Source organism: Gilvibacter sp., from assembly GCF_965601605.1.
Classification (GTDB): Bacteria; Bacteroidota; Bacteroidia; order Flavobacteriales; family Flavobacteriaceae; genus Gilvibacter.
Window position 1 is genome coordinate 1 of record NZ_CBFCWJ010000011.1, and the last position, 57,671, is coordinate 57,671.

At 43.7% G+C, this 57,671-nt stretch carries 56 protein-coding genes and 1 pseudogene (1 of these 57 running past the window's edge); 41 read left to right on the plus strand and 16 right to left on the minus strand.

Annotation, left to right across the window (positions count from 1 at the left end; all coding sequences use genetic code 11):
* The 22 genes and pseudogenes from ACSLP7_RS01860 to ACSLP7_RS01965 form a co-directional block, all read left to right on the plus strand.
* Positions 1–278: hypothetical protein (locus ACSLP7_RS01860; RefSeq protein ID WP_435577735.1), on the plus strand; the 278-nt coding region annotated here is incomplete at its 5' end.
* Positions 275–1,477 (plus strand): glycosyltransferase, encoded by a 1,203-nt coding sequence (locus tag ACSLP7_RS01865; RefSeq protein WP_435577736.1) that lies wholly within the window; start codon positions 275–277, stop codon positions 1,475–1,477. The genes ACSLP7_RS01860 and ACSLP7_RS01865, both read left to right, overlap by 4 nt.
* Positions 1,478–1,603: 126 nt before the next feature.
* On the plus strand, positions 1,604–2,578 hold the full coding sequence (locus tag ACSLP7_RS01870) for a glycosyltransferase family 2 protein (RefSeq protein ID WP_435577737.1): 975 nt from the start codon (positions 1,604–1,606) through the stop codon (positions 2,576–2,578).
* On the plus strand, positions 2,575–3,327 hold the full coding sequence (locus tag ACSLP7_RS01875) for a glycosyltransferase family 32 protein (protein WP_435577738.1): 753 nt from the start codon (positions 2,575–2,577) through the stop codon (positions 3,325–3,327). The genes ACSLP7_RS01870 and ACSLP7_RS01875 overlap by 4 nt, the downstream gene beginning before the upstream one ends.
* 62 nt (positions 3,328–3,389) lie before the next feature.
* Complete coding sequence (locus tag ACSLP7_RS01880; RefSeq protein WP_435577739.1) at positions 3,390–4,574, plus strand: glycosyltransferase; 1,185 nt, start codon at positions 3,390–3,392, stop codon at positions 4,572–4,574.
* Positions 4,571–5,545: an NAD-dependent epimerase/dehydratase family protein gene (locus tag ACSLP7_RS01885; protein ID WP_435577740.1), complete on the plus strand. Its 975-nt coding sequence runs from the start codon at positions 4,571–4,573 to the stop codon at positions 5,543–5,545. Before ACSLP7_RS01880 ends, ACSLP7_RS01885 begins: the two co-directional genes overlap by 4 nt.
* 7 nt (positions 5,546–5,552) lie before the next feature.
* Complete coding sequence (locus ACSLP7_RS01890; protein ID WP_435577741.1) at positions 5,553–6,326, plus strand: glycosyltransferase family 2 protein; 774 nt, start codon at positions 5,553–5,555, stop codon at positions 6,324–6,326.
* Positions 6,327–7,199 (plus strand): glycosyltransferase family 2 protein, encoded by an 873-nt coding sequence (locus tag ACSLP7_RS01895; RefSeq protein WP_435577742.1) that lies wholly within the window; start codon positions 6,327–6,329, stop codon positions 7,197–7,199.
* The gene (locus ACSLP7_RS01900) at positions 7,199–8,212 is read left to right on the plus strand and encodes a glycosyltransferase family 2 protein (RefSeq protein ID WP_435577743.1); all 1,014 of its coding nucleotides are present in this window, start codon (positions 7,199–7,201) and stop codon (positions 8,210–8,212) included. Before ACSLP7_RS01895 ends, ACSLP7_RS01900 begins: the two co-directional genes overlap by 1 nt.
* Complete coding sequence (locus ACSLP7_RS01905) at positions 8,213–8,887, plus strand: cytidylyltransferase domain-containing protein (RefSeq protein ID WP_435577744.1); 675 nt, start codon at positions 8,213–8,215, stop codon at positions 8,885–8,887.
* Positions 8,880–9,926 carry an N-acetylneuraminate synthase family protein gene (locus ACSLP7_RS01910; RefSeq protein WP_435577745.1) on the plus strand — a complete coding sequence of 349 codons (1,047 nt, stop codon included), beginning with the start codon at positions 8,880–8,882 and terminating at the stop codon, positions 9,924–9,926. Before ACSLP7_RS01905 ends, ACSLP7_RS01910 begins: the two co-directional genes overlap by 8 nt.
* Positions 9,926–11,056 (plus strand): UDP-N-acetylglucosamine 2-epimerase, encoded by a 1,131-nt coding sequence (gene neuC / locus ACSLP7_RS01915; RefSeq protein WP_435577746.1) that lies wholly within the window; start codon positions 9,926–9,928, stop codon positions 11,054–11,056. Before ACSLP7_RS01910 ends, neuC begins: the two co-directional genes overlap by 1 nt.
* Positions 11,049–12,419 (plus strand): hypothetical protein, encoded by a 1,371-nt coding sequence (locus ACSLP7_RS01920; RefSeq protein WP_435577747.1) that lies wholly within the window; start codon positions 11,049–11,051, stop codon positions 12,417–12,419. Before neuC ends, ACSLP7_RS01920 begins: the two co-directional genes overlap by 8 nt.
* Positions 12,412–13,551, plus strand: a complete 1,140-nt coding sequence (locus ACSLP7_RS01925; protein ID WP_435577748.1) for a glycosyltransferase family 4 protein — start codon at positions 12,412–12,414, stop codon at positions 13,549–13,551. Before ACSLP7_RS01920 ends, ACSLP7_RS01925 begins: the two co-directional genes overlap by 8 nt.
* Positions 13,552–13,556: 5 nt before the next feature.
* Positions 13,557–14,108: a serine O-acetyltransferase gene (locus ACSLP7_RS01930; protein WP_435577749.1), complete on the plus strand. Its 552-nt coding sequence runs from the start codon at positions 13,557–13,559 to the stop codon at positions 14,106–14,108.
* A complete protein-coding gene (locus tag ACSLP7_RS01935; RefSeq protein WP_435577750.1) occupies positions 14,105–14,509 on the plus strand; it encodes a hypothetical protein in 405 nt (134 codons plus the stop codon). Before ACSLP7_RS01930 ends, ACSLP7_RS01935 begins: the two co-directional genes overlap by 4 nt.
* Positions 14,448–14,768 (plus strand): hypothetical protein, encoded by a 321-nt coding sequence (locus ACSLP7_RS01940; protein WP_435577751.1) that lies wholly within the window; start codon positions 14,448–14,450, stop codon positions 14,766–14,768. The genes ACSLP7_RS01935 and ACSLP7_RS01940 overlap by 62 nt, the downstream gene beginning before the upstream one ends.
* Positions 14,769–14,835: 67 nt before the next feature.
* Positions 14,836–15,216, plus strand: coding sequence for a glycosyltransferase (locus ACSLP7_RS01945; RefSeq protein WP_435577752.1), 381 nt, complete (start codon positions 14,836–14,838; stop codon positions 15,214–15,216).
* Entirely contained in the window at positions 15,213–16,133 is a 921-nt protein-coding gene (locus tag ACSLP7_RS01950) for a glycosyltransferase (protein WP_435577753.1), read from the plus strand. Before ACSLP7_RS01945 ends, ACSLP7_RS01950 begins: the two co-directional genes overlap by 4 nt.
* 137 nt (positions 16,134–16,270) lie before the next feature.
* On the plus strand, positions 16,271–17,638 hold the full coding sequence (locus ACSLP7_RS01955) for an O-antigen ligase family protein (protein ID WP_435577754.1): 1,368 nt from the start codon (positions 16,271–16,273) through the stop codon (positions 17,636–17,638).
* Positions 17,595–18,611 (plus strand): glycosyltransferase family 4 protein, encoded by a 1,017-nt coding sequence (locus ACSLP7_RS01960; RefSeq protein WP_435577755.1) that lies wholly within the window; start codon positions 17,595–17,597, stop codon positions 18,609–18,611. The genes ACSLP7_RS01955 and ACSLP7_RS01960 overlap by 44 nt, the downstream gene beginning before the upstream one ends.
* Positions 18,612–18,643: 32 nt before the next feature.
* Positions 18,644–20,039 (plus strand): annotated as a pseudogene (locus tag ACSLP7_RS01965) (sugar transferase).
* On the opposite strand, the gene ACSLP7_RS01970 reads toward ACSLP7_RS01965, so the two are convergent.
* Positions 20,007–21,209 (minus strand): Lnb N-terminal periplasmic domain-containing protein, encoded by a 1,203-nt coding sequence (locus tag ACSLP7_RS01970; RefSeq protein WP_435577756.1) that lies wholly within the window; start codon positions 21,207–21,209, stop codon positions 20,007–20,009. The pseudogene ACSLP7_RS01965 and the gene ACSLP7_RS01970 sit on opposite strands and share 33 nt — an antisense overlap.
* Before the next feature lie 3 nt (positions 21,210–21,212).
* Positions 21,213–22,199, minus strand: a complete 987-nt coding sequence (locus ACSLP7_RS01975; RefSeq protein WP_435577840.1) for a PorV/PorQ family protein — start codon at positions 22,197–22,199, stop codon at positions 21,213–21,215.
* 213 nt (positions 22,200–22,412) lie between these two features.
* Between ACSLP7_RS01975 and ACSLP7_RS01980 the strand changes: the two genes are divergently transcribed.
* Both ACSLP7_RS01980 and ACSLP7_RS01985 read left to right on the plus strand, forming a co-directional pair.
* A complete protein-coding gene (locus ACSLP7_RS01980; RefSeq protein WP_435577757.1) occupies positions 22,413–23,177 on the plus strand; it encodes a CDP-alcohol phosphatidyltransferase family protein in 765 nt (254 codons plus the stop codon).
* Between the two features lie 5 nt (positions 23,178–23,182).
* Positions 23,183–23,974 (plus strand): TerC family protein, encoded by a 792-nt coding sequence (locus tag ACSLP7_RS01985; RefSeq protein WP_435577758.1) that lies wholly within the window; start codon positions 23,183–23,185, stop codon positions 23,972–23,974.
* Here the strand turns inward: ACSLP7_RS01985 and lptB are convergent.
* The 4 genes from lptB to ACSLP7_RS02005 are packed head-to-tail and all read right to left on the minus strand — an operon-like array spanning position 23,971 to position 26,890.
* Positions 23,971–24,711, minus strand: a complete 741-nt coding sequence (lptB, locus tag ACSLP7_RS01990) for an LPS export ABC transporter ATP-binding protein (protein ID WP_272833493.1) — start codon at positions 24,709–24,711, stop codon at positions 23,971–23,973. The two genes, ACSLP7_RS01985 and lptB, sit on opposite strands and share 4 nt — an antisense overlap.
* Positions 24,712–24,751: 40 nt before the next feature.
* Positions 24,752–25,102 (minus strand): carboxymuconolactone decarboxylase family protein, encoded by a 351-nt coding sequence (locus ACSLP7_RS01995; protein ID WP_435577760.1) that lies wholly within the window; start codon positions 25,100–25,102, stop codon positions 24,752–24,754.
* Complete coding sequence (gene tatC / locus ACSLP7_RS02000) at positions 25,095–25,928, minus strand: twin-arginine translocase subunit TatC (protein ID WP_435577761.1); 834 nt, start codon at positions 25,926–25,928, stop codon at positions 25,095–25,097. The genes ACSLP7_RS01995 and tatC overlap by 8 nt, the downstream gene beginning before the upstream one ends.
* Positions 25,928–26,890, minus strand: coding sequence for a KpsF/GutQ family sugar-phosphate isomerase (locus ACSLP7_RS02005; protein ID WP_435577841.1), 963 nt, complete (start codon positions 26,888–26,890; stop codon positions 25,928–25,930). Before ACSLP7_RS02005 ends, tatC begins: the two co-directional genes overlap by 1 nt.
* Before the next feature lie 198 nt (positions 26,891–27,088).
* On the opposite strand from ACSLP7_RS02005, the gene recQ reads away from it, so the two are divergent.
* Both recQ and ACSLP7_RS02015 read left to right on the plus strand, forming a co-directional pair.
* The gene (gene recQ, locus ACSLP7_RS02010; RefSeq protein ID WP_435577762.1) at positions 27,089–29,284 is read left to right on the plus strand and encodes a DNA helicase RecQ; all 2,196 of its coding nucleotides are present in this window, start codon (positions 27,089–27,091) and stop codon (positions 29,282–29,284) included.
* A gap of 67 nt (positions 29,285–29,351) precedes the next feature.
* Positions 29,352–30,284 (plus strand): peptidylprolyl isomerase, encoded by a 933-nt coding sequence (locus ACSLP7_RS02015; RefSeq protein ID WP_435577763.1) that lies wholly within the window; start codon positions 29,352–29,354, stop codon positions 30,282–30,284.
* 30 nt (positions 30,285–30,314) lie between these two features.
* On the opposite strand, the gene ACSLP7_RS02020 is transcribed toward ACSLP7_RS02015, so the two are convergent.
* On the minus strand, positions 30,315–31,931 hold the full coding sequence (locus ACSLP7_RS02020; protein ID WP_435577764.1) for a SulP family inorganic anion transporter: 1,617 nt from the start codon (positions 31,929–31,931) through the stop codon (positions 30,315–30,317).
* Positions 31,932–31,988: 57 nt separating this feature from the next.
* The gene (locus tag ACSLP7_RS02025; protein WP_435577765.1) at positions 31,989–32,570 is read right to left on the minus strand and encodes a thioredoxin family protein; all 582 of its coding nucleotides are present in this window, start codon (positions 32,568–32,570) and stop codon (positions 31,989–31,991) included.
* A gap of 107 nt (positions 32,571–32,677) precedes the next feature.
* Here ACSLP7_RS02025 and ACSLP7_RS02030 point away from each other — a divergent pair, with 107 nt between their 5' ends.
* Positions 32,678–33,007, plus strand: a complete 330-nt coding sequence (locus ACSLP7_RS02030; protein WP_291184049.1) for a tRNA-binding protein — start codon at positions 32,678–32,680, stop codon at positions 33,005–33,007.
* On the opposite strand, the gene ACSLP7_RS02035 is transcribed toward ACSLP7_RS02030, so the two are convergent.
* The 4 genes from ACSLP7_RS02035 to ACSLP7_RS02050 all read right to left on the minus strand — a co-directional run bounded on the left by ACSLP7_RS02035 (position 33,004) and on the right by ACSLP7_RS02050 (position 38,969).
* Positions 33,004–34,089, minus strand: a complete 1,086-nt coding sequence (locus ACSLP7_RS02035; protein WP_435577766.1) for a hypothetical protein — start codon at positions 34,087–34,089, stop codon at positions 33,004–33,006. The genes ACSLP7_RS02030 and ACSLP7_RS02035 overlap by 4 nt on opposite strands.
* Positions 34,090–34,138: 49 nt before the next feature.
* Positions 34,139–36,652 (minus strand): M14 family metallopeptidase, encoded by a 2,514-nt coding sequence (locus ACSLP7_RS02040; protein ID WP_435577767.1) that lies wholly within the window; start codon positions 36,650–36,652, stop codon positions 34,139–34,141.
* Positions 36,653–36,764: 112 nt separating this feature from the next.
* Positions 36,765–37,151, minus strand: a complete 387-nt coding sequence (locus tag ACSLP7_RS02045; protein ID WP_435577768.1) for a PUR family DNA/RNA-binding protein — start codon at positions 37,149–37,151, stop codon at positions 36,765–36,767.
* A gap of 63 nt (positions 37,152–37,214) precedes the next feature.
* Complete coding sequence (locus tag ACSLP7_RS02050) at positions 37,215–38,969, minus strand: ABC transporter ATP-binding protein (RefSeq protein WP_435577769.1); 1,755 nt, start codon at positions 38,967–38,969, stop codon at positions 37,215–37,217.
* A gap of 117 nt (positions 38,970–39,086) precedes the next feature.
* Between ACSLP7_RS02050 and ACSLP7_RS02055 the strand changes: the two genes are divergently transcribed.
* From ACSLP7_RS02055 to yajC, 4 genes are all read left to right on the plus strand, one after another.
* Positions 39,087–40,184, plus strand: coding sequence for a Glu/Leu/Phe/Val family dehydrogenase (locus ACSLP7_RS02055; RefSeq protein WP_435577770.1), 1,098 nt, complete (start codon positions 39,087–39,089; stop codon positions 40,182–40,184).
* A 76-nt stretch (positions 40,185–40,260) separates the two neighbouring features.
* Positions 40,261–41,205 (plus strand): transcription antitermination protein NusB, encoded by a 945-nt coding sequence (locus tag ACSLP7_RS02060; RefSeq protein ID WP_435577771.1) that lies wholly within the window; start codon positions 40,261–40,263, stop codon positions 41,203–41,205.
* A gap of 52 nt (positions 41,206–41,257) precedes the next feature.
* Positions 41,258–41,764 carry a DUF1573 domain-containing protein gene (locus ACSLP7_RS02065; protein WP_435577772.1) on the plus strand — a complete coding sequence of 169 codons (507 nt, stop codon included), beginning with the start codon at positions 41,258–41,260 and terminating at the stop codon, positions 41,762–41,764.
* A gap of 3 nt (positions 41,765–41,767) precedes the next feature.
* Complete coding sequence (gene yajC / locus ACSLP7_RS02070) at positions 41,768–42,052, plus strand: preprotein translocase subunit YajC (protein ID WP_435577773.1); 285 nt, start codon at positions 41,768–41,770, stop codon at positions 42,050–42,052.
* 79 nt (positions 42,053–42,131) lie between these two features.
* Here yajC and ACSLP7_RS02075 read toward each other — a convergent pair whose 3' ends face one another.
* Together ACSLP7_RS02075 and pepT are read right to left on the minus strand one after the other, a co-directional pair.
* Positions 42,132–42,710, minus strand: coding sequence for a hypothetical protein (locus ACSLP7_RS02075; RefSeq protein WP_435577774.1), 579 nt, complete (start codon positions 42,708–42,710; stop codon positions 42,132–42,134).
* A 21-nt stretch (positions 42,711–42,731) separates the two neighbouring features.
* The gene (pepT, locus tag ACSLP7_RS02080; protein ID WP_435577775.1) at positions 42,732–43,967 is read right to left on the minus strand and encodes a peptidase T; all 1,236 of its coding nucleotides are present in this window, start codon (positions 43,965–43,967) and stop codon (positions 42,732–42,734) included.
* A gap of 120 nt (positions 43,968–44,087) precedes the next feature.
* Between pepT and ACSLP7_RS02085 the strand changes: the two genes are divergently transcribed.
* Complete coding sequence (locus ACSLP7_RS02085; RefSeq protein ID WP_435577776.1) at positions 44,088–45,116, plus strand: quinone-dependent dihydroorotate dehydrogenase; 1,029 nt, start codon at positions 44,088–44,090, stop codon at positions 45,114–45,116.
* On the opposite strand, the gene ACSLP7_RS02090 is transcribed toward ACSLP7_RS02085, so the two are convergent.
* The gene (locus ACSLP7_RS02090; protein WP_435577777.1) at positions 45,106–46,017 is read right to left on the minus strand and encodes a spondin domain-containing protein; all 912 of its coding nucleotides are present in this window, start codon (positions 46,015–46,017) and stop codon (positions 45,106–45,108) included. The two genes, ACSLP7_RS02085 and ACSLP7_RS02090, sit on opposite strands and share 11 nt — an antisense overlap.
* Before the next feature lie 70 nt (positions 46,018–46,087).
* Between ACSLP7_RS02090 and ACSLP7_RS02095 the strand changes: the two genes are divergently transcribed.
* The 9 genes from ACSLP7_RS02095 (at position 46,088) to guaB (ending at position 57,106) form a co-directional block, all read left to right on the plus strand.
* Complete coding sequence (locus ACSLP7_RS02095; RefSeq protein WP_435577778.1) at positions 46,088–46,705, plus strand: LysE family translocator; 618 nt, start codon at positions 46,088–46,090, stop codon at positions 46,703–46,705.
* A gap of 24 nt (positions 46,706–46,729) precedes the next feature.
* Positions 46,730–47,593, plus strand: coding sequence for a hydroxymethylglutaryl-CoA lyase (locus tag ACSLP7_RS02100; RefSeq protein ID WP_435577779.1), 864 nt, complete (start codon positions 46,730–46,732; stop codon positions 47,591–47,593).
* Between the two features lies 1 nt (position 47,594).
* The gene (locus tag ACSLP7_RS02105; protein WP_435577780.1) at positions 47,595–48,692 is read left to right on the plus strand and encodes a metallophosphoesterase; all 1,098 of its coding nucleotides are present in this window, start codon (positions 47,595–47,597) and stop codon (positions 48,690–48,692) included.
* Positions 48,655–49,116: a 5'-nucleotidase gene (locus ACSLP7_RS02110; protein ID WP_435577781.1), complete on the plus strand. Its 462-nt coding sequence runs from the start codon at positions 48,655–48,657 to the stop codon at positions 49,114–49,116. Before ACSLP7_RS02105 ends, ACSLP7_RS02110 begins: the two co-directional genes overlap by 38 nt.
* A 139-nt stretch (positions 49,117–49,255) precedes the next feature.
* Complete coding sequence (locus ACSLP7_RS02115; protein WP_435577782.1) at positions 49,256–50,488, plus strand: DUF4856 domain-containing protein; 1,233 nt, start codon at positions 49,256–49,258, stop codon at positions 50,486–50,488.
* A gap of 80 nt (positions 50,489–50,568) precedes the next feature.
* The gene (locus ACSLP7_RS02120; protein ID WP_435577783.1) at positions 50,569–51,717 is read left to right on the plus strand and encodes an imelysin family protein; all 1,149 of its coding nucleotides are present in this window, start codon (positions 50,569–50,571) and stop codon (positions 51,715–51,717) included.
* Positions 51,718–53,082: an HTTM domain-containing protein gene (locus ACSLP7_RS02125; RefSeq protein ID WP_435577784.1), complete on the plus strand. Its 1,365-nt coding sequence runs from the start codon at positions 51,718–51,720 to the stop codon at positions 53,080–53,082.
* Positions 53,072–55,519: a TonB-dependent receptor domain-containing protein gene (locus ACSLP7_RS02130; protein WP_435577785.1), complete on the plus strand. Its 2,448-nt coding sequence runs from the start codon at positions 53,072–53,074 to the stop codon at positions 55,517–55,519. Before ACSLP7_RS02125 ends, ACSLP7_RS02130 begins: the two co-directional genes overlap by 11 nt.
* 114 nt (positions 55,520–55,633) lie before the next feature.
* Positions 55,634–57,106 (plus strand): IMP dehydrogenase, encoded by a 1,473-nt coding sequence (guaB, locus tag ACSLP7_RS02135; RefSeq protein WP_435577786.1) that lies wholly within the window; start codon positions 55,634–55,636, stop codon positions 57,104–57,106.
* Positions 57,107–57,177: 71 nt separating this feature from the next.
* On the opposite strand, the gene ACSLP7_RS02140 is transcribed toward guaB, so the two are convergent.
* On the minus strand, positions 57,178–57,671 hold the 3' portion of the coding sequence (locus ACSLP7_RS02140) for an OmpH family outer membrane protein (protein ID WP_291188350.1). The gene runs 16 nt beyond the window's last position; the window shows 494 of its 510 coding nt (coding positions 17–510); the start codon falls outside the window, past its right edge; its stop codon occupies positions 57,178–57,180.

Below are 57,671 nucleotides of genomic sequence, written 5' to 3' on the forward strand. Positions count from 1 at the left end.
ATGAGGTCATATCATTTGAAGAAAGACGGGAGCTATTGAAAACAGCCATGCGGAAGTGTTTTGACAAGTTCATTATACCTAATAAGATGTGGTGGCAGGGAAAAAACCTGCTGCGAATAGCGCAAAAATCCAATTTGATCAGCCTTAAAGAGGCATTTGCTTTCAAGGTTTATTTGTACATGATCCGCAGCAATAAGCATAAAACTAAAGGCTTCGGTATGTATCGTCTTTACAGCTGGAGCAGAAGCGTTTCGGGCTTAAAATCTGAAGTTTTATGAGTTTAAAGGTGCTCTTTTGGCTCAAGGAATTTCCGAAGTTTTCGGAGACTTTCATTCGCGATCAGATTGTAGAATTGATACGAAGCGGGCATGAAGTCCACATTTACACCCTTAAACGCAATGGCGGGCAGTTAGAGGCCCTAAAGGGTTTGGAAGATCTCGCTCTCTTTGAAAACGCCCAAAGCCCAGGGATCTTGATGCCGGCTTCAAAAATAGATCGTTTTAAGGCCATTCGTAGAGTGTTAAGCGGCAGTTCAAATAAGGAAGAGAAAAAACTGCTTTTACGCAGCTTGAATGGGCTCAAGTACGGCCGTTCAGCTCTAAACGGGAATCTGTTCTTTTTATTGAATTATTTGTTCAGCCATAATATAAACATCATCCACACTCATTACGGAACCATGGGGGAACAGGCAGCTCAACTAAAGGCTTTGGGATATCAAGGCAAACTCTTTTGCACCTTCCACGGATTCGATCTGCGCGGTGCTTTGGCCGGAAGGACAGGATTCAATTTTCCACTGCTCAAACAGTATGCCCATGGCATTTTTGCCATTTCTAAATACAGCGAAGAACAGCTGCTCGGTTTGGGATTTTCAACCACTCAGGTTCGGTATTTACCCAATGGCATTAAAGTGTTTCCTTCTAAAGAAACTAGGAGTTCTCAGGACCCATTAAGAATCTTAAGTGTAGGCCGATTGGTTCCAGAAAAGGACTATGAAACTGCTTTTAAAGCGCTCTCAACACTTGCGCAGCTTAAACCTGATCTCAATTGGCAGTACACTCTGGTTGGCCATGGTGAACTCGCCCAAGATTTGAAGGATTTGGTTCATGAATTAAAACTAACCGATATGGTTGAATTTAAAGGGGCCTTAGCTTCTGAGGAGGTTCAAAAATCGTATCAAGCCGCTGATCTATTTTTACTTTCCAGTAAGGTTGAGGTTTTACCTACAGTACTTCTAGAAGCACTCAATGCAGGCTTAACCTGCGTGTCTACGGATGTTGGAGCTGTAGCTGAAATCTTAGGCTCCGATGCCTATCTTTCTCCGCCGCAACAGCCTGAGGCTTTGTGTGCCACGTTGTTAGAAGCTATTGAGAATCAGCAGCAATGGGCTGAGAAGATTATAAAGCAGCGTCATCATCTGGCATCTACCTATGAAAAATCCAAAGTCACAAAGCAATTAATCGCCTACTACACGAGCTAACCCTCTTTGGAATGCTTAAGAAAAATCCTCTCAAAAATTGTTGGCAAGTTGCTTATAAATTGTCAGCCTATGGTGGGTGTTGATTTTGAGAAATGATATCTTAGCGTAACCACAAAAAAGGAGTGCATGTCTACCAGCGGTCTGGTTTCCATTATTATTCCTGTTTTCAATCGGGCTGAACTCATTATCCCGACTTTAACCAGTATTGCCAAGCAGACTTATTCCCAGTGGGAATGCTGTATTGTTGATGACGGCAGTACAGATGACACTCTTGCCGCGATTAGGCATTTAACAGCCGATGAGCCTCGCTTTAAACTATTCAATCGTCCAGAACATTTACCAAAAGGAGCCAACAGCTGCAGAAATTACGGTTTTGAGCAAGCTCAGGGTGAATTTGTGATCTTTTTTGACAGTGATGATTTAATGCTGGAAGAGGATCTGGCGCTGCGCTTGAATCAAATGGAGGACAAGGATATTGTGGTAGCCAGAGCACAAGTGGTGGATGAAGCCTTGAATCTTATTCGTGAATTTAGAGTTGAGGCCTATCAAGACCTCTACCGCACCTATGCCTACACCAAGACTGAGATGATCACGGATTCCGTATTATTTAGAAAACAGTTTTTGGAAGGCAAAACCTTGTTTGACCCAACCATAGTGCGCGGACAAGAAGCTGAATTTTTCTTGAGAATCTTCAGAGGCGTGTCCACGGATCAGGTAGTGTTGATGGAAACTCCAAGTTTTCTCTACAGACAGCATCCTGGCACAAAGACCTCCGCAGCACAGCACTATATACAGGATTACAAGCAGTCACAATTCAAGATCTACGCGGATAATCTCCAGTATGGCATTGCTGAGAAAGATCCACAGCTCGTAAAATACATGTACAAACAACTGGTTCCAATTTTATGCAGTGCAGCCGCAAATCGGGATAAAGATACCCTAAAAACGGTCCGTAAATTCATGACCAAATCATTAGGAGATGCAAATCCAACTTTGAAAACGACTTTAAAACGCATCACGGGTATTTTATACTTCTTCGGGAAACCGAGTTATCGTTTGGAGAGCAAACTCCGAAACGCAGACTTAAATTTTGAACTATGAGTATTCCTAAAATCATACATTGCTGCTGGTTTGGGGAGGCCTCATTGAGTCCCGTGGCAAAGCGTTGTCAGGAATCGTGGCGCCAATTTGCTCCAGATTTTACCATCAAGATCTGGAACGAATCCAACTCAAAACCCTATCAGAATCAATTCTACAAAGACGCGATAAGGGAGGGGCAATACGCCTTTGCATCAGATGCCATTCGTGTAGCTGTTTTAGAAGCAGAGGGCGGTGTTTATTTGGATATGGATATGCTCTTGGTAAAACCCTTGGAACCGCTGCTGAACAATTCTTTTTTTACGGGCTATGAAGTTGACGGGAGACCGGCCTATGGAATTTTTGGCGGAGTTGCGGAACATCGTTTTTTTAAGGCGATGAATCAGTTCTACGATTCGGAACGTTTCAATCGATATTCCCCACCGGTCATCACCCATACTTTTAAAGAACTCATAGACGGAGCAGTTTTGAATGAAGACGAGACCATCTACGATATCGATTATTTTTATTCTTTATCCTATGAAGATCGTGATAAAGACTATCAGCAGTTTTTAACGGATCGATCTGTTGCAGTCCACTTGTGGGATCACTCGTGGAAACAAACGCCGGCTCAGAATACGGCTTGGCTATTAAAACAGCTGTGGCATGTACATTTGGACCATTGGTCACGCGGATATTCTAAAGCTTATTTTAAACGTTACCGAAAGGAATTTGCGAGAAAATTGTTTCACAAAATCAGTGGGAAAGCATAGCACTTAAAGTACTACATATCAATACCTCTTCAAGAGGCGGTGCAGGACTAGCAGCTTTGAGAATGCAACGCGCTTTACAGGATCAAGGTATTCAGGCAGCCTTTCTTTCTAAAACCTTAAGTGTTGATTTTTCAGGGAAGGAATTTGAGGATCCTTTCTTTAGATACAAACCGCCTAGCCTTCTCAAGCGAATAAAACTCAAACTCATTCCTACAAGCTCAAAAGAGCAAGACTTTCAACGCTTAGTAGCTGCTCTTCAGCCACCACTAAAGGCGGAGATTGTGACCAGTCCCGAGTCCGACTATGATCTTTTGCGGCATCCTTTGGTACAAGAGGCAGATATTATCCACCTGCACTGGGTCAATGGCATTCTGGATTACCAAAGCTTTTTCAAGGGTCTTGACAAGCCCGTGTACTGGACCCTGCATGACATGAATCCCTTTTTGGGAATTTTTCACTACGCGGGAGACGAGGCCAGAAATAGCGGTAAAAGTGCACATGAGCTAAATGAGTCTTTTAAAGTGCTTAAGAAGGAAGCTTACTCCCAAGCTCGAGATTTACATTTATTATTTCCATCGACTTGGTTGATGGATGCGGCAAAAGCTAGTGGAATCTTTCCAAAGCACACCACCTACAATTTGCTAGCAAACGGAATTGATCAAAAGCCATACAAACGCCTTGTTTCTTCAGAAGAAATAGGACAAACCGCCCCTTTAAAATTGATCTATGTTTCAGATCGATTGGACAACCATAGAAAGGGTGCAGATCTTCTGCAAACTGCTTTGGCTGATTTGACCATTCCTTTGGAGTTGATCACAATGGGAGCCGGATCACTTAAAATTGACAATCCGAATGTCAAGGTGAAATCGTTAGGTTATATGGATAATGAAGCTGATAAGATCAAGGCGATAACGGCAGTAGACGCTCTATTGATTCCCAGTCGGGAAGACAATTTGCCCAATACCATGCTGGAAGCGCTCGCCGCAGGAACTCCAGTTATCGGCTTTGAGATTGGTGGTCTGGCCGAACATATTCAGAGCGGTCTGAATGGACAGCTCTCCAAGGAGCTCAGTGCAGCAGGATTGCTAGAAGCAATAGAGACCTTTGGGCAACAAAAACAGGAGTTCAAACGTTCCCAAGTTAAAGCATATGCTCAGGAACATTTTGATGTAAATAATCAGGCGAAAAAGCTGGTAAATCGGTATCTTGAGCCTCAGAATAACCCCCCAAAACCACAAACACCATGAAAAAGACACTCGTACTTGGAGCCGGAGGTTTCATAGGCGGTCATTTGGTTAAACACTTAAAATCTCAAGGACACTACGTTAGAGGTGTGGATCTGGTTCCACATGCCTACAGTGATCTGCCCGCCGATGATTTTGTGATCGGTGATCTTCGCGACCCGCAAGTTGTGGCTTCCGTGGTTGATGAAGGTGTTGATGAGATCTATCAACTCGCTGCAGACATGGGTGGAGCAGGCTATATTTTTACAGGAGACAATGATGCCGATGTGATGCACAACAGCGCCTTGATCAATCTCAATGTGGCGCATGAGGCGGTTAAAAAGAAGGCAGGAAAGGTATTCTATTCTTCGTCTGCTTGTATGTATCCGGAGTACAATCAGCTGGATCCAGACAATCCAAAATGTTCTGAAGAATCTGCCTACCCGGCAAATCCGGACAGCGAATACGGTTGGGAGAAATTGTTCTCTGAGCGCCTGTATTTGTCCTTTATGAGAAATTATAATCTCAACGTGCGCATAGCGCGCTTTCACAACATCTTTGGGCCAGAGGGTTCTTGGAATAACGGTAAGGAAAAAGCGCCAGCTGCTCTGTGCAGAAAGGTTGCCGAGACCGCTGCAGGCGGAGCAATAGATGTTTGGGGAGACGGAAAACAAACCCGTTCCTTTTTGTATATAGACGAGTGTATTGAGGCGGTAATGCGTTTGATGGATTCAGATTTTATTGGGCCAGTCAATATCGGATCCGAAGAAATGGTGTCTATCAATCAGTTTGCGGAAATGATCATTGGCCTTTCTGGCAAAGACATTAACATCGAGAATATTCCCGGACCAGAAGGCGTTCGCGGGAGAAACTCTGACAACGCTTTGATCTTCGAAAAACTCGGATGGAAACCCACCCAGCCACTACAAGTTGGCTTGGAAAAGACTTACAATTGGATATCGGCCAAAGTAGCGGCCAAAGAGTCGGACCAATAATCCGCAGATGCAACCCTTAGTTTCTATAATTACCATCAACTACAACAATGCCGCAGGGCTTCAAGCCACTGTGGATTCTGTCATTGCTCAAGAGTTCCGCGACTTTGAGTTCGTGATCATTGATGGGGGTTCTAGTGACGGTAGCCTTGCAATTATTGAAGAGAATAAATCTCATTTTAAGCATTGGGTCAGTGAACCCGACGGCGGGATTTTTGAAGCTCAAAACAAGGGGATCGCGGCTGCTAATGGCGAATATTTACTTTTCTTAAACAGTGGAGATTGTCTAAATGGAACTCAGGCTCTAGGCGATTTTGTAAAAGCTCCGCAGTTTAAGGGAGACATTATCTACGGGGATTATAAATATGAAACCGGTGGGAAATCTTATCCGGATGAGCTCACGCCTTTGTTCTTTTTCAAATCCTCTTTGCCACATCAAAGCACGCTTTTTAAGAGCAGTGTCTTTGAGCAAATGGGCAATTACGACACCAGTTTGCGCATTGCAGCAGATCGTGCTTTTTATATAAAGTGCTTTCTTTCCAATAAGTTTAGCTTTTCCCATGTGCCAAAAGCGCTGAGCTTTTTTGATCTCAGTGGGGTGAGTAACGATCCCAGTTTTGCAGCCAAGAAGGAGTCGGAAGATACTCAGGTTTTGAAGCAGTATTTTGGGATATACTATGAAGACTATCAGACCTTAATGGCCTTAAATGCTGCCTTATCAGCGGCCAAACGAAATACGCCTCAAGGCATTTTGAAGCGAATCAAACGCAGACTCTTTAAGTAAATGGATTCCAAGCGTCCGCTGGTCACAGCGATCATCACCACCTACAACCGTACGGATTATCTGGCAGAGGCTATTGCCAGTGTCTGCAAGCAATCCTATGATCATTTGGAGGTCTTAGTGATTGATGATGGATCTGTAGATAAAGTGGCGGAGCAAATCTGTGAACAATTTCCGGGGGTGAAATACCATTACAAAACCAACGGAGGGCTTTCCAGTGCTCGGAATTACGGTGTTTCATTGGCTCAAGGAGAATTTATTTGTTTTTTAGACGATGATGATCTGTGGAAGCCGGAGAAGGTTGAGGTTCAGCTACAAGCTTTTAAGGCGTTTGGCGAAGTTCAGCTGGTACACAGCAGTGCTTCGGTCATAGATGCTCAAGGAGAACTGACGGGAGCTCAAATTGGGGCTTCTCCCGATAAGGCCCACAAACGCAGCGGAAAGGTATTTTGGAATGCTCTAGGGGTTTGGGTACCTAAATCTCCAACCGTAATGATCTGTAAATCAGCATTTGCAGACGATTTACTTTTTGATGAGACCATCAAAGTAGGAGAGGACATTGACTTTTACCAGCGTTTCTGTTATCGCTACCCAGTTCGGTACATTAACGAACCTTTAGCTTTATATCGGGAATACGAGCAAACGGATCGCTTGTCCGCGCAGCGGGCCAAATATCTGGGGATCGGATTAAAAATGTTGCGCAATTTTAGTGCTATGGGAGTTGGTGGTTTTCAACGCTGGAAGATCGCTCAGAGACTTTTGACCATGGAACTCCGGCATTACGCTCAAGCCTATCCGGATCGTCCCTTAAAGATTCCCGCCTGGAGACGTAAAGCGTTTCCGATTGGTTGCTTAAAACAGTATTTTAGTCACTGATGAGGTCCGGATTCAATCCAAATAAAGATCAACTACAACAAGAAGCAGTGTATTCGCATCAGCTGCTTATTCCTGTTTATATACCCAATCACGAGGGCTATTTTAAGGACAGCCTTGAGATATTGAAGTGTTGTTTAAAGTCCTTGGAGAAGACCGTTCACCGAAGAACATTCATCACTGTGGTGAATAACGGAAGCAGTGAAACGGTTCGGGATTATTTGGATAAGCAGTTGGTTGATGGCGGTATTCATGAGCTTATTCACAGCACCAATATTGGCAAGATCAATGCGATTCTAAAAGGACTTGCTGGCCATGATTTTGAGCTGGTGACCATTGCAGATGCAGATGTTTTGTTTTGCAGCGGATGGCAAGAAGCTACTTATGAGATCTTCAGGGCCTTCCCAAAGGCAGGCGCGGTAGCACCGCTTTCTTTTCCGACCTTTTTTAAATATTATACCGCTCCAGTTTGGGCAGATCACTGGTCCAGCTCCGCTTTAAAATTTCAAGAAGTTCGAGACCCTGAGAGTTTAAAAGCCTTTGCGCACAGTATTGGCAATGCGGAGTTTTACAAACCAGCACATCTGGAAAAGCAATTGGTTTTGACCCACAATGGCGTTGCTGCGGGAGTGGGCAGTGGACACTTTGTCAATACCTATCGCGGCTCGCTCTTTGATCCGCCAGTAGGTAAGCACAGCCCATATCAACTGGGAGGAGACAGTGAAACCCGCTTTGTGGATCAACCTGCTATGGATGCAGGCGCCTACCGTTTATCCACCTTAAAAGGTTATGCGTTTCATATGGGAAACACCCTGGAACCTTGGATGCATGAAGAGCTAGAAGGCTTGGAAAAGAGCTCCTTAGAAACTGTTGATATCCCGTGGAATAAACTTCGCGCTAAACCCCTTAGAAATTGGTGGGTAAAGCTTATTTTTAAGCTATTAACCAGAGGCCCAATTTGGAACCGATTGCTGCGTTCCAAAGGGTTGTCTGCCAATCAACTGAGAAACTATTAAATGATCGATCCGGCAAAAACAGCTTTTGTGATTCCGGCGCGGGGTGGCTCTAAGCGTATTCCGGGTAAAAATCTGATCCCATTTGGAGGCAAAGCCCTCATTGATCACAGTATTTCTTATGCTCAAAAGCATCAACAATTAGCGCGTCATTTACTGGTTACTACAGACAGTCCAGAGATTAAAGCCCATTGTGAAAATCAGAACGTTATGGTCATTGATCGTCCGGCCGATCTGGCTTCCGATACGGCGACCACTGTTTCTGCCTTGAAACATTTGGTGCAGGCGGCTCCGATGGATTTAGAGTGGATCATTCTGCTGCAAGCCACCAATCCATTACGACCTGAGGGTTTGATTGAAGACGCCATAGAAACAATTAATGCCCAACAAGGGGATAGCTTGATGTGTGTCTCCACCTTTGATAAAAAACTGGGGAAGCTAAAAGATGGCAAGTTCGAGCCTTACAACTACCAGTTGGGGCAGCGCTCACAAGACATGGAGCCCTTGTATCGAGAGAACGGTTTGCTTTATGTCAGTCACACGGATCTGCTCAAACAAGCAATGCTGTTAGGTCCTAAACAAACGATTTTGATCTGTGACCATCCATTCGCCGATGCGGATATAGATTCTCAGGAAGACCTCAATTTTGCCGAATTTTTACTCAAAACCTATGCCTAAAGCACCAGAAATAACCATAGCCGGCAGAAAGATCGGTCCAGAACATCCACCCTTGGTGATCGCAGAGATCGGGATCAACCATGAAGGTTCACTTGAGGTCGCCAAAGTCATGGTTGACGCGGCTGCGGCAGCAGGAGTAGAGGTGGTAAAACACCAAACCCATATTGTTGCTGATGAAATGAGCGGTGCTGCTAAGAAGGTAATTCCCGGCAATGCAGACGTTTCAATCTATGAGATTATGGATCGTTGCTCCTTGAATGAGGCGGATGAACTCGCCCTTAAAAATTATGTGGAATCCAAAGGGATGATCTTTATCTCTACGCCTTTCTCAAGAGCTGCTGCGGACAGACTCATCAAATTTGATGTTCCCGGTTTTAAGATAGGAAGTGGCGAATGCAACAATTATCCTTTGCTGGAACATATTGCTTCTTTTGGCAAACCAGTGATCTTGAGCACAGGGATGAATACCATTGAGAGCGTGGCTAAAGCCGTCGCTATTTTTGATAAGCATGGGGTGGATGTTGCCCTTTTGCATACCACCAATTTGTATCCTACGCCAACGCGTTTGGTGCGCTTGGGGGCTATGACTCAGTTGCATGAAGCCTTCCCAGACAAAGTATTCGGTTTATCAGATCACACCCTGAACAATAACGCTTGTTTAGCGGCCGTAGCTTTAGGAGGATCTATCTTGGAAAGACATTTTACCGATCATATGGACCGTCCAGGTCCAGACATAGTTTGCAGTATGGATCAGCAGGCCTGTAAAGAACTTATTGAAGGAAGTCATGAAATTTGGCAAATGCGTGGAGGTGAGAAAAAGCCCGCTGCAGAAGAGCAAGTGACCATTGATTTTGCCTTTGCCACAGTCTGTACCATTGCTCCTGTAGCAAAAGGAGAAGCCTTTACCAAAGACAATGTTTGGGTGAAACGGCCAGGGACGGGAGAGATCTTAGCGGAACATTTCAACGAGGTATTAACGCGCAAGGCGGCAACAGACTTACCTGCAGACGTACAACTTAAAAAATCCGATTTGGCCTAATGGGAAAGCGACGCATAGTTTTTCTTACCGGGACACGTGCCGATTTTGGAAAGATCAAGTCTTTGATCGCCCGTATTGAAGCGCATGAGGATTTTGAGGCTTATTTGTTTGTCACCGGAATGCATTTGATGCATACCTATGGTTATACCATGATCGAGGTGGAACGCTGTAATTTTAAGCACGTTCACGCCTTTGAGAATCACACCAGCGAGACGACCATGGAGCTGACCTTAGCCAAGACTATCACAGGTTTTTCCAGCTATATTCAAGACATTCAACCGGATTTGATCGTGGTTCACGGAGATCGGGTAGAGGCTTTGGCAGGAGCTATAGTAGGTTCACTCAACAACATCCTTGTGGCGCATATAGAAGGCGGTGAGATTTCTGGAACTATAGACGAGTTGATCCGTCATGCTACCAGTAAGATGAGTCATATTCACTATGTTTCTCATCAAAAGGCACAACAGCGTTTACAACAAATGGGAGAGGTTGCAGAATCTATTTTTGTGATCGGTTCTCCGGATGTGGATATCATGTTTTCTGACGGTTTGCCTGCAATGGAGGCCGTTCGCTCGCATTATGAGATCGATTATGAAGACTACGGAATAGTTTTATTCCACCCGGTGACTACAGAATCAGAAGCCATGCACACCTACGCAAAGGCCTTTGTAGAAGGACTGTTGGCTGCCGATAGAAACTTTGTGGTGATCTATCCGAATAACGATTTGGGAAGCACGGCTATTTTAAAGGCCTATGAAGCTTTTGAAGGGCGATCGAATTTTAGAGTTTTTCCATCGATTCGTTTTGAATACTTTTTGACCCTGCTCAAACATGCCGATTTTATCATTGGAAATTCTAGCGCTGGGATACGCGAGGCGCCTTATTACGGAGTTCCAACTTTGAATGTAGGGACCCGACAGCTCAACAGAGCAGAACACGATCATATCATTGATCTGCCTTATGAGGTAGAGGCTATTGCGAAAGCTTTGGCCGGACCGCTTCCGCAGATACAAGAAAGCAAACCCGTTTTTGGAAACGGGCAATCCCACGATCTTTTTATAAAGAGCTTAGAAACGCCTGCCCTTTGGGATATTGATCATCAGAAACAGTTTAAAGATACTCATGAGTAAGCCTGAGGATATTGTACTGTTTGTACCTGACGGGGTTGGGATAAGGAATTATTTGTATGCCGATGTGTTTAAGAATCGGCAGGCGAATTTACACCTCTATCACAATTTTGATCCGGATACTTTAGGTCGACTTAAATCCGAACTTCACTTCGCTTCAGATCAGGAGATTCCTGCCTACAGCGAATCCATCAAAGAAAAGTATTACCGAGAGCTCATCCATTATTGCCGTTTGAAGCTCAACACCAAGCGTACGGCAAATGTTACCATCATGCATTTGTGGAACAAGCCCAGAAAAGGTTTGAAGCAAATGCTGTTTTATGGTTTTGTGACCTTTATGGGGAATTTCTACGGCAACTACAAGGCAGTTTTGAAATTGGAGAAGCGCTATCAGCGGGAAATCCGAAGCAATCCAATTTACCAAAAGGTGAGTGCGCAATTGGCAGCTTTAAATGCCAAAACGCTATTCTGTACGCATCAAAGAGCTTTAAAAGCCCCGCCCATCTTTGCGGCCGCTCAAGATTTGGGCTTAAAAACTGCTACTGTGATCTATTCATGGGACAATATTCCTAAGGCGCGTTTGGCCTTGCAGGCCAATATTTATTTGGTTTGGTCTGCTTATATGAAAGAACAATTGTTGGCTTTTTATCCTGAACTAGACTCAGAGCAGATTAAAATTACCGGGACGCCTCAGTTTGAAGCGTATAATGACCCGAAGAACATCATACCCAAAGAGATTTTTTACGAACAGTATCGTTTGGATCCAGCCAAAAAGATCATCTGTTTTAGTGGTGATGATGAGTATACTTCGCCATATGACCCAACTTATTTGCACGATTTTGCTGCCCAACTTCAAGAATCGGGCTTGGAATCTAAGTATCAGATTTTGTTCCGTCGCTGTCCGGTAGATGTTTCTGGGCGTTACGATGATGTTGTAGCAAAGTTTGAAGGATTAATCATTGAAGCGCCGCCGCTTTGGAATTTCAACAGCAATGTATGGTCTGCGGTTTATCCCACTCAGGACGATGTGAAATTACTGGTCAGTGTTGCACATTATTCGGACATGGTAGTCAATCTGGGCTCTACCATGGCGTTTGATTTTGGTATGTTTGGTAAGCCTTGTATTTATATCAATTACGATCCTCCACAGGCTAAAGGCTGGTCGGTGAATATGATTTACAATTTTGAGCATTTCAAGAGTATGCCAGACCCTTCAGCGGTATTTTGGTGGGAATCTCCTGAGGGATTACCCGAATTGCTTCAATCCATTCCGAGAAGAAAATCTAAGATTGGGGATTGGATGGATATTGTCATTGAAGATACCCAAGCCTCTGATAGAATTTATAATGCCTTGATCAATGGCTGATACGCCTTTACATATTGTATTCCTTTCTGCCGAATATCCGCTTTGGGCTTCTGGCGGGGTGGGTACTTTTATCCAAACCCTCGGGCGTTCCTTGGTGGCTGCAGGACATAAGGTAAGTGTGGTTGGACCTGGCGTTAAAAGTCGTGAAGAGAAGATTGACGATCAAGGCGTAAACCTCTATCGGTTAAAAAAGAATCCTTTACCTGGGCCTAATTTTATGTACAATGCTTGGGCCATGAATCAGAAGTTGAGACAACTCAATAAAAAGCAGCGCATAAACATCATTGAATCTGCGGAACTGGGTCTAGCTCTGATAAGCAAGTCACATAGAGCCAAAAAGGTGATTCGTCTGCACGGAGGCCATCACTTCTTTGCAGAAGCAGAGCGCCGCGGAATCAATTGGCGTAAAGGTTTGTTGGAGAAGCGCTCCTTTGCCAAGGCAGATGCTTTCATTGCAGGCACGAACTACGTGCGGTCTCATACGGGAAAATACTTGAGTTATCATCAGGCAGAGATGGCTTTGATCCCTTATCCGCTGCAAACAGACGTCGCCTTAACGCAGACCACATTAGATCCAAATTTGGTTCTGTTTGCAGGTACGGTTTGTGAGAAAAAAGGCGTTCGTGAGCTTATACAAGCCTTTTCTATAATTGCTCCTGAGTTCCCTGAATTGCGATTAGAACTCTACGGGAGAGATTGGTTTTACCCAGACGGAAAGTCTTATATAGAAACCATTCAAAGAGAACTTGCGGAGGCTCCTTTTGAGCGCATTCATTTTAAGGGAGCAGTTTCCAGAGATGCTTTGGATGCGCAATATGCCAAGGCTGCAGTTTGCGTATTTCCCTCACATATGGAAACCCAAGGTTTGGTATCTTTAGAGGCCATGTTGTTGGAAAAGCCTGTGATCTTTTCCAAATACGGTCCTGGGCCAGAGACCATAAAGCATGAAGAAGACGGACTGTTAGCAGACGTTTACCAACCGGAAGATATTGCCAATAAGATTCGATGGGTTTTGAATAATCGGGAACAGGCTGATGCCATGGGGAAGCGGGCTCGGCAAGCAGTTAAAGCGCGTTTTGATCTGCAAAAGGTCACTGCGCAAAATGTCGCATTTTATCGTTCCATACAATAGTGTTCATGGGTAGATTCGTATCAGACATAAAAAAATACAAACGTTATTCCAACAGGAATGGCTTGATACTGCTATTGACCCAACAAGGGCTTTGGGCTCTGTTTGTATACCGAATTAACAATAATATCTACCGCTCTAAACTTCCAGGCTTCTTGAAACGTATTTTCTTGTTTTTTGGATTGTTTTGGCAAAAGTACATTGAGATCGTCGCGGGAATCTCTTTACCCTACAGTGCGTCCATTGGTCGTAGCTGTTATATCGGGCATTTTGGAGGGATCATCATCAATGCAAACGCTGTGATCGGTGAAGATTGCAATATCTCACAAGGCGTTACCGTGGGTGTCAGTGGACGTGGAGCCGATAGAGGCGTGCCAACCATTGGTGATCGGGTTTATATAGGCGCCAATGCAGTGGTGGCTGGGAATATCGCGATAGGAAATGACGCTGTGATAGCAGCTTGTTCTTTAGTGACTCAGGCCGTTGCAGCAGGAACCACAGTAGCTGGAGTGCCTGCTAAGAAGATCAGTGATAACAATTCTAGCGCTTATATTCAATGAAACTGCTCGTTGTCAGTGCTGCGCCCATACTCAAAGAGAACGATACCCTAGTGGCCTACGCGCCTATGGTGGCTGAGTTGGACCTGTGGTTTGAAAAGGCAGATGAGGTGACCATACTAGCGCCGACAAAATATCCGAAGCAATTGTTGACCAAAGCATTTGCAAGACAGGATCTCAAGATAGTTTCTGTGCCTCCTTTATTCTTTGGATCCTTTTCTGGACTATTAAATGCGATTTGGGGCATTCCTGTTACCAAGGTCAAGCTATTGATAGCCATGGCTAAGGCAGATCACATCCACTTGAGGCCGCCCGGGAACTATAAGTCTTTTTGGTTGTTGGATGCAAATGATCTTCCCGTGGAAAAAGAAAACGGCCAAATATGCCGGAAACTGGTCTCCTAAGGCTGCTCAGCCCTTTAGTTATAAAGTTCAAAAGTGGTTGTTGCGCAACACCTTTTTTGACCCGAAACATGCAGGTTTTGGTTATATGGAGATTGGCCTGATCAGACAAAAAATATTAAACCCTTCTTTACAGCAACTTATTGGGGAAACTGAGAAGCAAGATATTGTGCCTCGTGATTACAGTGGTGCTGTAAAGATGGTCTATTTGGGAACCTTAAGCCCGAACAAGCGTGTAGATTACGCCGTAGAAACTTATTAGAGAACTTAAAGACTTTGGAGTAGCTGCTAGTTTAGATGTCTACGGAGAAGGGGGAGAGCGTGCAAAGTTGGAGCAACAGATCACTGATTTACAATTGAGTGATCGGGTTACACTAAAAGGTAATCAGCCCGCTGAGGTGGTTCGAGAAGCACTAAAAACGGCACATTTCTCCATTTTAGCTTCCCAATCAGAAGGTTGGCCCAAAGCAGTTGCGGAGGCCATGTTTTGGGGAACAATTCCCTTGGCGAGTCCAGTTTCTTGCGTCCCTTGGATGTTAGATCAGGGCAAGCGCGGCCTACTTTTAGACTTTGCGACAGATGCAGAGACCTTAGCGGCGATGCTGAGCAGACCACGTAGGTTGACCAATATGGCGGCAGCTGGGGTAAAATGGTCGCGTCAATACACCATGGATAGTTTTAGAAGTGAAATTCACAAATTGCTTGAATGAGAGTCCTTCAACTCATAGATTCTTTAAACCCTGGTGGGGCAGAACGTGTGGCGGTGAGCTATGCGAATGCTTTGTGTGGAAATGTGGAGGCCTCATTTTTATGTACTACACGAGCAGAAGGTAAGCTCAAAGCACAACTCACTCCGGAAGTTGGTTATCTGTATTTAAAGAAGCGGAGCGCCTTGGATATTTTTGCGATCATGCGTTTGATCCGTTTTTGTAAAAGAAATCAAGTGAACGTTATTCACGCACACGCTACTTCTTTCTTTACAGCGCGTTTAGCGCTCTTGTTTTTAAGCGGGTGCCAATTGATCTGGCACGACCATTACGGCAATTCCGAAGCCCTTGAGCAACGCCCGCTCAAAATGTTGCGCTGGTGTTCCAAAGGTTTCGATACGGTTTTGTCCGTTAATCAAAAATTAGCGGATTGGGCCAAAATTCGCTTACGTTCCAAACAAGTACTGTTTTTAGAGAATGCTGTTCCGCTGTTGGATACTGATCTCGTTCAAGCAGCGGAAGTATCGGGTAGCTCTGGCGTTCGTGTGCTGCTCATGGCAAACTTTCGTCCGCAGAAAGATCATCTGAACGCCTTAAAAGCATTAGCAGAGGTCCGTAAAACCCTACCAGAAGTCAGTTTGCACTTGTTGGGCATGCATTGGAACGATGCCTATTATCAAGGAGTCTTGGGACAAATAACGTCATTAGAACTCTCCGATTCTGTTTATTTACACGGCTCTCAGCAGGATGTCAATGGGTATATGAAAGCCTGTGATGTAGGCATGCTATCATCAACTTCAGAAGGTTTACCCATGGCAATATTAGAATACGGTGCTATGGAACTTCCCGTTGTTTGTACAGATGTTGGACAATGCGCAGAAGTGGTTGGTGATTCTGCTTATTTGGTTCCGGGCTTCTGATTCTGAAGCCTTGGCCCGTAGGCTCTTAGAGGCCTTAAACCAAAAGGAAGTAGCTCTTGAAAAGGCACAAGCTTTTAGAAAGCGCATAGCAGGGCGCTATTCCATACAGACAATAATTCCTAAATTGCTGGCAGTATATGGCAAAACCTACTAAGCCCATACGGAAATTTACTTACGTACAGCTTCTTTTGCTGCACATTGGTATGGCCTTTACGGTTTACTTTTTCAGGCCGAGTTCTACCATCTTTTTGTTAGGTAGCTTCGCCATTTTTACTTTTTACGTCTTGGCCAAAGGCAATAAGAACAATGAAGTACTCTTTGCGGCAGCCTATTTTACGGGGGCCGAGGTGTTCTTTAGGATGACGGGAGGCGCCTTGTTTTACGAGACCGGGAAGTACGCCGTTATCTTCTTTTTGCTCCTGGGGATGTTCTACCGCGGGACTTCCCTGCGTTCCTTGCCGTTCTGGACCTATCTGTTTGTTTTAGTGCCTGGAATAGTGTTTTCTGCGATCAATTTAAACTACGAAACTAATTTTAGAACGGCTGTTATTTTTAACCTCAGTGGTCCGTTCTGTTTAGGCGTAGCCGCTATATATATGTACTTTAGGAAGGTACAACGGGAACAACTGCAGCAGATCTTTATGGTAATGCTGTTGCCCATTGTCACGACCATGGTCTTTCTCTATGTATTTACACCAAGTATTCGAGATGCCTTGTCGGGTACACAATCGAATTTTCAAACTTCTGGTGGATTTGGACCGAATCAAGTAGCGACAATTCTAGGTCTGGGCATGTTTATTTTGATCACGCGCCTGTTCACCATCAAAGATCGTTTGGTCAATATTGTCGATTTGGTATTGCTATTCTTTATGAGTTACAGGGCCATTGTGACCTTCTCCCGAGGTGGGGTAATCACGGCTGGAATTTGCGCCGTCTTCTTTATCATTTTCCTCTATATGACCTCCAACAATAAGGCTAAGGCACGACTTTTACCCAAAGTGGGTATAGTGGTGGTTGGTCTTATATTTACCTGGCTGTTTACTTCCATACAAACTACAGGGCTAATTGATTATCGATACACCAACAGGGATGCTGCTGGGCGTTTAAAACAAGACATTACCACGGGCCGCTCAGAGCTGATCAGCAGCGAACTTGCAGCCTTTTACGAAAAGCCGCTAACAGGTATTGGTGTGGGGAAGATTAAAGAATATCGCTTTGAACAGTCGGGAACCTTGGCGGCAACGCATAATGAGGTGAGTCGATTGCTTTCTGAACACGGAATTCTTGGGCTAGGAGCATTGATGTTGCTCTTTTTAACTCCTTTGCTTTATTGGTTCAAGCAACGGCATAACCCGTATTTGATAGCATTATTCATCTTTTGGTTTTTGACCATTAATCACTCGTCCATGAGACTGGCGGCGCCTGCATTTATCTATGGTTTGTCGCTATTATTTGTTTTGAATGAAAAGAAAAAACCTCGTCTACATAGGCAACCACCTGCGTAGCTCCGCTAAAAATCCAACCTATTCTATGCGCTTGATCTCGCGTTTGGAAGCAGAAGGGTTTTCTGTGGTAGCCAGCTCGTCGCACAACAATAAGTTGCTGCGATTTCTGGACATGTGGATGACGGTTGTTAAACATCGCCGTCGCTGTGATTATCTGCTGATCGATACCTACAGTACACTGAATTTTTATTATGCGATTGTCGTTGCTTGGTGGGCCCGACGATTTAAGCTGAGATATATTCCTATTCTTCACGGTGGGAACTTGCCCAATCGTATCAAAACGAATCCTAAGACTCTTAAAAGATATTGTCAAGGGGCTTACACGGTGGTGAGTCCATCGGCCTATTTAGCCAATCTGTTTGAATCCGCCGGAATTTGCAAAGTGGAGATCGTAAGAAATGCAATCGACTTATCTCGTTATACCCCTAAGGCTAATAAAACCTTTGCTCCAAACTTGGTTTGGCTCCGCGCTTTATTGCCGCTTTACAATCCGCAGCTGGCCATACAAGCCTTTCAACGCATACAGTCGAAATTTCCCACGGCTTCTCTTATCATGGCTGGTCCTGGAGATCCACAGATTTTGGAGGAATGTCAAACCTTGGCAATTGAATACAAACTGACTGTAGATTTTCTAGGGAAGATCAATCAAGAGCAGTGGATAGGCTTGGGGCAAAAAGCAACTGTGTTTCTTAACACCAGTACCACAGACAATCAACCCTTATCAGTCCTTGAAGCACAGGCCATGGGGCTTCCTGTTGTTTCCACAGCAGTGGGAGGCATGCCTTTTTTAATTGATAACGGCGCTGACGGGTTTCTGGTTGATCGGCAAGAGCCTGATGCAATGGCAGATGCTGTCTTAAAGATTTTAAGCGACGAATCCTTATATAAGTCCATGAGCGAAAAGGCTTTAAGCAGAGCTCAGCAACACGATTGGCCTTTAATCCTTGAAAAGTGGAAGTCTATTTTAAATTAGATTATTATTTTTAACAACCACCAACCCCTATCATGACACAAAAATCCAATATTCACTTTGATATCTCAGAACGCAAGGTGCTGCTGCGTATTTTGGATATTTTCTGTGTCTTGGCTTTGCTTTACGGGGTAGGCTTGGTCTTTGATTTTGACTACTTTAAGATTAATTCAGAACATTGGTTTTGGTCAATCGTATTAGCACTCTACCTTACTGTTTTCGCTACCATCTTTGGAGCTTTATGATCTGCAAAAGGCAAGCAATTTTGAGGTCGTGGTCAAAAACATCATTTTGACCTCCTCGGTGACGGTGCTCTTTTACTTATTAACGCCTTTTTTCAGTCCAGAGTTACCGGAGAATCGTATACAGATCGTCTATTTCTATTTGGCAATCAATGTGGCGCTCTTTCTTTGGCGTTATGCCTATATATCGCTCATTGCTACACCGCGTTTCTTTAAACGCGTCTTGTTGGTGAGTGATGCTTCGGAGGTTGAATTGGTAGCTTCGGTCTTGCACAAGGTGGATCCGAACTATAAAGTCATCGGCTTTATAAATACAGAAAACAAAGCCTATAAACCTCTGGAGATTGGTGGTTTAGAGGAATTTGAAGGTAAAAACATCAAGGAAGCGGTAGCGGACCATTTCATCTCAGAAATTGTGGTGTGCACACCGGAAGCCCAAGGGATAAACCGACGCATCTACAACGAGCTTTTGGAGTTGTTAGAGAGCGGATTTCCAATTCGAGAGTATACCCAGGTCTATGAAGAACTTTCCAAAAGGGTTCCTGTGCAACATGTAGATAAAGACTTTTACCGCTATTTCCCTTTCAGTCGAAGCAATCAGAATAAACTCTATCTGTTTTTCCACCGATTGTTGGATCTGCTGTTTTCTGTAATTGGACTTTTGTTTGGTTTGCTGATCTCACCAGTGATCATTATTGGAAACCTTGTCGGGAACCGAGGCCCCGTATTTTATACCCAGGAACGTGTTGGACGTAACGGTAAAGTATTTCGCATCATCAAACTAAGGACCATGGTGGTGGATGCAGAAAAAGATGGCGCGCAATATGCCACAGCCAAAGATGTTCGCATTACTCGTTTCGGTAATTTTTTACGCAAGACTCGCTTTGACGAAATTCCTCAGTTTTTAAATGTGATCAAAGGAGAAATGAGTGTCATTGGACCTAGACCGGAACGTCCTGTGTTTGTGAAGGAGCTTTCTGAGATCATTCCTTTTTACGAGATCAGGCATATTGTAAAACCCGGAGTGACGGGTTGGGCGCAGGTGAATGCCAAATACGGAGTATCACATGCGGATGCTTTAGAGAAACTGCAATACGATCTGTATTATATAAAACGCAGAAGTCTGTTTTTAGATATCAGTATTGTGATTAAGACCTTAAGCACCATCATCTTCTACCGCGGGCAGTAGGTCTTTGTCCACCGCTTTCAACAAGTATAAATAGCGAACTGCTAAGGCGATCACAAAGGGAATCAGTGCTTTTGGGAACACTTGTACGCCAACAATCCAATGCATACACATCAATACCAACATCAACAATAAAAACTTCAAATAGGCTTTTGTCCAGCGCTTCGGATGTTTTTTGCCCAATTGAAACGCCAACAACAGATTTAATGGGAAAGCCCATAACAAATTGTAATTATAAGCAGTGGTATAATGATCTGTAGCAAACCACAGCAGTAACAAGATTACACCCACAAGACCTAGGAAGATCTGTAAAACAGCGTCTACGGCTCTTGTTCGGCCTTGATTATTGCTATCTCGATAGGTAACAAATAATAAGCCCAAGCCAAGGAGCAGCATAACCAAAAGTGGGCTAGTCAAAAAGTTGCTTTCACGTTTTTCAGACTCGTTCTCAAAAAGGTCTTTAGTGCTGGCCACTAAAGCTGTCGCATCTTCTCCAGTTCCTCGACTGGCTTTTTCCAAAGCTTTAAAGACGTACTCTGGTAGGAACATATGATCCTTGATAGGTGCTGTTCGGTCTACCACAGAACCAATTCCCAGATCCATTCCAAAGCTGCCCCAAGTGTTCCAATGCACATTTTGTTGGATAAGCGTTCTGAAGGTCTGCGGCTTTTCTACAAAGCTGGAATCAATGCTCATCTCAGGCACGATGTCTTGTAGAATAAGCGGAATCTTCGTCGCGCAATTGTCGTAGAAAAAATCGTAGTTATAGGCGCGATTCTCTGGCTTGAGGTTGTTTTCTAAAAAGCTGAACATCGCCTGCTTTTCTTGCTGGTCTAAAGCCAGGACCTGCTCCTTTATCCAGCGATTGTCCTCAATATAGCTGCGAAGAAAACCTTCGGTGCGGCGTCTGTCTAGAACATAGCGCATTTGCCCTTTGGCGAATTTTGCATAGAAGTTCGGGTCACTAAAATCGTAAACCCCATAATTGTAGATCACATCAATGCCTCGGGCTTTATCTTCCAATCTAATCGCTGTATGACCAAAGGAGTCATAAAGCGCTTTTCCCGGTCCCATGGTGAGTATAGAAACCTCGGCACCACTAGAGAGTTGCAGCTCTTGTGCTTGATTTTGAAACGTGATAAGAGTAAGGAGAAGAAGTAAAAGTTTCCGCATAGGCTATCTGAATAAACTCCAGTCAATGGTTAATGAGAACACGTTGGAATACAAGGCGGCACTTTGGTCACCGATATCGGTCAAGGCATAATCCAGTTGAATTCCTTTGTATTTAAAACCAACTCCAATGTTGGGTTGAAACCCAACATTATCACTGCCGTCCAATTGTTGAATGTTCTGAAAATTACCTGCCCCCGCACGAACAAAGATCAGGTCGATATAACCAAATTCTAAACCTACAGCCGGCGTGATACTGGCAAAGGAACTGGAGATGATATCGTTGGTCTCTGCAAAGCGCATATTGAGATCTACAGCCGCTAAGAGGGAGTAATCATAATGGAATACAAACTTTTTAGCGATCCCAATATTGAGCTTAGGCAAGGTTAATTCTGTGGTTTCTGGTAGTTCCTGATTTTGACCTTCTACAGCGTTGCTGATGGTCGCAAACTGATCTTCATCTATGGTCCAAGCGTTGAAGGTTGTAGTAATGTCTCGCGCCATGATACCAAATCTCCAGTTGGACTTAGATTGAAACTGAATTCCAGCATCCAAACCAAAGCCCCAAGAATTGGCAAAATCTCCAATTACACGACGGATCACCTTAGCGTTAACTCCAATATTCAGCCCGTCTAAGGGCAAAGCCCGCGCATACGAAAAGGTCACCCCATAATCCGCAGTAGAGAAGAGCGAGATTCTGTTGTAATCAATATTTCCTTGCTCGTCAATTAACTGGGTGGTGTTCAAAATGTCATCCACTCCAAAGCGAATCACAGACAAAGCCACCGCAGATTGCTTGTCCAATGGCATCGCAAAAGCTGCGTAATCATAATTGGCAATATTGGCAAAATAAGAAGCGTGCATCAGGGCCAGTTGGTTGTCTTCCAATTGCACCAAGCCCGCAGGATTCCAATAACCCGAATTCACGTTGGCCGTGGACGCAGTCACCGCATTGGCCATACCAAATGCCGCGGCATCAACGCCAATGTTCATAAATTCGTTGGAATACTTTCTGGTGGTCTGAGCCTGAAGTCCCAGGCAAACTACCAGCAGTACGAGTAATAACTTCTTCTTCAAGCGTAATTTTTTACGGTCTAAAGCGGACGCTGTTTTGCCTATTAAAACTGCAAAAAGCCGTTGTTATTGTGCAGTTCCGCCTGCAGACAAAAATACTTTATTATTTTTACAATCAATTGTCAAAAACTCATGCGCAAATACATTCCTCACCTTTTTACTTCTTTGAATTTATGCTGTGGATGTATCGCTGCGATCTTTATAATCATAGGGCAGCCATTAGGAGCGGTGGTCTTTATGTTTTTGGGGATATTTTTCGACTTTTTTGACGGTCTTGCGGCGCGCGCTTTAAAGGTGACCTCAGAGGTTGGTGTTCAATTGGATTCCCTTGCAGATGTTATTACCAGTGGTCTGGTTCCCAGTCTAATGATGGTGTATATGCTCACTTCGGCACAGCTAAATACCAATATAGCAGGATATTTTTCCATCCTTTTTTATGATGTGGAGTCACCTGTAGGTGCTGCTGGCGAATTAAGTCTATGGATACCGGCCATAGGACTAATTTTAGTAGTGTCTGCAGCCTACCGATTGGCCAAGTTCAATGTGGATGAGAGACAGACCTCTGGATTTATCGGTTTACCTACGCCGGCCAATGCAATTTTTATTGCCAGCCTGATTTTAATTACTCAAGATTTTAGCCCTGCTTGGGCCTATGAACTGTTAATCAATTCTTGGGTCTTAGTTGGAATTACCATTGTATTCAGTCTGCTAATGCATGCAGAAATACCGCTCTTTTCCCTCAAATTCAAGTCCTTTGGGCTTAAAGAGAACGGTTTTGTCTACGGGTTTTTACTAGCTACTATAGCAGCTTTGTTGCTTTTTAAGATCATAGCCATTCCATTCATCATTATTGGCTATGTACTCTTATCGATTATAAAAAATACACTCACTAAATAATTACCATGGCAGAAAACATCATCACTTTGTTTATGTTGTTGATGCTGCAAATTGTTCTCGGTTTTGACAATTTGCTGTACATCTCTTTAGAATCTAAGAACGCACCCAAAGAAAAGCAAGCCTATGTCCGTAAAGTTGGAATCCTGATGGCCATTGTATTGCGTATTGCCTTGTTGTTCTTTTTGATCTCTGTGATCGATTATTTCCAAAAACCTTGGTTTGAATTACCTTTTGAAGGCGTTGCCACGGGTGAATTCAATCTGCACAGTTTGATTGTTTTGGCCGGAGGGATCTTTATCATTTACACCGCCATGAAAGAGATCTGGCATATGGTAGGGGTAACTCATGTCGAGGATCAGGTGGAAGATGCCAAGAAGAAATCCGTAGGAAAGGTCATTGCGGCTATCATTGTTATGAATTTGGTGTTCTCTTTTGATTCCATTCTAAGCGCCATGGCCTTGACCGATGTCTTTTGGGTAATGGCTACCGCTATTGTTTTAGGAGGTTTACTAATGATCTGGTTGGCTGATCGAGTAGCGCAATTCTTAGAGCGCAACCGTATGTATGAGGTGCTCGGACTCTTTATTCTTTTTATTGTTGGGATCATGTTGCTTACAGAGGGCGGTCATATTGCAGATCTCAAACTCTTTGACAACCCGATCACACCTATGAGCAAAACGACCTTCTATTTTGTGATCGTGATCTTGGTAGTGGTAGATATTGTGCAGGGTCGCTATCAGAAAAAACTCATCGCAATAAAAGAATCAGAAGCTAAAAAAGAGGAAAAGGAAGGCTAGAAATTCAGCTTCTTTTTACGCAGCTCAAAGTTTTGGCCTAGATATACTTTACGCACCATCTCGTCCGCGGCGAGTTCTTCTGGAATACCGTGCTTTAGAATACTTCCTTCAAACATTAAGTAAGTGCGATCGGTAATGGCCAAGGTCTCTTGTACGTTGTGATCAGTAATTAGGATTCCGATATTCTTGTCCTTCAAACGCGCTACGATGCGCTGAATATCTTCTACAGCCACAGGGTCTACACCCGCAAAAGGTTCATCCAATAAGATGAAGTGAGGGTCTGTTGCCAAGGCACGAGCAATCTCCGTTCTACGGCGTTCCCCACCAGAAAGCAGGTCTCCGCGGTTCTTACGGATATGCCCCAAACCAAACTCTTCAATAAGCGATTCCATCTTATCGCGCTGCTGCTTTTTAGACAATTTGGTGAGCTGTAGAACGCTCAAAATATTGTCCTCAATGCTCAGCTTTCTAAAAACAGATTCTTCCTGTGCCAAATAGCCAATTCCATTCTGTGCACGCTTGTACATAGGGAACTTGGTGATCTCCGTTCCTTCTAAATAGATGTTTCCGCTGTTGGGTTTAACCAAACCAACGATCATATAGAACGAGGTGGTCTTTCCTGCTCCGTTAGGTCCAAGCAGACCAACGATCTCTCCCTGATTTACTTCTACGGTGATGCCTTTAACGACCTGGCGGCCTTTATAGGATTTCATCAGATTTTCTGCACGGAGCTTCATAGGGACAAATATGGCGATTATCTACGGAGTCGCAAAGGGTTTAACTATTCTTAACTTCGAGGGCTTCCCAATATTCGTAGGCGCGACGTAAGTGAGGAATCACAATAGTTCCACCAATAAGCAGCGAAACGCTCATGGCTTCTACTACTTCTTCCTTGGTGAATCCCATCTCATAACAAGACTCCAAATGATAGCGAACACAGTCATCACAACGCAATACCAAAGAGTTCCCCAAACCGAGTAGTTCTTTGGTCTTTTTAGGGAGCGCACCTTCTTGGAAGGCATTGGTGTCCAGATTAAAAATACGTTTTACGATCTTGTTGTTATCGGCCAAAATCTTCTCGTTCATTTTGGCGCGGTAGTCGTTAAAGGAGTCGACAATATTATCCATGGGCAGCTTTGGCCTTTTTGGCCTGTTTTTTAACTACGGCTTTAGAGATGTATATACTGATTTCATAAAGTACCAGAATTGGCACAGCCACTACAATTTGACTGGCAATGTCTGGAGGGGTAATAATTGCTGATAGGATCAACACCAATACCAGCGAGTATTTTCTGTAATTCCTTAAGAACTGCGGCGTTACCAAACCGATCTTGGTTAAGAAATAGATGATTATCGGCAGCTCAAAGATGAGACCGCAAGCCACGGTAGCAGAGCGTACCAAACCAATGTAACTCTCTAAAGTAAACTGGTTGAATACCTCCTCACTCACCTTGTAAGATCCCAAGAAGTTGATAGAAAGCGGTGTTACCACGTAGTATCCAAAAAGCACACCCAAGAAAAACAGGAAGGACGCAATCAGAATAAATCCACGAGAGGTTCTGCGCTCATTCTCTTTAAGCCCTGGGCTAATAAAGCGCCAAAATTCATAAAGTACATATGGGAATGCAACTATGAATCCTGCAGTTATCGAGGTCCAAATATGGGCGGAGAATTGCCCGGCAACCTTCATACTTTGAATCTTAAATGGTAACTCGTCAAAACAAAAACTGTCTTGGAAGCCCAGAAATGTCGCAACCTTACAAAGCAATTGGTAGGTTGGGAAATCGGCATTCTTAGGGCCGAGTAATAAGGTGTCAAAGACAAAGGATTTCGCCAAAAAGGCAACCATACCCATAGCAACGATAGCCAGAGTACAACGAATCAAGTGCCAACGGAGTTCTTCCAAATGGCCTAAAAACGACATTTCCTTGCCTTGATTGGTAGCTGCGCTCATTAAATTATTCCTTCTTTGGTTAGGTTATGGATGTGAACCACACCACTGTATTTTCCGTCTTCTTCAACTAGCAACTGTGTAATGCCGTGCGAGTCGAGCTTGCGATAGGCCGCTACGGCCATGGCGTCTTGCTCAATGGTCTTTGGATTCGCACTCATAATATCTTTAGCGACCAAACCAGAAATATTATCCACCTTAGTGAGCATTCTACGCAGGTCACCATCGGTGATGATACCAACTATGGTATCATTTTCAACCACTGCAGTAGCACCGAGCATATTTTTAGAGATCTCAATGATCACTTCTTTTACCGGCGTATCTGGTTCCACTTGAGGTTTGGTGTTCAGTGCGGTTAAATCGCGAACGCGCAAATAAAGTTGTTTCCCCAATGAACCTCCAGGGTGGAATCGGGCAAAATCCGCAGCTTTAAAACCGCGCATCTCTAAAAGGCATACTGCCAAGGCATCTCCAATGACCAATTGCGCTGTTGTACTGGTAGTAGGTGCCAAATTGTTTGGACAGGCCTCTTTTTCAACATAAGCGTTGAGAATGTAATCGGCTTGTTGGCCCAAAAAGGAATCCTTGTTAGAGGTAATACCCACCAGTTTGTTGCCCAAAGCCTTGATCAAGGGTACCAAAACTTTGATCTCTGGCGTGTTTCCACTTTTGGAAATACAGATTACGGTATCTTCTTGTTGAATCGTTCCCAAGTCACCGTGGATAGCATCTGCGGCATGCATAAAAATAGCAGGTGTTCCTGTTGAGTTCAGGGTGGCAACGATTTTGGTAGCTATATTGGCGCTTTTGCCAATACCTGTAACCACAACGCGCCCGTTGGAGGCGTAAATATATTCTACTGCCGCTGCAAAGGTCTGATCGACCAAACTCGATAGATGAGCAATGGCTTTACTCTCTGTATCTATGGTCTGTTTGGCAATGGCAATGATCTGCTCTTGATTCATTAAAACTCGGGAATTATTCTTCTTGCTGAGGTCTAAAGAAATTAGTATATTGTAAATACAAAAGTACATAATTTTTCATGCCTTAGGGGAGATAAGTCGTGGAGAGTTTAAAGGTATTTTACTTCTTATCGAGACCGCTATTTTTAACAGACTTGTGGGACTCGTTGAATGAGCAGATTTTATAAAACGTTTAGTAGAGTGAACGATTCCGAGTTATACGCTGCACTCAAGAAATATTTTGGTTTTAACCAATTTAAGGGGCTACAGGAACAGGTGATCAAAAGTGTGGTCACCGACCACAACACTTTTGTCATCATGCCTACGGGCGGAGGAAAGTCCTTATGTTACCAGCTCCCGGCCTTGATGAAAGACGGCACCGCTATTGTGGTTTCTCCCTTGATCGCCTTGATGAAGAATCAAGTGGATGCCTTAAGAGCCATCTCTGAGAATAAGGGGATTGCTCATGTTTTGAATTCTTCCCTGAATAAATCAGAAGTAAAACAAGTTAAACAAGACATTGTAGACGGAGTGACCAAGCTCCTTTATGTGGCGCCGGAATCTTTAGCCAAAGAAGACAATATTGAGTTTCTGAAATCGGTTACTGTAAGTTTTGTGGCCATTGATGAAGCCCACTGCATTAGTGAGTGGGGACATGACTTTAGACCAGAATACCGCAATCTTAGAACACTCATTAACCGTTTAGGTGATGCGATCCCAATCATTGGGCTTACTGCTACAGCAACTCCAAAGGTGCAAGAGGACATCCTTAAAAATTTGGGAATCCAACAAGCCAACACTTTTAAAGCATCTTTTAACCGTCCGAATCTCTTTTATGAAGTGCGTCCCAAGACAAAAAATGTAGATGCAGACATTACCCGTTTTGTAAAACAGAATCAAGGGAAGAGTGGTATCATTTACTGTCTGAGCAGAAAACGTGTGGAAGAGCTTGCGCAAACGCTGCAAGTGAATGGAATCGCTGCGGTTCCTTATCACGCAGGTTTAGATCCTAAAACTCGGGTGAAGCATCAGGATATGTTTTTGATGGAAGATGCGGATGTGGTTGTTGCTACTATTGCCTTTGGGATGGGAATTGACAAACCGGATGTGCGTTTTGTGATCCACAACGACATTCCCAAAAGTATAGAGAGTTATTATCAAGAGACCGGACGTGCCGGACGCGATGGAGGAGAGGGACATTGTTTGGCCTTTTATTCTTATAAAGACATTGAAAAACTGGAGAAGTTCATGAGCGGAAAGCCTGTTGCAGAACAGGAGATCGGTCATGCACTGCTTCAAGAGATGGTGGCCTTTGCCGAGACCAGTATGTCTCGTCGGAAGTTTTTATTGCATTACTTCGGAGAGGAATTTGACGTAAAAACTGGTGCGGGCGGTGATATGGATGATAACGTCCGCAATCCTAAAAAGAAACACGAGGCGCAAGAACAATTGCATTTATTGCTCAGTGTTTTAGGAAAGACCAATCAGCAATACAAGGCTAAAGAATTGGTCAGAGTTATGGTAGGTGATGTCAATGCCTTGATCAAATCTCACAGAACGGACCAACAAGAATTCTTTGGGTCTGGAGATCACCACGATAAATCCTTTTGGATGGCACTGATCCGTCAATCCTTAGTGGCAGGCTACATTAGAAAGGACATTGAAACTTATGGAGTGCTCAAACTCACGCCTCAAGGATTGGAATATATTGACCATCCTGTTTCCTTTATGATGACCGAAGATCATAAGTTTGATCATGAAGAGGATTCTTCTATCACTGTGGCGAAGAAATCCAATGGAGAAGGAACAGACAAAAATCTGTTCAAACTGCTCAAAGACGAGCGCAAAAAGGTGGCAAGCAAACTCGGTTTACCACCGTTTGTAATTTTTCAAGACCCGTCTTTGGAGGACATGGCCTTGAAATATCCTATAACCATAAGTGAACTTTCTAATGTCCACGGAGTAGGTGAGGGCAAGGCAAAAAAATACGGAGAACCCTTTGTTGGGCTCATTGCTCGTTATGTGGAAGAGAACAATATTGAGCGCCCGGATGACTTTGTAGTGAAATCTACCGGAACCAACTCCGCCTTAAAGCTATACATCATTCAAAGTATAGATCGCAAGCTGCCGCTGGATGATATCGCCTCTGCCAAAGGCCTTGAAATGCCAGAATTCATCAAAGAGATGGAAGCCATTGTATTTAGTGGTACCAAGCTCAATATTGATTATTATTTGGAGGATATTTTGGACGAAGAACAACAGGAAGAGATCCACGAGTATTTCCTAGAGGCAGAAACGGACAAGATAGACGTGGCTATGGAAGAGTTTGACGGAGACTACGATGACGAAGAACTCCGTTTGTATCGCCTTAAATTCATCAGCGAGGTAGCCAATTAGATTGTTACTCATCTGCATTTACTAAGCCCATTTAAAACCGTATCTTTGCAGCCTTAAACACTAAGATATGCAAGACGGAATCTATGCTAAATTCACCACTTCTAAAGGTGAAATTTTGGTTCAACTCACTTATGATAAAACACCTGGAACTGTAGGGAACTTTGTCGCTTTGGCAGAAGGAAATCTAGAGAACGGTGCCAAACCTCAAGGACAACCGTATTATGACGGTTTGACCTTCCACCGCGTGATCAACGACTTTATGATCCAAGGGGGAGATCCAAACGGAACAGGTTCTGGTGGACCAGGCTACAACTTTGATGACGAGTTCCACCCAGAGCTTAAGCACGATGGACCTGGAGTACTTTCTATGGCCAACGCTGGACCCGGAACCAACGGAAGTCAGTTTTTCATCACGCACGTGGAAACTCCTTGGTTAGACAACAAACACACTGTATTCGGGAAAGTTGCTGAAGGGCAGGATATCGTGGATACCATTGCTCAAGGCGATTTGATGGAGAAAGTAGAGATCGTTCGCGTTGGTGATGATGCCAAGAACTGGAACGCTGTAGAAGCTTTCAGAATGTTCAACGGAGCCAAAGCAGAACGCGAAGCTGCGGCTAAGGCTGCTGCAGAACAGGCCATGAAAGATCTAACTGCTGGTTTTGATAAGACCGATAGTGGTTTATACTACAAACTTATTCAAGAGGGTGACGGTGTAAAGGCAGAAGCTGGAAAGACCGTAGCTGTGCACTACAAAGGAATGCTGGCAGACGGTATGGTATTCGATTCTTCGTACAACCGCGGAAACCCTATTGAGTTTCCATTAGGAATGGGACAAGTGATCCCAGGTTGGGATGAAGGGATCCAACTTTTAAAAGTAGGCGATAAGGCGCGCTTGGTGATTCCTTCGGAATTGGGTTACGGAAGCCGTGGAGCAGGAGGCGTTATCCCGCCAAATGCAACCTTGGTGTTCGATGTCGAACTCATGGAAGTAAAGTAAATGAAAAAGCGGCCCTTGAGGCCGCTTTTTTTATATCTCTTGGTCAACCATATCGGTAACTACATAATAGCGAGGATCGTCAATGGAGCGTTCAATGATGGTCTCAAAACGCGGATTGGCTTTGAGCAGTAAGGCGATACAATCTGGGCTCAAGTGAGTCAGCTTAACCTGTTTGCCTTGTTGGATGTATCGGTTGGCAATTCCTCTTAAGGCCTCAATACCGGAGTGATCGCTCACTTTAGATTCCATAAAGTCGATCTCTACTTGAGTAGGATCGTTCTTGACGTCAAACTTGCCATTGAAATTCTGAACCGATCCGAAGAACAAAGGCCCCCAGATCTCATAAACCTTAGTGCCATCTTCTTTGATCTGCTTACGCGCACGGATCATAGTAGCGTTCTTCCAAGCAAAGACTAAGGCAGAGATCACAACCCCAGACAATACGGCAATGGCCAAGTCCTGCCAAACGGTGATGGCAGAAACGGCAATTAATACCACAGTATCTGCCAGTGGGATTTTATGAAGTATTCTAAAGCTACTCCATGCAAAGGTTCCAATCACTACCATAAACATTACCCCAACTAGTGCGGCAATTGGTATCTGTTCAATAAGTCCAGCTCCGAAGAGAATAAAGCACAAGAGCGCAACAGCAGCAATAATTCCGGAAAGTCTACCGCGACCACCGGAGTTGATGTTGATAATAGATTGACCGATCATAGCACAACCACCCATACCACCAAAAAGTCCATTGATAAAATTGGCGCCACCTTGGGCCACGCACTCTCGGTTTCCGCTTCCGCGGGTTTCTGTAAGTTCGTCGATGAGGTTGAGAGTCATCAGGGATTCAATTAGCCCAATTGCTGCCAAAATAAAGGCCGTTGGAACAATGGTGCTGAGCCAGTGTCCATTCAAGGTGGAGAACATATCAAAGATCTGCCATTGGAACATTGGTAGGCCGCCTTCAAGACCCGATCCTCCTCCTTCTCGAATAAATGATCCTACGGTGCTCACATCCAAACCACCTAAGATGGCGATTGCTGCCACAACGATAATTGCCAAAAGTGCTGCCGGCACTTTCTTTGTGAGTTTGGGAAGGCCCCACATGATACCCATAGTTAAGGCCACAAGGCCAAGCATTAAGTATAACGGCCCACCGCTTAACCATTCAAATTCTCCATTGACCTTGGTTTTAAACAGGCCGAGTTGAGACAAAAAGATAACAATGGCCAATCCGTTGACAAAGCCCAACATTACTGGATGCGGAATTAGACGCACAAATTTTCCCAGTCTTAAAAAGCCGGCGCTCATTTGAATTACCCCAACCAGCAGTAGTGTGATAAAGAGCCACTGGAGTCCCAATTGTTCTACAGGTTGGTCTAAGGTCAGACCAACTTCGTTTCCTTTACTCACCAAATGTACCATGACCACGGCCATGGCTCCTGTAGCTCCGGAGATCATTCCGGGACGTCCGCCAAAGACTGCAGTGATGAGCCCCATCATAAAGGCGCCATAGAGCCCAACCAGCGGATCAACGCCTGCTACAAAGGCAAAAGCCACCGCTTCTGGAACCAAGGCTAAAGCCACTGTTAGTCCAGAGAGGATATCGTTTTTAGGATTTTGGGTAAAGTTGCGTAATAGGGTCTTCATGGCTGCTTCGCTAAAAAGCCGCAAATATACACTATTCGATCAACTAGCTAAGGAGGTTTAGAATTCTAAACCATCTTGAGAATTTGGTTTCCATTTGATATTACAACCAATGCTCGGCTTTTGATCTTTTCGCTGCGGATGGTTGTTGAGAATATTGTCTAAGGCCTCACGTAGGTCCCGGCCGTTTACAGGGATTCCATTAGACGGGCGAGAATCGTCCAATTGACCACGGTAGACCAATTTTAGATCGGCATCAAAGACAAAGAAATCAGGAGTGCAAGTAGCCCCATAAGCTACAGCAACTTCTTGCGTTTTATCGTAGAGGTAAGGAAACGGATACTTGTGTTTGCGTCCGGTCTCATACATTTCTTCCGGGCCGTCCTGTGGATAAGTCTCCACATCGTTACTGCTAATAGCTGCAAAACCAAAACCTGGAACGGTATAATCATTGGCAATACGGACCAATTCTTCGTTGACGTGCTTTACAAAAGGACAGTGGTTGCAAATGAACATGATCACCGTGCCTTTATCTCCTTTGACCTGCTCCAAATTCTTAAAACCGGTGCTCATTACGTCATCCAAGAAAAAGTCTGGGGCAACCGTGCCCAAAGGGATCATTTTTGATTCAGTTCTAGCCATGCAATTGTAAAGTTTTGGTGTGCAATATCTGTCGGAAATCCGCAGTGATCGTTACAGCAAAGATACGTCAAGATTGCCTATTTTTAAGTTTGATAAATTTAGACATTATGGAACTGAGTTGGAACGATTTTACCAAAGTAGATATGCGGGTGGGAACTGTCGTAGAAGTAACCGATTTTCCCGAAGCCAGAAATCCGGCTTATAAACTTCGCATTGACTTTGGCGAACTGGGTATCCTTAAAAGTTCTGCTCAGATCACAGTGAAGTATACCAAAGAAGAACTTTTGGGAACTCAGGTAATTGCTGTGGTGAACTTTCCGGAAAAACAAATTGGCCCGTTTATGAGCCAATGTTTAGTGCTGGGTGCTGTGGACGGCAAAGCCGTTACGATCCTGTCGCCATCCAAAGAAACTCCAAACGGATTGCGAATCGCTTAATCGTCTGATTCTTCAGCTTCCTCAATATCAAAAGAGAGCCCATCTAATACTTCTCTGAATTTTGGAGCATTGATATCATAGGTTTCGGGAGTAGCAGTAAAGTTGATTAATAGGTAACCTGTTGGTGTTTCATAGGTCACGTATTGCATCTCATACATTGCTTTGCCAAATACTTGCTGAATCTTATAAGAAACGCCCGTAGAATTCGCTGGGGGTTCCAACTCGTTTTTGATCATAACCGTGGTTCGGCCAATGGGGTCTCCCATTTTTAGTCCGACTAACTTTTCTTGGTTAAAGACTTCAAAGGATTCAAAATCTTCTTTGGCATAAAAAGAGATGGACATGGCATTCTTGATATTGTAATTATCTGGAAACGAAGCAAAGAAAACATCTTCATACTCAGAACGCGTTATGTTTAACCACTCGGGGACTGTTAAGGCGTAGTTAGCCACTGGATCTACAAACTCCATAGCCTCATCAGGTTCATCGAGCGATACGCGATAATTGAGCGCATTCAAGTCAACGAAGTAGCCAAATACCTCGATTTTTTCGCTGATCCATTTTACTCGGGCAAGTGCTTCTTCCAAGGGTTCCTCCTCATAAGAGATGGTGTACAAACCATACAGGTGATCATTAGCTACAAAGTCCAAATGATAATGATACCATGTTGCTGATTCAAAATTAGACAGGGTGTCCAATATCGCCTTGGGTGTGGGATAATACCACAACTGAAACTTCTTACCATCACTATTTTTAAAGATCTCAGTAGTGACCTCTAAGGAAGTATTCATGGTCTCTGCTTCCATGTACTTTATCTCATCGTCCTTAAAGAAATTCAGCAATTCAATTTCCTTAATGGTATCTGATGCGTTCGTGTACATTGCTCTTTCATAGCGACGCGGTAAAAATTGATAGTAATCCCGGTCCACGGTAAATCCAAGCACTTCCGTTTCCGGTTCAATTTCTGATCCGGGAACAGTAATGGTCACAAAGGCCGATTGGGTATTGTCTACCCAGGTGAAACTGTCTTTCCCTTGCAAGACATTATAGGGAGATTGCTGCTCTTCCTCTTCCTGTCCCAACGCGCTAGAATTGAAAAGAAAAAAGCCAATAAGTGCTAATAAATAGGTGTTACATTTCATCTCCGAAGAATACGGCGTTCATCAAGAGCTTGTTGGTTCCGTACCAAAAGGCTCTAAAATTGGTATTGTCTGTAAAGTAAATGATCTGTCCGCGGCCCTTGCCTTGGATCTTCACCATCGAGGTGCCTCCGAGAAGTTCCAAGTTCTCCTCAGAAATATACCCACTCAAAAGTGGATTCTCGGTATACTGTACCGGGTTGTTATAACTCTGCTTGTCGGCCTCCATAAACAACGTACTGTTTCTAAAAGTTGGCATATTCTCCTTGGTGTACCCAAAAGCGATCGGGTGGGAGAGGTCTAGTTTGGTGTTGAAAATGGCTCCACCAATAACCTGAGCTCCAAAATAATTGCTGCGCTGTTCAAAGCTGATATTAGTCGCGGTGTCTTGTTCAGACTTGAATTCGATCTTCATGAGTTCATTGCGATCCAACCAACGTCCCATATTCTTGTAGGCGATCAAGGTTCCGCCATCGCGGATCCACTCCTCTAACTTTTCAGCATCGGATTTGTCTAGGGCGCTGCCCCAAGTGTTGGGAACAATGATGTCTGTGTATCGGCTAAGGTCAGCTCGTCCAAAATCATCCGTATCAATTTTAGTGATCTTCATCGCGTAACGCGTGTCAAATAAATGCCAGATTTCACCCGCATCATAAGGATTCATCCCGTTTCCAATAATCAAGGCCACTTCCTGTTTTTCAACAGCTCTAAACTGATTACTACCCAAATCAATTCCTTGGGTATAACCCGTGCCTACACCCGTGATCTCAATATGACTTTCGCGAGCAACATCGTTGAGGAATTTTGCCAGATCTCGCGGGCCGAGTTTTTGATTCTGCGCTGGGATCATGATGGTCCCGTAGTCGTACTGTTTCCCTGCAAGTGTAAATGGTTTCATGCCCACTTTAGCGCGAATGCCCTCCTCAAGGATCATATTAAGAGCTTTAGGCGAATAGTATTCATGCCATTCCATCAAATAGGCATAACCACCGGTATTGGTCAGGATAGTCTCTTTGGGTTTTAGGTCCGTCACCTCGGCTCCCGCCACACTCAAAGAAGCTTTGTCGCTGTAGTTGAGGTTGAACGCCATGGGGAAGGTCCAGGCAGAAATGTCATAGAACAAGCTGTCTTGGAATGTGGTGCGCACATCAAACATGGCGTTGAGCAGTCGGTGATTCTTTTGGTTCTTTGGAATGATGTAACTAAAGCCTTTCTTATAAGATTTTCCGCCTACATTCACGTCATTCTTGAGTTCGTGAAATTTGATTTTATGTCGATCTAAGATTTCCGCAAAATGATAGACACGAGCGGCATCCTTGGCATCACCAACAATGTATGCTCCTCCTTTGGAAGCCTCATTACGCGCATCACTAAAAAATTGCTTTTGATAATCTAAAAGGGTGGTCCGCATATCAACACTCGCCTCAAGGGTACTTAATGATGCAGTCAACTGATTTCGAATAGTAAAAGGAAAGGTCAAAATGCCATTGTCACTTTCTTGAGCGTGTCCTCGAGAAGAAGCCTGTTCAAATAAGATTCCAATTCCACCATTGATGTCTGGGAAGGTAGAACCCTTTCCGTAGTAAAAATCATCAAAGCTCTCTTCCGTATAGTATAAGCTGCCAATTTGATCTAAAGCCTTGACGTGGAACTCAGCAATGTCTCCTGTCAAATCCTGATTGCGCTGAGGCGTAAGTGGATGCGTTCTGGAAGGAATTCCCGGCTGGAAAAAGAAGGTTGCGTTGGTGCCCATCTCGTGATGGTCTGTTAATACATTCGGATACCAATTGTGAAAAGTCTCAATACGCGCTCTGGATTCCGGCAGCTGTACTGGTAACCAGTCCCGGTTCATATCAAACCAATAGTGATTGGTTCTTCCTCCAGGCCATACCTCGCTGTACTCGCGATCGTTTGGATCTGGATTGATATTGATGCTTTTGTGTACGTTGGCCCAATAGGCAAAACGCTGCAGTCCGTCAGGGTTTAACGCTGGGTCTAAAAGAATCACAGCATTTTTTAATTTTTCTTCAATGACCGGGCCTTGCGCCGCTGCCAAATAGTAAGCGTAGAGAAGCACAGCATTAGATCCACTGGGTTCGTTTCCATGGATGGAAAACCCTTGATAAACAATAACAGGCATTTGAGAAGTATCACCACCGCCGTTGTCTGTCAGCGCCATATGATCCGATTGGATCTGATCGATCCTGTTGTGGTTCTCCGGGCTGGTCACCGTCAGCAGTAAAATAGGTCTTCCTTCAAAAGTAGTCCCACGAGACTCAATAGTCATACGATCACTCGCCGCAGCCAAGGCCTGCATATACATGGCAAGCTTGTCGTGGGTAATGTGCCAATCTCCAACTTGATGCCCAATTATACTTTCTGGTGTTGGGATGTTTGGATCGTAAGTGACGTCTGATGGAAGGTAATAGTTTAGATCTACGTGATAGTCTTGTGCCGCTGCTGTTAGTGAGAAAAAGACAGCCAGGCTAAAGGCGATTCTTAACATGGTTGGTTTGTGTGTTGTGGTTGGATTATTCGAATAATCTATAATTCTTAAAGATAAAAAAAACCGCTGGCAAAGGTGTCAAGCGGTTTTTCATTTATGGAAACTTTAAGATTTATATATCGTCAAAGTTAATGTCGGTAAAGGACTGGGTAGTTGCATCTGGACTTACCTCTGCCGTTTGCGGCTGTCCGTTGTGGTATTCTTTTTTGTAGTCTTTTTGATGACGTTCACTGATCACTTCTTCTCCTTTTTCAGCGATGATGAAATCTATCATTTCATTCACGTGGTCTCTAAAACTCGAAAAATCTTCCTTATATAGATAGATCTTGTGTTTTTTATAGTGGAAAGAACCATCTTCATTAGTGAATTTTTTACTCTCTGTGATGGTCAAATAATAGTCTCCTGCTTTGGTCGATCGAACATCGAAGAAATACGTCCGGCGCCCTGCTCTTAGGACTTTGGAGTAGATTTCTTCTTTCTCCAGCATGTGATCACTCATGTTTAGTTTAGTTTTTGCGTTAGCCAAAAATCTAAAAAAAATCCATAGCAAACAATAGGGAGTCTATATTTCTTTTTCAGCCAATTGTTTTTGGTAAAGCTCCTTGTAATAGCCTTCTTGAGAAAGTAATTCCTGGTGAGTTCCTCGCTGTAAAATCTGACCTTCATCCAAGACAATGATCTGGTCTGCAGTCTTTGCAGATGAAACCCGGTGACTCACGATTAGCGTGGTGCAGTCCTGAGTAGCGAGCTCTAAATTGCTCAAAATAGCCTCTTCCGTCTCTGTATCTACTGCGGAAAGGCAATCGTCTAATAATAGTAGCTTTGGCGCTTTGATTAGCGCACGAGCAATAGAAACACGTTGCTTTTGTCCTCCGGAAAGCGTGATTCCGCGTTCTCCTAAGATGGTGTCGTAGCCTTTGCTAAAGTCTACAATATTGTCATGGACTACAGCCATTTTAGCGGCTTGCTGAATTTCTGCTTCTTGAGCCGACTCTTTACCAAACTTAATATTGTTGGCAATGGTGTCACTAAACAAGAAGGCATCTTGTGGCACATAGCCCATTTGCTGTCTAAAAGCTTCTAAGTTCAGTTCGCGAAGATCTTTTCCATCAATTTCAATACTGCCCTCTTTTACGTCATAGAGTCTGCCTAATAGCTCCAATACCGTGGACTTACCAGCACCTGTATTTCCAAGAATGGCAAGCTTCTCACCAGGTTTTAGGCTAAAGCTGACTCCTTTTAAGGCGGTGATCCCGGTATCCGGATAGGTGAAATAGACGTCTTTAAAATGAATCGTTCCTTGCAGATTTAAAGGTTCCAAGGTTGGATTCTCTATCTCCGGTTGTTGGTTAAGAAATTCGTTGATTCGCTTTTGAGAAGCTTCTGCCTGTTGGATCATAGAGGTAACCCAACCAACGATAGCCACAGGCCAAGTCAGCATATTGACATACACTAAGAATTCTACGATGGTTCCCAGATCAATTTGCCCGTTGATGTATTGCTGTCCTCCGATGTAAACTACTAGTGTATTACTAATGCCGATCAGTAGGATCATTAAAGGAAAAAACAAGGCCTGAACTTTGACCAGGTCAATGTTCTTGTCTTTGCTGCCTTCTGCCAATTCAATAAAATTGGAATTGGTCGGCGGTTCAATACCGTAGGCCTTGATCACAGAAATACCGCTAAAAGACTCTTGGGTAAAAGTGGTGAGTTTGGCCAAGTACTCTTGAACCACAGTACTTCTTTTATGAATGGCGCGACTCAGTTTATAAATCGCGACGGAAAGTATTGGAAGCGGAGTAACGGCATAAAGCGTAAGTAGCGGTGCGGTGTAGATCATATAACTGATGGTCACTACAAAGGTTGTAACTGTAGTAGCGCTATACATCACTGCTGGGCCAACATACATGCGGACCTTAGAGACGTCTTCACTAATACGACTCATCAAGTCACCGGTACGATTCTGTTTGTAAAAGGCCAAAGAGAGTCTCTCGTATTGCAAGAAGACCTCGTTTTTTAGATCGAACTCAATATACCGGGAGATCACAATTAAGGTCTGTCTCATCAAAAAGGTGAAAAAGGCCGAAAGTACGGCCGCTCCAATAATGATCAGAATGTTGGTGTTTAGTTCCGAGGTCAGGGCCGCAATTTGATCTTCAGTTGCATCGTAGAAGGCGCTAACGGTATCAATAATGTTCCCTATGAAGATCGGAATGAATAAGGCAAAGATTCGAGCCACAACAGTGATGAGTAACCCCAAAACCAATCGGCCACGATACTTGATAAAAAATTTGTTGAGATACCTCAGTTCCTTCATTCCCTAAGCGGATGGTTAATAAATTATTCTTATTTATACCCCTATTTAGTTGTTAATAATTCAATTAACCGTTACTTTTGCCCGTCCTTTTTAAAGGATTCTTAACCTATTACTTTTATGATGGCAGAAACCATACCTTTTGAAGACCTGAAAAAAATGGACCCCGTTTTTGGTCAACTTTCTTTCGATAACCACGAGCAAGTGGTCTTTTGTAATGACAAAGATACAGGTTTAAAAGCAATAATTGGCATCCACAATACCGTGATGGGACCCGCTTTGGGAGGTACCCGAATGTGGTCCTATAAGACCGAATGGGAAGCCTTGAACGATGTACTTCGTTTGTCTCGTGGTATGACCTATAAATCTGCTATCACCGGTTTGAATCTCGGTGGAGGTAAGGCGGTTATCATTGGTGATGCCAAGACACAGAAGACTCCGGAGCTTATGTTGCGATTTGGAGAGTTCGTGCACTCTTTAGGTGGAAAGTATATTACTGCTGAGGATGTTGGTATGGCAACTTCTGATATGGATCTAGTGCGCACAGTTACTCCATATGTAACGGGAATCTCCGAAGCAAAAGGAGGAGCAGGTAATCCATCTCCAATTACAGCATATGGTGTTTTCATGGGAATGAAAGCAGCGGCTAAGTACCGTTTTGGAACTGAAATGCTGGAAGACAAGCGTGTCTTTGTGCAAGGGATCGGAAATGTAGGTGAATCGCTTGTGGAGCATTTGACCAATGAAGGTGCAAAAGTTGTATTGAGCGATATCAATGAAGAACGTTTGCAAGAGGTAAGTCAGAAATACGGTGCAGAGATCTACCGCGGTGATAACCTGTATGCAGAACCTATGGATATCTACGCCCCATGTGCTTTGGGTGCTACGGTAAACGATCAGACCATTGAGCAGTTACAAGCTCCTGTCATTGCTGGTGCTGCCAACAACCAGTTGGCCGATGAGAACATCCATGGAAAGCGCTTGCGTGAGCGTGGAATTGTTTACGCTCCTGATTTCTTGATCAATGCTGGTGGAATCATCAATGTGTATGCAGAATTGGAGAACTACGGGAAAGCAGACATCATGCGCAAGACCGAAAACATCTACAATACTACTTTGGAAATCCTAGAGAAAGCGGAGCAGCAAAACATCACGACGCATCAGGCTGCTTTTGATATTGCTCAGGCGAGAATCGACGCGCGAAAAAAGGATAATTAATCCGCAGTAAACACAAGACGTTTTTTAACTACATTTGCAGGGTACAAAGAAGTATTCCTGTGTAAAGTTCTTATCCATGTTGACCCGAAGACATATACGTATTAAAGTATTGCAGACCATCTATGCCTTTGATAAGGCAGAAATTGATGAGCTCAAAAAGAGTGAAAAATTCCTGGTCTACAGCATGGAACAAATGCGTGACTTGCATTTAGTAATGTTAGGTCTTTTGGTAAGCTTGCGTGATTATGCTGAGGTTCACCTGGAAAAGCGCAAAAAGAAACACCTCGTCACTCAGGAAGATCTCAATCCCAACACCCGATTTATTGACAATAAGGTACTTGTACTTCTCAAGGAGAACACCGCTTTGAATACCCTTATTTCAGAGCGCAAGTTGGATTTCTGGCAATTGGATGACGAGTACATCAGTCTGTTGCATAAAGAAGTACTCGCCTCAGAGATCTTTGAGCAATATATGACTGGGCCTGAGTCGGATTTTAAAGCCGATAAGGACTTTGTGATCCAACTCTACAAGCAGATCATTGCTCCGAACGACAAGCTTTACGACTATTTTGAAGACAAGCGTTTGACTTGGTTGGATGATTACCCGGTAGTTAATACAGGTATTGTCAAGTTGCTGAATCAAATGGGGCCTAACCCGTCAGATGGTAAACTTATGCCTCCAGCTTTTAAGAATAAAGAAGATCTGGATTTTGGTGTGGAACTCTTTAGAAAAGTGGTGCTTCACGACGAAAAATACACCAAAGATATTATTGGCAAGACTCCTAATTGGGATAAAGACAGAATTGCCGATTTGGACATGATCATGATCAAAATGGGAATCGCGGAGTTTTTGCACTTTCCAAGCATTCCTGTTAAAGTGACAATTAACGAATATTTAGAAATCGCCAAGGAGTATTCTACCCCTAAAAGCAGTATTTTTATAAACGGTATTTTGGACAAACTAGTTCAGCAATACCGCGACAATGACAGCCTGAACAAAATAGGACGCGGGCTTAGATAGAATAGAAAATTTGGTTATTTTAGCCACTCTTAAAAAAATTAAACCTAAAAAGATGAGAAAATCAGCATTAATATTGGCAGCCTTTGTTGCTTTTGCCTTTACTTCTTGTAAGGAAAACGCTGCTGACAAAGTAGACGGAACCACTGATGTATCTGCTAACGCAGGAGCTGCTACAAGCACAAGTGGAGATGAAGCAAAGTTCCCTGTAATGCAGTTTGAAGCTGTAGAGCACGACTTTGGAACAATTGATCAAGGAACTAACGTAGAGCACTTGTTCAAATTTACTAACACTGGAAACGCTCCATTGGTAGTAGTAGATGCTAAATCAAGCTGTGGATGTACAGTACCTACTTGGTCACGTGAGTCTATCCCTCCAGGTGGAGAAGGAGAAATGCTTGTTAAATTCAACGGATCTGGACAGAACCAAGTTAGCAAGACAGTGACTATTACTGCAAACACACGTAACGGTAAAGAAACTATCAAGATCAAAGCTTTTGTAACTCCTAAAGCTGGAGCTGCAGGTGGATCTCCAATCCAAGTTAATTCTTCAGGAAGATAATCCATGGAAGGCATTCAACAGTTTGTTCCCTTATTACTGCTTTTTGCTGTATTCTATCTGTTTTTGATAGCTCCACAGCGCAAGAAGCAAAAACAAGAACGCAAGTTCATTGAAGAGTTAAAAAAGGGAGATCGCGTGGTTACTATTAGCGGTATGCACGGTAAGGTATTGGATCTAAACGATGACGGTACTTGCATCATTGAGACTGGAGCTGGTAAGATCAAATTTGATCGTGCAGCCATTTCAATGGAAAAAAGCAAACGCATGAACGAACCTGCGAAAAAATAAGTTGCTTTCGAGCAATTAAAAAAGCCGCTCCATCGAGCGGCTTTTTTATTGGTGCAAATTCATTGCAACCTAAAATTATTTAAAAGCGGTATCCGACTAAAAGTCCGCCTCTAAAGAATCCTTCTGGCCCAAAGTCTGGGCTCAATAGATAACGTCCGCCACCAATACTGAGTTCAAATACAAAACCGTTATTGCTTACCCATTTCTGTCCAACAGCGATCCCAATTCCTGTGTTGAACCAAGATTCATCAGTAGTAATGAAACCGGGTACCGGTCTTTCTGGGAAGCCGACAATTTCTTCCGTAAACTCTTCTTTACCGAAGGCAAACTGCAACATACCTTCAACAAAGAAACCGCGAGCTCCATACTCTTTCTTATTAAAGAAGTACTGTCTGTAAAAAGGAGTGAGTGCGAAGGCTTGGTATTCATTGAAGCTGTCTTCTAAACCAATGTTGATTGCTGCTCCGACTCCTGAGTAACGACTCAGCACATATTCATAATTGATCTCAATGTTTGGAATGGCTAATGCTTCTATCGCATCCAAGCGCAGTTCGTGTTTTCTTTCGTCAATAGGTTTTGGTGATTCTGATTGGTCATCCTGTGCCCATAGGGCAGCAGTAAACAGACCCAAAAGGGCTGTTAGCATTTTCTTTTTCATAGCGTAATGTGTTGTTATTAATTACTTGGTGGCCAGCCTGCGAGCAATATTGACAATCACCTCAATCGCTTTTTCCATGCTTTCCACAGGAACGTATTCGTATCGTCCGTGGAAATTGTGACCCCCTGCAAAAATATTTGGACAAGGCAGGCCCATAAAGCTCAATTGAGATCCGTCTGTACCACCACGGATCGGCTTGATGATCGGAGTAATTCCAGCTTCCTGCATTGCAGCTTCAGCCAGTTCCACTATATGCATTACGGGCTCAATCTTTTCCCGCATATTGAAATACTGATCATTAAGCACCACCGAAACAGTGTCTGCTCCATGCTTTTCATTCAATAGACGTGCAATTTCTAAAACGGTTGCTTTGCGAGCCTCAAATTTTTCACGATCGTGATCCCTAATGATGTATTTGAGTTGTGTCTGATCTACGCCACCTTGCTGATCGTAAAGGTGATAGAATCCTTCACGGCCTTCTGTGGTCTCCGGAGTTTCATCTGCAGGAAGCGTATTGATGAATTCTGATGCGATATACATGGAGTTGATCATCTTGCCCTTGGCATAACCCGGGTGAACGATCTTTCCCTTGATGGTTACTTCGGCTCCTGCGGCATTGAAATTTTCGTATTCCAATTCTCCAATTTGAGAACCGTCCATGGTATAGGCCCAATCTGCTCCGAATTTTTCCACATCAAAGTGATGGGCTCCGCGACCGATCTCTTCGTCCGGAGTAAAACAAACTCGAATGCGTCCGTGTGGAATCTCTGGATGGTTGATCAAGTATTCCATGGCCGATACGATCTCTGTGATCCCGGCTTTGTCATCGGCACCTAAAAGGGTGGTCCCATCTGTGGTGATCAGTGTTTGACCTTTATAGAGTAAAAGATCTTCAAAATAACTCGGAGAGAGTATAATGTCTTTTTCTGCATTTAAGACAATATCTCCGCCATTGTAATTCTCATGAATTTGCGGCTTTACGTTAGCTCCCGTAAAATCTGGAGAGGTGTCAAAATGACTCACAAATCCAATGGTAGGCAGATCGTGCTCCACATTAGACGGCAAAGTAGCCATCACATAAGCCTTGTCATCAATGGTTACCTCACTCATACCAATGGCTTTGAGTTCTTCAAAGAGCTTATTGGCTAAATCCCACTGCTTTTCAGTACTGGGTGTAGTTGGGCTGGAAGCATCAGATTCTGTATCTGTGGTCACATAGCTTACAAAGCGATCAATGAGGTGTTTTCTGTCTATCATGGATTGTAATTTTCTTTCTCAAAAATAGCGATATGCAGGCAGGTGAACAAGCGGAAATTTGTTGACAAATCCACTGTGGCAAAAGGAGAAGAAAATGTATTTTTGTGCAAACATTCTCTCGTGTATAAATTCCTGCTAAGACCACTGCTTTTTTGTTTCGATCCGGAACAAGTACATCACTTTACCTTTGGACTTATTCGTTTGATGCATAAAATTGGATTGGGGCCGCTCTTTAGATCCATTTATGCTAAAAAGGATCCCAAACTTAAAAGAGAGGTATTTGGACTCACCTTTGACAATCCTGTGGGATTGGCCGCAGGTTTTGATAAAGATGCCAAGCTGTACAATGAGCTGAGTAACTTCGGATTTGGTTTTGTAGAAATTGGCACCATAACTCCCAAACCGCAAGATGGAAATCCCAAGAAGCGTTTGTTTCGCTTAAAGCAAGACAAGGCCATTATCAATAGAATGGGTTTTAACAACCAAGGCGTAGAGGCAGCTATAGGACGTTTAAAGAATCGTAAGACCCAGATCATAATTGGAGGGAATATTGGTAAGAACAAAGTCACTCCTAATGAAGAGGCTACCTCAGATTACATCAAATGTTTTAAGGCTCTTTTTGATCATGTCGATTATTTTGTGGTCAATGTGAGTTCTCCCAATACGCCAAACTTGAGAGCATTGCAGGAAAAGGAGCCGCTCACAGAGTTATTAAAAACTTTACAGGTCAAGAATCAGGCGAAATCCAATCCCAAACCAATTCTGCTTAAAATTGCTCCAGATCTCAATGAAGATCAGCTTTTAGATATTATTGATATTGTGCGCGATTCCAATACAGACGGAATCATTGCAACTAATACTACTATTGCACGCGAACCTTTGACCACATCGGCAGAGAAAGTGAAGGCTATTGGAAACGGAGGCTTAAGTGGTAAACCTTTGACCAGTCGAAGTACAGAGGTGATTCGCTTCTTGCACCAAAAAAGTGAGGGTTCTATTCCAATTATTGGAGTGGGAGGGATTCACTCCGCAGAAGACGCTTTGGAAAAAATAGAAGCCGGAGCAAGTTTGGTACAACTTTACACCGGCTTCATCTATGAGGGTCCGGCCCTGGTAAAGGCCATCCATAAATCGTTACTTAACGCTTAACAAGCTTTCTAACCACGGTTTGTCCATCAGTGGTCAACATATTGACCAGGTAAACGCCGCTTTTAAAATTACTCACGTCCATAGTTAAGGCCGTGCTTCCTTTCATGTTTTGTTGATATACCAACTGACCAAGGGCAGAATAAACCGAAACGGTTTCTACATCGGCATTAGGAACTTGCAAGTTGAGTTGATCTGTAGCAGGATTTGGACTCATGCTGATGCTTTGCAGGCTGTTGTCCTCGACAGATAAAATTCCTTCCAAAGAAATGGTCAAGGTTCCTAAAGGCTCCGAAGAAAAAGGAACTACACCTTGAATATTGCTGATGGGTTGCTGCGGATCGGTATCCATATTGGGAGAGGTGTAATCCGGGCCGTTATCGGTACCCGCGTCGTATGGATAAAGCACTACGATGATCTCTTCAATCCAAGCACCTTCAGAATCTAAAAGCGACAAGCTGTTCACTCCGATCATCCAATCGGGAGAGGGTGCCACCATAGATACTAAGGTCAATAGTGGGAAATCTGAAGTTGTTTCAATAAGATCAATAGATACGGTTCCAGCGGCAGTGGCCAAGGCCGGTCCGTTAATTTCTTGATTGGCATAATTGTCTGTGATGGCGTCTGCAACTTCTCCAAAGAATAAGGTATTGTTGCCCAATTCAGCGACGTCTTCAATCCCGGGAGTTGCTAATCCGCCTACCTCAAAAAAGGTGACATTCTCGTTGTGAGTAGCTCCTACCAAACGCGACCAATGCGCCGTAGATGGCAGGCTCCCGCTAGAATGCGGATGCGTGGCTTGAGACCAAGTGCTTTCAAAGGTTACGCTGTATTGCGCCGTGGATTGGGCCAGGCCCAAAAGCGGTGTGATAAGCAGTAAAAGCGATAGTGTAATTTTTTGCATAGCTGATGTTTTCCCCCTGTAGTCGGAAATTATGTCGTCGCATTACACAAATTGAATTATTTTTATTCCCGTGTTAGAAAACCTCTACTTATTTGCCATTGCTACTGCAGGTTTGGCGTTCTCACCGGGACCAGATAATATATACGTGCTTTCACAAGCCATGGCCCATGGAAGTCGTTACGGAATAGCCACTACAGCGGGTCTAATCTCTGGTTGTATTGTGCACACCACGCTTCTGGCCTTTGGTGTCTCAGCGCTAATTACAGCTTCTCCAACCTTATTTTGGGGTATCAAGATCTTTGGTGCGGCCTATTTGCTCTTTCTGGCGTACAAGGTATACGGCGCAAAAGGAGATATAGTTACCGACTCTGGTGTTCCTAAGAAGAGTTTGACCGCGCTTTACTGGCAAGGGGTGGTTATGAATCTGCTCAATCCAAAGGTCATACTTTTCTTTTTGGCATTCTTTCCGAGCTTTCTTTGGAATCCGGATGCAGACTTGGTAAAGCAATTCTACATTTTAGGCGGAACCTTTATGTTGCTGTCCTTTATAATCTTTAGCGGTATAGCCTTATTTGCTGGGCAACTGAACCGCTTTGCCATGAGCAAGCCCAATAGCGGGCTCTTCTTCAAGTGGTTGCAAATAATCGTATTTGTGGGAATAGCCGTGTATATTTTACTCCCCGAATAAGGCTGGGAGTTGTATATTTGGGTGATGCAAAAAGTAAAGCTTATTGAGTGCCCTAGAGATGCCATGCAAGGCATAAAAGATTGGATTCCAACTTCAGCTAAGGTGCAGTACATTCAGGCTTTATTGCGCTGCGGATTTGATACTATAGACGTGGGCAGTTTTGTCTCGCCTAAGGCCATTCCGCAGATGAAAGACACCGCGGAAGTACTCAATGCAATTGACTTGAGTACAACGGAGTCTAAACTTTTGGCCATTGTAGCTAATGTTCGTGGAGCTCAGGATGCGGTGCAGTTTGAGCAGATCGATTATTTGGGTTTCCCTTTTTCAATTTCAGAGAATTTCCAAATGCGTAATACGCATAAGACCATTGCGCAATCGGTAGAGACCTTGCAAGAGATCCTCAATATCGCCGATTCCAAGAACAAAGAAGTTGTGGCATACCTCTCCATGGGGTTTGGGAATCCTTACGGAGATCCTTGGAACGTAGACATAGTGGGCGAGTGGACCGAACGCTTGGCCGCCATGGGAGTTCAAATTCTATCGTTGTCAGACACTATTGGTTCTTCAACTCCAGAAGTGATCGACTACCTCTTTGCCAATTTGATCCCGCGTTATCCGCAGATCGAATTCGGCGCTCATTTGCACACAACACCCACCAGTTGGCATGAAAAAGTAGATGCAGCCTATAAAGCTGGCTGTCGCAGATTTGACGGTGCTATTCAAGGGTTTGGGGGTTGTCCAATGGCCAAAGATGAATTGACGGGTAATATGCCTACAGAACGTTTGGTATCTTACTTTACAACGGTCAAAGCCGATACCAATATCAGTACCATGAGTTTTGAAAGTGCATTTAATGAAGCTTCTAAAATCTTCCATAAATACCACTAGTATGCGTTTTTTCAGTGTAGTTCTTTTTGTAATTCTGGTCTGGGGCTGCAGCAGTTCCCAAAAGACCCAAACTCCCAAGGATGACGGTCAAATTGAGTTCGTGATCATTCAAATGAATGACGTTTATGAAATTGCTCCTTTGGGTGGTGGTAAATTCGGTGGATTGGCTCGAGTGGCTCATTTAAAAGACTCTTTATCGGTCATCAACCCGAATACCTTCCTGGTTATGGCAGGAGATTTTTTAAACCCTTCTTTGATTGGGACTTTAAAGATAGACGGCCAGCGTATCTATGGTAAACAAATGGTAGAGACCCTTAATGCCATGGGATTGGATCTGGCCACCTTTGGGAATCACGAATTTGATATAGGCCGAGAAGCTCTGCAGGCACGCATTAATGAATCAGAATTTGCTTGGACTTCTGGAAATGTGTTTGAGGTCAATGAAGACCGAAAGACCTTTTTCAACAAGAACAGAAATATCGGCAATATTGCCCTAAAACCTTACTACATCTGGTCCATTAAAGATTCAGATGGTACTAGGCTCAATATAGGATTTGCAAGTTCTTGTATCGATTCCAACCCTAAGGATTTTGTCTCTTATGAGCCTGTGTTTGCTACCTTAGAGAGTGATCTGTCAGCGTTGATTCCGCAGTCAGACATCCAACTGGGATTGACTCATTTAGCTTTAGAGCAAGACAAAGAAGTTGCTAATAAGTTTCCAGCTTTACGCCTGATCATGGGTGGTCATGAACACAACAATATGTCTGTGCCTACCAATAACGCTACAGTGGTAAAAGCAGATGCCAATGCTAAAACGGTTTATGTTCACCGTTTTACGTATAATAAAACTACCGATGACTTGATCATTGATTCTGAATTGGTGTCAATTGATGATTCTATGCCGAATCAGGCTACGACTCAAGCCGTGGTGGATAAATGGGATGCAATTTTGCAAACCAAACTCAAAGAAGTGGTTGCGGACCCTAACGAGATCATTTATACAGCGACTACTCCTTTAGATGGTACCGATAGTGCTAGCCGTGGAATCCAAACCAATCTGGGTGGTATTATTACGGAAGCCATGGCCGGAAGCTTTTGACAAACCTGCGCAAGCTGCCTTGGTCAATGGAGGTTCTATTCGAATAGATGATCAGCTTTCGGGCAATGTAAGTAGTCTGGATATCTTTCGAGTGCTTCCTTTTGGTGGGCATATCGTAAAGGTAGATATGACGGGCTCTTTACTAATCAAGACCTTGAATTACGGTTTGGAAAAAAGAGGCAAGGGAGCCTATCTGCAGCGCTTCAATATAGATCGTAATACCAGAGGGGAGTGGATGCTCGGTCCATCTGAGATCGACCCGGAAGGCGTTTACAGCATAGCCTTGAGCGACTTTTTGCTGAAAGGTTATGACATACCATTCTTAACTGCGGAGCATCCTGAAATTCTTGGGGTTTATACGCCAAGTACAGATGAAAAGGCAGGTGACATTCGCCGTGCGGTGATTGAATTTCTCAAAGGATAATTCAGGAAAATACTGATAATCAGCCCCTGAATTTCTTAACCTAAATTTTATTTAAAATTATTCTAAATAAACTTGGACCGAATTGGTTTGGGGATTACTTTTGTGGTGTTATTTAAAACGAGTCTAAATAAAAACAACTATGAAATATCTCCCAAATTTATTCCTTGCAGCCACTCTATTATTTGTGAGTTGTTCAGACGATGACAACACCGATCCAATCCCAGATAATGGCGGTGTAGACATAGAAGCCCCTTTAACATATAACTTTGAACGTAACGGAGAAACTACGGTTTCTTTCAGCGGACAGACTACACGAATCCGCATGGGTGAAGAAGTGGTTGGCGCACTACTAGATTTTGACAACAGTACTTCTGAAAGTCTAATTGCTCAATACAATCACCAAGAAGGTGAGGCCAACTTTGAAGATGAAACTTTAAATGCTTCCAACAAGAACTTAAGCAGTAAAACGGCTGCTTCTCGTGATTACTTTGTGACCAATACTGCAGAGTCTGCGGTAATTCGCACGGACTTTGAAACGTATATGGAAAAACAAATTTCTGATGTGTTTCCAGGCGAGTTTCAAGCGGCAGAGCCGGGGATTGCTGGTCAGTTGGCTGATGGAAGTTCAACGCGTTGGGTAGCTCCAGATGGATTGGAGTACAACCAGCTTTGGATCAAAGGAATGATCGGCGCTTTGATGGCAGATCAAATGCTTAACAACTACCTCTCTCCAGCAGTCTTGGATGAGGCCGATAATGTTACCAATAACGACAACGAAGTTCTGGCAGAAGGTAAGAACTATACGACGATGGAGCATAAATGGGATGAGGCCTATGGTTATCTCTTCGGAAACTCACCGAGCGCTTCCAATCCATTGGCAACTTTAGGTGATGATGACAGCTTTTTGAACAAGTATTTAGGACGCGTAGAGAACGATCCAGACTTTGCTGGCATCGCACAAGAGATCTTTGACGCTTTCAAATTGGGACGTGCTGCGATTGTTGGTAAAAACTACCAATTGCGTGACGAGCAAGCGGCGATCATCCAAGAGCGCGTTTCTGAGATCATCGCTATCCGAGCAGTCTACTATTTAGAGCAAGGGCGTATGGCGTTAGAGCAAGAAAACTACGGAACCTCTTTCCACGATCTTTCAGAAGGTTACGGCTTTATCTACAGCCTGCGTTTTACCAGAAACACAGTAACCGGAGCACCTTATTTTAACCGTACAGAAGTTGATGCGATGTTGTCTCAGCTTATGGAACAAGGTACAAACGGTCTTTGGGATTTGACTCCTGCAGTACTCAGTGATTTAGCAGAAACTATCGCTGCTAAATTCAGCTTTACAGTAGCTCAGGCTGCTGATTCAAACTAAGTGAATAACTCATCAAAACCGAGTGACTTTTAAGTGGGTCTACACGGTTTTGAGTTGTAATTTTGCAAAAAAAATTGAGCATGTTAAAAAAGATATTTTTCATTCTATTTACAGGGCTATTATTGGCTTGTTCTTCTGATGATCCTGCGCCAGATCCAGACAATGGTAATGGTGGAACCGACAACAATGGAGGTGATGGAACTACAGGCTTTGATCGAGCCGCCCTTTTGGCCAATTGGGCAGACAATATCATTGCGCCTGCTTACCAAGACTTTTATCCAACAACCGAGGCATTAGAGGAAAGTGTTACTGCATTTAGAGACAATCCAACAGCGGTAAATCTTGAGCAAGTACGTGCCGATTGGTTAAACGCCTACAGAGCCTTTCAATGGGTGTCTATGTTTGAGACAGGACCTGCAGAAGATTTGCGTTTTAGAGCACGTTTGAATACCTATCCTGCAGATACGGCAACTATTGATGAATTCATTGCAACAGGCACTTATGATCTTGAATTGCCTTCTACTATTGACGCTCAAGGTTTTCCAGCCTTAGATTATTTGCTTTTTGGAATCGCGGATACAGAAGAGGAGATCATTGACTTTTATGAGAACGATCCTACCGCTGTAAATACGCTGGTCTATATGCAAGCCTTGGCCGTGAATATCAAAACCTTGACTTCTTTGGTTCGCGATTTATGGCAATCCAGTTTTATAGCCAGCTTTAAAGCCAATACAGATGCTTCCGCTACAGGTTCTATTGATAAATTGACCAACGATTTCATTTTCTATTACGAAAAGGCATTGCGTGCCGGAAAGATCGGTATTCCTGCAGGAGTATTCTCAACAGATCCTCTTCCGCAGAATGTAGAGGCTTTTTACAATCAAGAGGTATCTAAGGAATTGGCTCTTGAAGCTTTATTGGCGGTTCAAAACTTCTTTAACGGTACAGGTGCTAATGGTGGTAATGGCCGCGGATTCAAATCCTATCTCGATTTCTTAAACACCATTAAGAACGGTGAAGACCTCAGTACTTTGATCAACGAGCAGTTTGATCTAGCCCGATTGGCCATCAATGACCTGGACGACAATTTTGTGAATCAAGTTCAAACCAATAACATCGCCATGCTAGAGGCTTATGATGAATTGCAGCGCAATGTAATTCTCATAAAAGTAGATATGCTGCAAGCTTTAAGCATTGATGTAGACTTTGTTGACACAGACGGCGACTAAATGTTCTCATTAGTAAATCACGCTTATTTTAATCGCACGATTAAGACCGCTCCTTTGGCGGTCTTTCGTGTTTTATTTGGTGTGATGATGCTTTTGAGTCTGATTCGCTTTTGGGCCAACGGATGGATCAATAAATTATACTTAGAACCCGAATTCCATTTTAGTTATTACGGCTTTGAGTGGGTTAAACCTCTGGGGAATTGGACCTATTTGATTTTTCTCATTTGTGGACTCGCTGCTCTTGGGGTTGCTTTGGGTTATAAATACCGACTGGCCATAGTGCTGTTCTTTTTGAGCTTTACCTATATCGAGCTCATGGACAAGACTACTTATCTCAACCACTACTATTTTGTAAGTGTGCTGAGCTTTCTAATGATATTTCTGCCGGCTAACCGCTGGTTTTCGTTGGATGCGCTCCAGCCCGGTTTTGCCTTGAAGGAAGTTCCGCGCTGGACGGTTGATTCCCTTAAGCTAATGTTGGGGATTGTGTATTTCTACGCAGGTTTGGCCAAACTCAACAGCGATTGGTTGGTAGAAGCCATGCCTTTAAAGATCTGGTTGCCGGCTAAATACGATCTGCCGCTTTTGGGAGACCTCATGCAGCAAGAGTGGGTGCATTACGCCTTTAGTTATGGCGGCGCGCTTTACGATCTTTTTATTCCCTTTTTACTGCTTTTTGCAAGAACGCGTTGGTTTGCCTTTGGTTTGGTTGTGTTCTTTCACGTATTAACGCGTGTGCTGTTCCCAATTGGAATGTTTCCCTACATCATGATCGTTTCATCGCTCATCTTTTTTACCCCGGACTTCCACGAGCACATCCTACTCAGCTTGCGCAGACTGTTGATCAGGTTGAATATCTATCGTCCAATTGAGTCGACATCTAATTTTTCTTGGAAACCTAGAACTGCGGTGCTTCCTATTATAATCGTCTTCTTTGCAATTCAGTTGCTGTTTCCATGGCGTTATGTATTGTATCCAGGTGAGCTTTTTTGGACCGAAGAAGGCTATCGATTCTCTTGGCGCGTCATGCTAATGGAGAAAGCAGGATATGCCCAATTCAAAGTAGTGGATGGGCAGAGTGGAAAATCATTTTTGATTGACAATACCGACTTTTTAACACCTCTACAAGAAAAGCAGATGAGCTTTCAACCTGATTTCATAGTAGAGTACGCGCATTATTTGGCCGATCATTACGAGCAGCAAGGATATAAGCAGGTAGCCGTCTATGTGGAGAGCTATGTGGCCTTAAACGGCAGACTGAGCCAGGCCTATATCGATCCAAAGGTTAACCTGGTAGCTCAGCGCAATTCTTTTAAACATAAAACTTGGATACTTCCTTTTAACGATACCATTGATGGACTGTAAATCCTTTAAAACCTATTTATTGATCCTTTTGGGTCTTTTTAGCTTGAATACGGCTTGGAGCCAAGTTAAGTTGGAATTCCAGATAACTAATACAGATGGACAGCCGGTGAATGAAGCTGAGGTGTATTTGAATCCGCTTGCGCTAAGTACCCGAACCAATGCCTCAGGATCAGCCGTCTTTGAGAATTTGGATACCGGAACCTATCAGGTGTACATCTTTGCTTTAGATTATGAGATTCTGGAAGCTTCCATCGAGCTAACTTCAAATACGCGTTTGGATTATACGCTGCAGCCTTTGGGAGAAGCTTTGTCAGAAGTGATTATTACCGCCCAACGTGAACGCGTTTTGGCCTTGAGGCAACTCAGACCTGTAGAGGGAACCGCAATATATTCAGGAAAGAAAAGTGAAGTCATCCTTTTGGATAATGTGACGGCTAATTTGGCCACAGCAAATGCGAGACAGATCTACTCGCGAATTGTCGGCTTGAATATTTATGAGAACAATGATGCTGGTTTGCAACTCAATATTGGTGGCCGCGGTTTGAACCCAAACCGAACGTCTAATTTCAATACTCGACAAAACGGTTATGACATCTCTGCAGATGTGTTGGGGTATCCCGAGAGTTATTATTCTCCACCGCCAGAGGCAGTGCAGGAAATTCAGATTGTACGCGGAGCAGCTTCCTTGCAATACGGAACACAGTTTGGTGGTTTGGTGAACTTTAAAATGCGAGAGCCTGTAAAGGACAAGCCCATTGCCCTTGTGAGTCGGCAGACTTTGGGAGCTTATAATTTGTTTACCAGCTTCAATAGCTTGAGCGGGACAGTTGGCAAGTTGAGCTATTACACCTATTTCAACTTTAAATCTGGAGAAGACTTTAGACCCAATTCTGATTTTGAGTCTTACAACGCTTTTGGATTGTTGCGCTATAAACCCTCTGAGAGAACAACCATCACCGCAGAATTCAGTTATTTGAATTATTTAGCGCAGCAGGCTGGAGGACTTACAGACAGTCAGTTTCAAGAAGATCCTACTTTTAGTAACCGTACGCGAAACTACTTTAAAGTCGATTGGAAACTCTACAGTTTAAAGTGGGAGCAAGCTATTGCGCAGCGCAGTCAGTTCAGCTTGAACCTTTTTGCTTTAGATGCTTCACGTAAATCTGTGGGCTTTAGAGAGAACCGTGTTTCTCAGGTGGATGATTTAGAATCGCCCAGAGAACTCATTGTCGGGAATTTTAGAAACTGGGGTGCTGAAGCGCGTTTTTTGAGCAGATATGATGCGTTGGGGCAGGAGCAGACCTTTTTAATTGGAGGGAAATACTATCAGTCCAACAATGCAGAACGTCAAGGGCCAGGCACCAATGGCTTAGACGCGGATTTCAATTTTGCGGATGATCAATTCCCGAACTACGCCCGTCAAAGTGATTTTGATCTTCCCAATTTGAATGTAGCCTTGTTTGCTGAACATATTTTAAAGCTAAACGACCGCTTGAGTATTACCCCAGGAGCGCGTTTTGAATACATCAAAACAGAAATTGACGGGAGCTTTGAACGTATCAACTTTGACTTGGCAGGCAATCCAATCTTACAAGAAACGGTTCCGGATATGCGTAGTGTAGACCGTAGCTTTGTGTTGCTTGGTCTCGGAGCAAGTTATAAGAGCAGTCCGGCTTTAGAATTCTATGGAAACATCAGTCAGAACTACCGCTCGGTAACCTTTAGTGATATTAGAATCACTAACCCTTCCTTGACCATTGATCCAGACATCAGTGATGAATCTGGTTTTACGGCAGATATTGGTGTTCGCGGTCGCATCAAGAACAACTTCAGCTTTGACGCCGGTTTTTTCTTTTTGAGTTATCAAGATCGATTGGGCTTAGTGCTGCGCGCTGTTAGTGATATTCAGCAGGAACAGTTCCGCGGAAACATCGGAGACGCCATTACCTATGGATTTGAAGGATTTGGTGAATATAATTTAGTCCCAGCTTTAGGACTCACTCCAGAGTATCGTTTGAGTGTTTTTGCCAATTTGGCGCTAACTCGCTCCGAATATACCCGCAGCGAACTCAACAATGTAGTGGGGAATCAGGTGGAATTTGTTCCCGATGTAAACCTAAAAACAGGTTTGAGCCTAGGCTACAAGAACTTTTTGGCCAGTTTGCAGTACACCTATTTGAGCGAACAATTCACGGACGCGACCAATTCTAGAGCCGACCTCAGCAGTCAAAGTGGAATAGTGGGAGAGATACCTTCCTATGATATTTTGGACTTTTCTGCGCGCTACCGATTCAAATCTTGGTTGCAATTAGAAGCTGGAATCAACAACGTATTAGACAACAGTTACTTTGTCCGTAGAGCTACTGGCTATCCGGGTCCAGGAATCATTCCAAGTCAGCCCAGAACCTGGTATGCCGGTTTAGAGTTCCGCTTTTAAAGGGCTGTAGTTTTATTAAGGAATTCTTTACATTCGCTCTCGCCGATTTTTGGTATATTTGCATGCAATTAAATAAAATTCAACGTTCGGTTACGGGCATCAGATTTAATTGCAATGACAGCACATCAAAACAAAATAGTAGGAGAAGGTCTTACTTACGACGACGTTCTACTTGTTCCAGCCTATTCACAGGTACTTCCCAGAGACGTTTCTATTCAATCCAAGTTTACGCGTAATATCACGCTAAACGTTCCTATTGTATCCGCAGCTATGGATACGGTAACAGAGGCGCGAATGGCCATTGCTATGGCTAGAGAAGGTGGAATTGGTGTTTTGCACAAGAACATGACCATTGAGCAACAAGCCACTAAGGTACGTCGTGTAAAGCGTGCGGAAAGTGGAATGATCATCGATCCGGTTACCTTGCCGCTAGATGCCAAAGTAATTGATGCGAAAAACAGCATGCGCGAGCACAGCATTGGAGGTATTCCAATTGTAGATGGCCAGGGCAAACTCAAAGGTATTGTTACCAACCGTGATCTGCGTTTTGAAAAGAACAATGAGCGTCCTATCGTTGAGGTAATGACCAGTGAGAACTTGGTGACCACGCATGAAGGAACTTCCCTTATGGATGCCGAAGAGATCCTACAAGACAACAAGATTGAAAAGTTGCCTGTAGTGACTAAAGAGAACACCTTAATCGGTTTAATCACTTTTAGAGACATCACTAAGCTAACTTTAAAGCCAATTGCCAATAAGGACAGTTACGGACGTTTACGCGTTGCCGCTGCAGTTGGTGTTACTGGAGATGCTGTAGAACGTGCTGCGGCCTTGGTCAATGCAGATGTGGATGCTATAGTTATTGATACTGCTCACGGTCACACACAAGGAGTTGTGACGGTTTTGAAAGACATCAAGAAACGTTTTCCAGAATTGGAAGTCGTAGTAGGTAATATTGCAACTGCGGAGGCTGCTAAGTACTTGGTAGACGCAGGAGCTGATGCTGTAAAAGTTGGAATTGGTCCAGGATCCATTTGTACCACTCGTGTTGTTGCTGGAGTTGGGTTCCCACAATTCTCTGCAGTATTGGAAGTTGCGGCCGCTATAAAGGGCAGTGGAGTTCCTGTTATTGCTGATGGAGGAATCCGTTATACTGGTGATATTCCTAAGGCCTTGGCGGCGGGAGCCGACTGTGTGATGCTCGGATCACTCTTGGCGGGAACCAAAGAATCTCCGGGAGAGACCATCATCTATGAAGGGCGTAAGTTCAAGTCTTACCGTGGAATGGGTTCTGTAGAAGCCATGTCTAAGGGTTCTAAAGACCGTTATTTCCAGGATGTAGAAGACGATTTAAAGAAACTCGTTCCAGAAGGAATTGTAGGGCGTGTTCCTTACAAAGGAGAGCTTTATGAAAGTGTGCACCAATTTGTCGGTGGTTTACGCGCTGGGATGGGGTACTGCGGAGCTAAGGACGTGCCAACGCTTCAAGAGACCGGGAAATTTGTAAAGATCACCTCTTCAGGAATTCATGAAAGTCACCCGCACAATGTGACCATCACCAAAGAGGCACCAAATTACAGCCGATAGTTATTTCAGTATAAAGCATAAAAAAAGCACTGTTTTCTAACAGTGCTTTTTTTATGAGTTGTTTGTGCTACTTATTCTTCCGTAGGTAACCCGAGTTTTTGCATTACGGCGATGGTAACATCGAATTTAGGATCCAAGTAAGCAACCGTTGCATTGCTGGTCAATACTTGCGTATACCCTTGTTCTTGTGCTACAGTCTCTAGAGCGGCTCCTACTTTCTTGTAAAGCGGTTGCATCAATTCGTTTTGCTTGAGTTGCAAAAGGGTAACTGAGTTTTGGCGAAACTGTTGCATTTCTCCTTCCAGTTCAATGATCTCGTCCTGCTTGGTCTTTTTAATGGCATCGCCATAAGTAGTTTCGTTTTTCTGGTATTGAGCAATCAACGAATCGTACTTGGCGATCTTTTGACCCAATTCAGTGTCCAATTCTTTTCCGTAAGACTCTACACCGGCCTTTACAGTTTCTAAATCTGGCATTTTGCTCAAAATATAGTCCACATCAATGGTACCTACTTTTGAAGTTTGGGCGAACATTTGAAAAGAGGTCGCCACTGCAATGATTCCTA

Bases quoted from the DNA above. Each gene is read 5' to 3' on its own strand.
- ACSLP7_RS01870 (WP_435577737.1), top strand. From the start codon at position 1,604: ATGTCTACCAGCGGTCTGGTTTCCATTATTATTCCTGTTTTCAATCGG.
- ACSLP7_RS01905 (WP_435577744.1), top strand. From the start codon at position 8,213: ATGATCGATCCGGCAAAAACAGCTTTTGTGATTCCGGCGCGGGGTGGC.
- ACSLP7_RS01890 (WP_435577741.1), top strand. From the start codon at position 5,553: ATGCAACCCTTAGTTTCTATAATTACCATCAACTACAACAATGCCGCA.
- ACSLP7_RS01875 (WP_435577738.1), top strand. From the start codon at position 2,575: ATGAGTATTCCTAAAATCATACATTGCTGCTGGTTTGGGGAGGCCTCA.
- ACSLP7_RS02120 (WP_435577783.1), top strand. From the start codon at position 50,569: ATGTTAAAAAAGATATTTTTCATTCTATTTACAGGGCTATTATTGGCT.
- ACSLP7_RS01970 (WP_435577756.1), bottom strand. From the start codon at position 21,209: ATGCGGAAACTTTTACTTCTTCTCCTTACTCTTATCACGTTTCAAAAT.
- ACSLP7_RS02100 (WP_435577779.1), top strand. From the start codon at position 46,730: ATGCAAAAAGTAAAGCTTATTGAGTGCCCTAGAGATGCCATGCAAGGC.
- ACSLP7_RS01975 (WP_435577840.1), bottom strand. From the start codon at position 22,199: ATGAACATTGGCGTTGATGCCGCGGCATTTGGTATGGCCAATGCGGTG.
- ACSLP7_RS02115 (WP_435577782.1), top strand. From the start codon at position 49,256: ATGAAATATCTCCCAAATTTATTCCTTGCAGCCACTCTATTATTTGTG.
- lptB (WP_272833493.1), bottom strand. From the start codon at position 24,711: ATGAAGCTCCGTGCAGAAAATCTGATGAAATCCTATAAAGGCCGCCAG.
- ACSLP7_RS02075 (WP_435577774.1), bottom strand. From the start codon at position 42,710: ATGAAAAAGAAAATGCTAACAGCCCTTTTGGGTCTGTTTACTGCTGCC.
- ACSLP7_RS01865 (WP_435577736.1), top strand. From the start codon at position 275: ATGAGTTTAAAGGTGCTCTTTTGGCTCAAGGAATTTCCGAAGTTTTCG.
- ACSLP7_RS02065 (WP_435577772.1), top strand. From the start codon at position 41,258: ATGAGAAAATCAGCATTAATATTGGCAGCCTTTGTTGCTTTTGCCTTT.
- ACSLP7_RS01935 (WP_435577750.1), top strand. From the start codon at position 14,105: ATGAAACTGCTCGTTGTCAGTGCTGCGCCCATACTCAAAGAGAACGAT.
- ACSLP7_RS02125 (WP_435577784.1), top strand. From the start codon at position 51,718: ATGTTCTCATTAGTAAATCACGCTTATTTTAATCGCACGATTAAGACC.
- ACSLP7_RS02060 (WP_435577771.1), top strand. From the start codon at position 40,261: ATGTTGACCCGAAGACATATACGTATTAAAGTATTGCAGACCATCTAT.
- ACSLP7_RS01940 (WP_435577751.1), top strand. From the start codon at position 14,448: ATGCAAATGATCTTCCCGTGGAAAAAGAAAACGGCCAAATATGCCGGA.
- ACSLP7_RS02105 (WP_435577780.1), top strand. From the start codon at position 47,595: ATGCGTTTTTTCAGTGTAGTTCTTTTTGTAATTCTGGTCTGGGGCTGC.
- yajC (WP_435577773.1), top strand. From the start codon at position 41,768: ATGGAAGGCATTCAACAGTTTGTTCCCTTATTACTGCTTTTTGCTGTA.
- tatC (WP_435577761.1), bottom strand. From the start codon at position 25,928: ATGAGCGCAGCTACCAATCAAGGCAAGGAAATGTCGTTTTTAGGCCAT.
- ACSLP7_RS02005 (WP_435577841.1), bottom strand. From the start codon at position 26,890: ATGAATCAAGAGCAGATCATTGCCATTGCCAAACAGACCATAGATACA.
- ACSLP7_RS02030 (WP_291184049.1), top strand. From the start codon at position 32,678: ATGGAACTGAGTTGGAACGATTTTACCAAAGTAGATATGCGGGTGGGA.
- ACSLP7_RS01995 (WP_435577760.1), bottom strand. From the start codon at position 25,102: ATGGATAATATTGTCGACTCCTTTAACGACTACCGCGCCAAAATGAAC.
- ACSLP7_RS01880 (WP_435577739.1), top strand. From the start codon at position 3,390: ATGCAACGCGCTTTACAGGATCAAGGTATTCAGGCAGCCTTTCTTTCT.
- ACSLP7_RS01930 (WP_435577749.1), top strand. From the start codon at position 13,557: ATGGGTAGATTCGTATCAGACATAAAAAAATACAAACGTTATTCCAAC.
- ACSLP7_RS02025 (WP_435577765.1), bottom strand. From the start codon at position 32,570: ATGGCTAGAACTGAATCAAAAATGATCCCTTTGGGCACGGTTGCCCCA.
- ACSLP7_RS02055 (WP_435577770.1), top strand. From the start codon at position 39,087: ATGATGGCAGAAACCATACCTTTTGAAGACCTGAAAAAAATGGACCCC.
- ACSLP7_RS02045 (WP_435577768.1), bottom strand. From the start codon at position 37,151: ATGAGTGATCACATGCTGGAGAAAGAAGAAATCTACTCCAAAGTCCTA.
- ACSLP7_RS01885 (WP_435577740.1), top strand. From the start codon at position 4,571: ATGAAAAAGACACTCGTACTTGGAGCCGGAGGTTTCATAGGCGGTCAT.
- ACSLP7_RS01910 (WP_435577745.1), top strand. From the start codon at position 8,880: ATGCCTAAAGCACCAGAAATAACCATAGCCGGCAGAAAGATCGGTCCA.
- ACSLP7_RS02050 (WP_435577769.1), bottom strand. From the start codon at position 38,969: ATGAAGGAACTGAGGTATCTCAACAAATTTTTTATCAAGTATCGTGGC.
- ACSLP7_RS02090 (WP_435577777.1), bottom strand. From the start codon at position 46,017: ATGCAAAAAATTACACTATCGCTTTTACTGCTTATCACACCGCTTTTG.
- ACSLP7_RS01955 (WP_435577754.1), top strand. From the start codon at position 16,271: ATGGCAAAACCTACTAAGCCCATACGGAAATTTACTTACGTACAGCTT.
- guaB (WP_435577786.1), top strand. From the start codon at position 55,634: ATGACAGCACATCAAAACAAAATAGTAGGAGAAGGTCTTACTTACGAC.
- ACSLP7_RS01950 (WP_435577753.1), top strand. From the start codon at position 15,213: ATGAGAGTCCTTCAACTCATAGATTCTTTAAACCCTGGTGGGGCAGAA.
- ACSLP7_RS01900 (WP_435577743.1), top strand. From the start codon at position 7,199: ATGAGGTCCGGATTCAATCCAAATAAAGATCAACTACAACAAGAAGCA.
- neuC (WP_435577746.1), top strand. From the start codon at position 9,926: ATGGGAAAGCGACGCATAGTTTTTCTTACCGGGACACGTGCCGATTTT.
- ACSLP7_RS02015 (WP_435577763.1), top strand. From the start codon at position 29,352: ATGCAAGACGGAATCTATGCTAAATTCACCACTTCTAAAGGTGAAATT.
- ACSLP7_RS01895 (WP_435577742.1), top strand. From the start codon at position 6,327: ATGGATTCCAAGCGTCCGCTGGTCACAGCGATCATCACCACCTACAAC.
- ACSLP7_RS01985 (WP_435577758.1), top strand. From the start codon at position 23,183: ATGGCAGAAAACATCATCACTTTGTTTATGTTGTTGATGCTGCAAATT.
- ACSLP7_RS01925 (WP_435577748.1), top strand. From the start codon at position 12,412: ATGGCTGATACGCCTTTACATATTGTATTCCTTTCTGCCGAATATCCG.
- ACSLP7_RS01920 (WP_435577747.1), top strand. From the start codon at position 11,049: ATGAGTAAGCCTGAGGATATTGTACTGTTTGTACCTGACGGGGTTGGG.
- ACSLP7_RS02040 (WP_435577767.1), bottom strand. From the start codon at position 36,652: ATGTTAAGAATCGCCTTTAGCCTGGCTGTCTTTTTCTCACTAACAGCA.
- ACSLP7_RS01960 (WP_435577755.1), top strand. From the start codon at position 17,595: ATGAAAAGAAAAAACCTCGTCTACATAGGCAACCACCTGCGTAGCTCC.
- ACSLP7_RS02020 (WP_435577764.1), bottom strand. From the start codon at position 31,931: ATGAAGACCCTATTACGCAACTTTACCCAAAATCCTAAAAACGATATC.
- pepT (WP_435577775.1), bottom strand. From the start codon at position 43,967: ATGATAGACAGAAAACACCTCATTGATCGCTTTGTAAGCTATGTGACC.
- ACSLP7_RS01980 (WP_435577757.1), top strand. From the start codon at position 22,413: ATGCGCAAATACATTCCTCACCTTTTTACTTCTTTGAATTTATGCTGT.
- ACSLP7_RS02130 (WP_435577785.1), top strand. From the start codon at position 53,072: ATGGACTGTAAATCCTTTAAAACCTATTTATTGATCCTTTTGGGTCTT.